Origin of the sequence: Kitasatospora sp. NPDC093550 (genome assembly GCF_044764985.1) — a bacterium.
Lineage (GTDB): Bacteria > Actinomycetota > Actinomycetes > Streptomycetales > Streptomycetaceae > Kitasatospora.
Genome location: NZ_JBIWJF010000005.1, coordinates 227,294 through 269,072 on the forward strand (window position 1 = coordinate 227,294; position 41,779 = coordinate 269,072).

At 73.0% G+C, this 41,779-nt stretch carries 40 protein-coding genes and 1 pseudogene (1 of these 41 only partly in view); 14 read left to right on the forward strand and 27 right to left on the reverse strand.

The features are described from left to right. Positions 1 to 560, reverse strand: partial view of a fumarylacetoacetate hydrolase family protein gene (locus tag ACIRD3_RS10080; protein ID WP_402213811.1) — the 5' portion only. It extends 379 nt beyond the left edge of the window; 560 of the gene's 939 nt are visible here — the first part of the coding sequence; its start codon is at positions 558 to 560; the stop codon falls past the left edge of the window. Between the two features lie 32 nt (positions 561 to 592). Then, positions 593 to 1,738 carry a VOC family protein gene (locus tag ACIRD3_RS10085; RefSeq protein WP_402213813.1) on the reverse strand — a complete coding sequence of 382 codons (1,146 nt, stop codon included), beginning with the start codon at positions 1,736 to 1,738 and terminating at the stop codon, positions 593 to 595. Between the two features lie 225 nt (positions 1,739 to 1,963). Between ACIRD3_RS10085 and ACIRD3_RS10090 the strand changes: the two genes are divergently transcribed. The 3 genes from ACIRD3_RS10090 (at position 1,964) to ACIRD3_RS10100 (ending at position 4,646) form a co-directional block, all read left to right on the forward strand. Continuing rightward, positions 1,964 to 2,599, forward strand: coding sequence for a TetR/AcrR family transcriptional regulator (locus ACIRD3_RS10090; RefSeq protein ID WP_402213815.1), 636 nt, complete (start codon positions 1,964 to 1,966; stop codon positions 2,597 to 2,599). A gap of 345 nt (positions 2,600 to 2,944) precedes the next feature. Beyond that, positions 2,945 to 4,120, forward strand: a complete 1,176-nt coding sequence (locus tag ACIRD3_RS10095) for an RNA polymerase subunit sigma-70 (RefSeq protein ID WP_402213817.1) — start codon at positions 2,945 to 2,947, stop codon at positions 4,118 to 4,120. 43 nt (positions 4,121 to 4,163) lie between these two features. After that, positions 4,164 to 4,646: an SRPBCC domain-containing protein gene (locus tag ACIRD3_RS10100; RefSeq protein ID WP_402213819.1), complete on the forward strand. Its 483-nt coding sequence runs from the start codon at positions 4,164 to 4,166 to the stop codon at positions 4,644 to 4,646. A gap of 219 nt (positions 4,647 to 4,865) precedes the next feature. Here the strand turns inward: ACIRD3_RS10100 and ACIRD3_RS10105 are convergent, their stop codons facing one another. The 6 genes from ACIRD3_RS10105 to ACIRD3_RS10130 form a co-directional block, all read right to left on the reverse strand. Further along, positions 4,866 to 5,744, reverse strand: coding sequence for a GNAT family N-acetyltransferase (locus tag ACIRD3_RS10105; protein ID WP_402213821.1), 879 nt, complete (start codon positions 5,742 to 5,744; stop codon positions 4,866 to 4,868). Positions 5,745 to 5,910: 166 nt separating this feature from the next. Then, complete coding sequence (locus ACIRD3_RS10110; protein WP_402213823.1) at positions 5,911 to 6,795, reverse strand: MurR/RpiR family transcriptional regulator; 885 nt, start codon at positions 6,793 to 6,795, stop codon at positions 5,911 to 5,913. Positions 6,796 to 6,954: 159 nt separating this feature from the next. Next, positions 6,955 to 8,166: a M20/M25/M40 family metallo-hydrolase gene (locus ACIRD3_RS10115; RefSeq protein ID WP_402213825.1), complete on the reverse strand. Its 1,212-nt coding sequence runs from the start codon at positions 8,164 to 8,166 to the stop codon at positions 6,955 to 6,957. After that, positions 8,163 to 8,927, reverse strand: a complete 765-nt coding sequence (locus ACIRD3_RS10120; RefSeq protein WP_402213827.1) for an amino acid ABC transporter ATP-binding protein — start codon at positions 8,925 to 8,927, stop codon at positions 8,163 to 8,165. The genes ACIRD3_RS10115 and ACIRD3_RS10120 overlap by 4 nt, the downstream gene beginning before the upstream one ends. Positions 8,928 to 8,931: 4 nt before the next feature. Further along, positions 8,932 to 9,888, reverse strand: coding sequence for an amino acid ABC transporter permease (locus ACIRD3_RS10125; RefSeq protein WP_402213828.1), 957 nt, complete (start codon positions 9,886 to 9,888; stop codon positions 8,932 to 8,934). A gap of 1 nt (position 9,889) precedes the next feature. Beyond that, the gene (locus tag ACIRD3_RS10130; RefSeq protein ID WP_402213830.1) at positions 9,890 to 10,843 is read right to left on the reverse strand and encodes an ABC transporter substrate-binding protein; all 954 of its coding nucleotides are present in this window, start codon (positions 10,841 to 10,843) and stop codon (positions 9,890 to 9,892) included. Between the two features lie 349 nt (positions 10,844 to 11,192). On the opposite strand from ACIRD3_RS10130, the gene ACIRD3_RS10135 reads away from it, so the two are divergent. Further along, complete coding sequence (locus ACIRD3_RS10135; RefSeq protein WP_402213832.1) at positions 11,193 to 12,479, forward strand: cyanophycinase; 1,287 nt, start codon at positions 11,193 to 11,195, stop codon at positions 12,477 to 12,479. A 118-nt stretch (positions 12,480 to 12,597) separates the two neighbouring features. Here ACIRD3_RS10135 and ACIRD3_RS10140 read toward each other — a convergent pair whose 3' ends face one another. From ACIRD3_RS10140 to ACIRD3_RS10155, 4 genes are all read right to left on the reverse strand, one after another. Next, entirely contained in the window at positions 12,598 to 13,293 is a 696-nt protein-coding gene (locus ACIRD3_RS10140; RefSeq protein WP_402213834.1) for an SDR family NAD(P)-dependent oxidoreductase, read from the reverse strand. Between the two features lie 175 nt (positions 13,294 to 13,468). After that, entirely contained in the window at positions 13,469 to 13,762 is a 294-nt protein-coding gene (locus ACIRD3_RS10145) for a DUF3040 domain-containing protein (RefSeq protein ID WP_402213836.1), read from the reverse strand. A 102-nt stretch (positions 13,763 to 13,864) separates the two neighbouring features. Next, positions 13,865 to 14,398, reverse strand: coding sequence for a DUF4383 domain-containing protein (locus ACIRD3_RS10150; protein WP_402213837.1), 534 nt, complete (start codon positions 14,396 to 14,398; stop codon positions 13,865 to 13,867). A 190-nt stretch (positions 14,399 to 14,588) separates the two neighbouring features. Further along, entirely contained in the window at positions 14,589 to 16,712 is a 2,124-nt protein-coding gene (locus ACIRD3_RS10155) for an MMPL family transporter (RefSeq protein ID WP_402213839.1), read from the reverse strand. Between the two features lie 63 nt (positions 16,713 to 16,775). Between ACIRD3_RS10155 and ACIRD3_RS10160 the strand changes: the two genes are divergently transcribed. Further along, positions 16,776 to 17,309, forward strand: a complete 534-nt coding sequence (locus tag ACIRD3_RS10160; RefSeq protein ID WP_402213840.1) for a MarR family transcriptional regulator — start codon at positions 16,776 to 16,778, stop codon at positions 17,307 to 17,309. Between the two features lie 90 nt (positions 17,310 to 17,399). Here the strand turns inward: ACIRD3_RS10160 and ACIRD3_RS10165 are convergent, their stop codons facing one another. From ACIRD3_RS10165 to ACIRD3_RS10185, 5 genes are all read right to left on the reverse strand, one after another. Further along, positions 17,400 to 17,690, reverse strand: a complete 291-nt coding sequence (locus tag ACIRD3_RS10165; RefSeq protein ID WP_402214047.1) for a hypothetical protein — start codon at positions 17,688 to 17,690, stop codon at positions 17,400 to 17,402. Between the two features lie 209 nt (positions 17,691 to 17,899). After that, entirely contained in the window at positions 17,900 to 18,097 is a 198-nt protein-coding gene (locus tag ACIRD3_RS10170) for a hypothetical protein (protein WP_402213842.1), read from the reverse strand. Further along, positions 18,094 to 18,534, reverse strand: a complete 441-nt coding sequence (locus ACIRD3_RS10175) for an SRPBCC family protein (RefSeq protein ID WP_402213844.1) — start codon at positions 18,532 to 18,534, stop codon at positions 18,094 to 18,096. The genes ACIRD3_RS10170 and ACIRD3_RS10175 overlap by 4 nt, the downstream gene beginning before the upstream one ends. A gap of 114 nt (positions 18,535 to 18,648) precedes the next feature. Beyond that, on the reverse strand, positions 18,649 to 19,008 hold the full coding sequence (locus ACIRD3_RS10180; protein WP_402213845.1) for a nuclear transport factor 2 family protein: 360 nt from the start codon (positions 19,006 to 19,008) through the stop codon (positions 18,649 to 18,651). Positions 19,009 to 19,033: 25 nt separating this feature from the next. Next, on the reverse strand, positions 19,034 to 19,819 hold the full coding sequence (locus tag ACIRD3_RS10185) for an SDR family oxidoreductase (protein ID WP_402213847.1): 786 nt from the start codon (positions 19,817 to 19,819) through the stop codon (positions 19,034 to 19,036). A 99-nt stretch (positions 19,820 to 19,918) separates the two neighbouring features. On the opposite strand from ACIRD3_RS10185, the gene ACIRD3_RS10190 reads away from it, so the two are divergent. Beyond that, positions 19,919 to 20,437: a winged helix-turn-helix transcriptional regulator gene (locus tag ACIRD3_RS10190; RefSeq protein ID WP_402213849.1), complete on the forward strand. Its 519-nt coding sequence runs from the start codon at positions 19,919 to 19,921 to the stop codon at positions 20,435 to 20,437. A gap of 278 nt (positions 20,438 to 20,715) precedes the next feature. Here the strand turns inward: ACIRD3_RS10190 and ACIRD3_RS10195 are convergent, their stop codons facing one another. The 7 genes from ACIRD3_RS10195 to ACIRD3_RS10225 all read right to left on the reverse strand — a co-directional run bounded on the left by ACIRD3_RS10195 (position 20,716) and on the right by ACIRD3_RS10225 (position 28,956). Further along, positions 20,716 to 21,159, reverse strand: a complete 444-nt coding sequence (locus ACIRD3_RS10195) for an SRPBCC domain-containing protein (protein WP_402213850.1) — start codon at positions 21,157 to 21,159, stop codon at positions 20,716 to 20,718. 69 nt (positions 21,160 to 21,228) lie between these two features. Next, positions 21,229 to 21,603, reverse strand: a complete 375-nt coding sequence (locus tag ACIRD3_RS10200) for an ArsR/SmtB family transcription factor (RefSeq protein ID WP_402213852.1) — start codon at positions 21,601 to 21,603, stop codon at positions 21,229 to 21,231. After that, on the reverse strand, positions 21,600 to 22,061 hold the full coding sequence (locus tag ACIRD3_RS10205; RefSeq protein WP_402213854.1) for an SRPBCC domain-containing protein: 462 nt from the start codon (positions 22,059 to 22,061) through the stop codon (positions 21,600 to 21,602). The genes ACIRD3_RS10200 and ACIRD3_RS10205 overlap by 4 nt, the downstream gene beginning before the upstream one ends. Before the next feature lie 225 nt (positions 22,062 to 22,286). Further along, on the reverse strand, positions 22,287 to 22,460 hold the full coding sequence (locus ACIRD3_RS10210; RefSeq protein ID WP_402213856.1) for a hypothetical protein: 174 nt from the start codon (positions 22,458 to 22,460) through the stop codon (positions 22,287 to 22,289). Continuing rightward, a complete protein-coding gene (gene lanM, locus ACIRD3_RS10215) occupies positions 22,414 to 25,275 on the reverse strand; it encodes a type 2 lanthipeptide synthetase LanM (RefSeq protein ID WP_402213857.1) in 2,862 nt (953 codons plus the stop codon). Before lanM ends, ACIRD3_RS10210 begins: the two co-directional genes overlap by 47 nt. Positions 25,276 to 25,367: 92 nt before the next feature. Continuing rightward, positions 25,368 to 28,349 carry an ATP-binding protein gene (locus tag ACIRD3_RS10220; RefSeq protein ID WP_402213859.1) on the reverse strand — a complete coding sequence of 994 codons (2,982 nt, stop codon included), beginning with the start codon at positions 28,347 to 28,349 and terminating at the stop codon, positions 25,368 to 25,370. A gap of 40 nt (positions 28,350 to 28,389) precedes the next feature. Next, positions 28,390 to 28,956, reverse strand: coding sequence for a flavoprotein (locus tag ACIRD3_RS10225; RefSeq protein ID WP_402213861.1), 567 nt, complete (start codon positions 28,954 to 28,956; stop codon positions 28,390 to 28,392). Positions 28,957 to 29,348: 392 nt separating this feature from the next. On the opposite strand from ACIRD3_RS10225, the gene ACIRD3_RS10230 reads away from it, so the two are divergent. From ACIRD3_RS10230 to ACIRD3_RS10255, 6 genes and pseudogenes are all read left to right on the forward strand, one after another. Continuing rightward, a complete protein-coding gene (locus ACIRD3_RS10230; RefSeq protein WP_402213863.1) occupies positions 29,349 to 30,494 on the forward strand; it encodes a hypothetical protein in 1,146 nt (381 codons plus the stop codon). A gap of 29 nt (positions 30,495 to 30,523) precedes the next feature. After that, positions 30,524 to 32,683 (forward strand): tetratricopeptide repeat protein, encoded by a 2,160-nt coding sequence (locus ACIRD3_RS10235; protein WP_402213864.1) that lies wholly within the window; start codon positions 30,524 to 30,526, stop codon positions 32,681 to 32,683. Between the two features lie 23 nt (positions 32,684 to 32,706). Further along, the gene (locus tag ACIRD3_RS10240) at positions 32,707 to 33,276 is read left to right on the forward strand and encodes a flavin reductase family protein (RefSeq protein ID WP_402213866.1); all 570 of its coding nucleotides are present in this window, start codon (positions 32,707 to 32,709) and stop codon (positions 33,274 to 33,276) included. Between the two features lie 248 nt (positions 33,277 to 33,524). After that, positions 33,525 to 34,217 (forward strand): annotated as a pseudogene (locus ACIRD3_RS10245) (LURP-one-related/scramblase family protein); the annotation flags it as partial. Positions 34,218 to 34,440: 223 nt separating this feature from the next. Then, positions 34,441 to 35,976 (forward strand): glycoside hydrolase family 28 protein, encoded by a 1,536-nt coding sequence (locus ACIRD3_RS10250; RefSeq protein WP_402213868.1) that lies wholly within the window; start codon positions 34,441 to 34,443, stop codon positions 35,974 to 35,976. Positions 35,977 to 36,617: 641 nt separating this feature from the next. After that, positions 36,618 to 37,007 (forward strand): transglycosylase SLT domain-containing protein, encoded by a 390-nt coding sequence (locus ACIRD3_RS10255; protein WP_402213870.1) that lies wholly within the window; start codon positions 36,618 to 36,620, stop codon positions 37,005 to 37,007. A gap of 190 nt (positions 37,008 to 37,197) precedes the next feature. Here ACIRD3_RS10255 and ACIRD3_RS10260 read toward each other — a convergent pair whose 3' ends face one another. The 3 genes from ACIRD3_RS10260 to ACIRD3_RS10270 form a co-directional block, all read right to left on the reverse strand. Continuing rightward, positions 37,198 to 37,512 carry a hypothetical protein gene (locus ACIRD3_RS10260; protein ID WP_402213871.1) on the reverse strand — a complete coding sequence of 105 codons (315 nt, stop codon included), beginning with the start codon at positions 37,510 to 37,512 and terminating at the stop codon, positions 37,198 to 37,200. Positions 37,513 to 37,637: 125 nt separating this feature from the next. Continuing rightward, positions 37,638 to 39,608: a molecular chaperone HtpG gene (gene htpG, locus ACIRD3_RS10265; RefSeq protein ID WP_402213873.1), complete on the reverse strand. Its 1,971-nt coding sequence runs from the start codon at positions 39,606 to 39,608 to the stop codon at positions 37,638 to 37,640. 148 nt (positions 39,609 to 39,756) lie between these two features. Then, complete coding sequence (locus ACIRD3_RS10270; RefSeq protein ID WP_402213875.1) at positions 39,757 to 40,443, reverse strand: type III effector protein; 687 nt, start codon at positions 40,441 to 40,443, stop codon at positions 39,757 to 39,759. A gap of 542 nt (positions 40,444 to 40,985) precedes the next feature. Between ACIRD3_RS10270 and ACIRD3_RS10275 the strand changes: the two genes are divergently transcribed. Both ACIRD3_RS10275 and ACIRD3_RS10280 read left to right on the forward strand, forming a co-directional pair. Continuing rightward, the gene (locus ACIRD3_RS10275) at positions 40,986 to 41,156 is read left to right on the forward strand and encodes a hydrophobic protein (RefSeq protein WP_402213877.1); all 171 of its coding nucleotides are present in this window, start codon (positions 40,986 to 40,988) and stop codon (positions 41,154 to 41,156) included. Positions 41,157 to 41,212: 56 nt separating this feature from the next. Beyond that, entirely contained in the window at positions 41,213 to 41,551 is a 339-nt protein-coding gene (locus ACIRD3_RS10280; protein ID WP_402213878.1) for a hypothetical protein, read from the forward strand. Positions 41,552 to 41,779: the final 228 nt, after the last annotated feature.

Genomic DNA, 41,779 nt, shown 5'->3' on the forward strand with positions numbered 1-41,779 from the left:
GGTTCCAGCAGGGCGAGGTGGGGGCCGGTCGGGGTGAAGGTGGGGTACGACTTGCTCTCGTAGAACTGGGTCTTGGTCAGTTGGACGTCGCGGGCGCTGACGTCGTTGGTGATGACCAGCCCGGCGACGTAGGACGGCAGGTCGCGCTCCTCGACGACGGCGCCGATGGGCAGGGGGGCGCCCATGACCAGCCCGAGTTCGATCTCGTAGTCGAGGAACCTCACATGGGCCGGCCGCACGACGGCGTCGCCGGGTCCGCTGACCGACCCGGAGGCCTTGCGGAAGAAGGCGGGCGGGATGTCGCCGGTGAAGCCCGAATCGCGGGCGTGGCTGCGGTAGTTGACCATCTGGGCGACCACCCGGCAGGGAGTGGTGACCGGCGGGAGGACAGCGAGGTCCGCGACGGGCGTGCCCGGGTCGTCCGAGCGGGTCGCCTCCCGCACGGCGTCACGGTCGGCGATCAGCTCGGCCGTGGTGGCGGCCTTGGTCTCGACGGGGACGGCCCGCTCGCCGCGGACGACCCACCATCCGTCGGCGGTGCGCAGGACATTGGTGCTCATGTCGGTGCCTTCGTGAAAGGGGACGGGGTGCTTCAGGACGTGGCGGCCTTGAGCAGGCCGAAAAGACGTGCCGGGTCCATCTCGTTGTCGCCCCGCAGCGCCTGGATCACGTCGCGGACGCGTTGCGGGGAGGGACTGGCGCCGAGGAAGTCGCGGGTGGCCGGCGGCCCCCACTGGGCGAGGCCGCTGGTGGACATCGGCGCCCAGCCGGGCTCGACGTCGCAGGAGAACAGGTCGCCGTCGGCGAAGTGCTCCAGCATGAGGCGGTCCGGGTCGCGCCAGTAGTCGAAGAGCTGGCTGCCCTGGATGTGCCGACCGATCCCCCAGCTGCGCTGGTAGCCGCGCTCGGTGAGGTACTCGCCGCCGGCCGCGATCGAGTCCAGGTCGGTGACCTGGTAGGCGGAGTGGACGTAACCGGTGCCCGGCCCCAGGTGCATCGCCAGGGTGTGGTGGTCGGCCGGCACGCTGCCGAGGTCGCAGCGGACGAACGCCATCGTCGGGCCGCGGCCGCGCTGGCCGTCCAGGAACAGGAAGTCGGAGACGATCATCCCGAGGGTGTCCAGGTACCAGTCCAGAGCCCGGCCGAACACCCGCGTCTCCAGGACCACATGGCCCAGCCGCTGGATGCGGGAGGGTTCACGCGGCGGGCGCTGGGGGGCGTTCGTGCGACGGTGGTCGGTGCCGAAGTTGAGCAGGAGCGGCTGCTGCTCGGGCAGCGCCGGCAGTTCCTCCCCGCAGTGCACGACCCGGACCGGGAAGCCGGAGGGGTCGAGCAGGTCGACCACCTTGCCGCCGCCGGGCACGTCCGCGTCCCGTACGGACGCGCCCGTGGCGCGGGCCAGCCGGTCCAGGTCGGCCCGCTCGGCGGCGCGGAAGGCCGGGCCGATGAAACGGGAGGTCCGGCCGCGCCGGATCACCATGCACGGTGAGCCGGCGAAGGTGCCCCGGAGCCACAGCTCCCGCTCGCTCCGGGCGGCGACACCGAAGCCGAAGTCCCGGGCGAAGACCTCGGCCCGCTCCAGGTCCGGCTTCTCGAACTCCAGCCAGGCCAGACCGGCGACCTTGATCGCGGGATTGCGGGAGCGGCCCGGGTGTTCGCCGCGCAGGGCTCCGTGCTCGCTGTGAAGGTCCTGGTGCGCTGTCGTGACACCGGGCTCGCGGACGCGGGTTTCAGACATGGTGCCCTCCGAGCAACATCGCTTGATGAGGAAATCATCAACCTTGACAGTATCTTCGTCAAGGCGATCCACGAAGGAAATGATGAATTCATCAGATGAACGCGCCGGTCGTGGCACCCGGCGCTCCCGGCACGGCACTTCGGCGGGGATCCGGGCCCGATCGGCGTGAGTTTGATGAATTCATCAGAGATGTGATTGTCATCGCCAGAGGGGTAGACTCTGCGCATGCCTTCCTCAGCTCCACCCAGCAACCGGTTCGAGCGGCGCCGCGCCGAGACGCGCGGCGCACTCATTCGCGCCGCCCGGCAGATACTCGCCGAGAGCGGGGACGCCGGCGCGAGCATCCAGGCGATCGCGGAACGGGCGGATGTCGGCTTCGGCTCCTTCTACAACCACTTCGAGTCGAAGGCCGAGCTGTTCGACGCCGCGGTGGTCGATGCCCTGGAGGAGTTCGGGCAGCAGTCCGACGAGCGGCTGACCGGGATCGAGGACCCGGCGGAACGTGTCGCCGCAGGCTTCCGCCTCAGCGCCCGGATGGCCGACTCCCACCCGGAACTGATGCAGGTCCTACGCCGCCGGGGCCTCGGGTACATCCACTCCGACAACGGCCTGGCCCGGCGGGCACGACGCGACCTCGAAGCCGGCATGGCCTCCGGACGCTTCACGGCCGCCGACCCCGCCGTCGCCCTGTCCGGGCTGGGCGGCACCCTGCTGTCCCTGGTGGAACTGCGGTTCGCCCGCCCCGACCTCGACGGCGACAAGGCCGCGGTGGACCTGGCGGAGATGGTTCTGCGGATGCTGGGCGTGCCGCTGCAGGACGCCCACGAGGTCGCCCGGCACCCCCTGCCCGACGGCGCCTGAACGCACCCGCCGGCTCCAGGAGCGGCGCAGGCGGTCACGGTCCCCGGAGCGACCAGGTCCCGGCCCTTCGCCGCTTCGCCGGCGCCCCGGCGCCGGATCCGGCTATGTTTTCGTCACGCCTCGGGGGTGACGAAACAGGGACGGGTAGGCGCCATGGGGACCTGCTCGACGTGTGGCACGGCTCTGCCGGTTCCTCGGCGCGGTCGTCCGGCGGTGCACTGCTCGGCCCGCTGCCGACAGCGGGCCTACCGGGAACGGCACGGGCCGGGGGCGGGCGGTGACCCGGCGGCACTGGTCGCGGAGCTCGAGCGCAGGGCGCGGACTATCGCGTGGGAGCCGCCGGCGGTGTTCCGGGCGCAGGTGGAGGAGCTTGCGGCGCTGGCGCTGAAACTGCGACAGACTGCTCGCAGGGATGCCGAGGCCACGCCGGACGGCACACCCTGGCGGGAGTCCGTCGAGACGGAGCGGTCGGCCGGGGTCGGAGCGTCGGACGCGGACTTCGCGGCGCTGTTGGACGCCCACCGCCGCCCTCTTCACCTGCTCTGTTACCGGATGGTCGGGTCCTACGACGATGCCGAGGACCTTCTGCAGGAGACGTTGTTGCGGGCCTGGCGCGACCGTTGTTCCTTTGAGCACCGGGCCGCGGTCCGCACCTGGCTCCACCGCATCGCGACCAATGTCTGCCTCGACCATCTGAGGCGCACCGGCCGTCGGCCGCAACGCTACGTGCCCGTCCCTGGGCTCGACTCCGGGCCCGGCGAGCCGCCGGCTCGGCTTCCCTGGCTTCAGCCGTACCCGGACCGCCGGATCGACGAGATGCTCGAACAGGTCCCCGCGTCCGACGAGTCGGCATCGCCCGAGTCGGCCGTGGTGTCGCGGGAGACGCTGGAGCTCGTGTTCCTGGCCGCCGTCCAGCACCTCCCGCCCCGGCAGCGGGCCGTGCTGATCCACCGCGACGTCATGGGGCGGCCGGCCGAGGAGACCGCTCGGATCCTGGAGATGTCCGTCGCCGCAGCCAACAGCGCACTGCAACGGGCCCGGCAGACACTCCGCGAGCGGCTCCCGGCGAAGCGCGCCGACTGGACCCCGGCCGAGCGCACCCGCGAGGAGCAGGAGGTCGTACGCCGCTACGTCCTGGCGGCCGAGCGCGCCGCCCCGGCCATGATGGCCGAGCTGCTGCGCGCCGACGCGGTGCTGACCATGCCGCCGAACGCGATCTGGTTCACCGGGCGCGAGGCGATCCTCGCGCAGGTCGCCGCGGTGTTCGACCCGGCCTCGCCGCGCTTCTTCGGGCGCTGGCGATTCGTCCCCACCGCGGCCAACCGGATGCCCGCGGTGGCCGGTTACGTGCAGCGCCCGGGCACGTCGGTGTACCGCGCGCACATGCTCGACGTGCTGCGCGTCGAAGGCGGACGGATCGCGGAGATCACGACCTTCGAGACGCATCTGGTCGCCGCGTGCGGACTGCCGCTCACCCTTCCCTCGCGGCGACCGATGAGAAATCGGCCCGACGACGTCTAATCCTGCAGACCGCACGAACCAGCGAACAGAGGGAGCACCCACCATGAGCGCCACCGCCGCCCCCCGCACGATCCGCATCGAGCAGGACCTCCCCGCCTCGGCCGCCCGGATCTGGGACCTGTGGACCACCGCCTCCGGCATCGCCTCCTGGTGGGCTCCCGACGGCTTCGTGGTCACCGTCGATGCCCTGGACCTGCGCCCCGGCGGCACCCTGAGCTACACCATGACCGCCACCGGAGCAGAGCAGGTCGCCTTCATGGAGAGCGCCGGGCTGCCCCTGAGCACGCCGTCCACGAAGACCTTCACCGTCGTGGAGCCGCAGCGCAGGCTCGGATACACCACATCGGCCGACTTCATCCCCGGCGTGACGCCCTACGACTTCCTCACCGAGGTCGAGCTGACGCCGACGGACGGCGGCGTCCACGTGACGATGACGGTCGACGCGATGCACGACGACGAGTGGACCGAGCGGCTGGTCGCGGGTCGGCGCAACGAGCTCGCGAACCTGGCGCACCTGGTCGCCTGACACATCGTCTGCCCGCGGGTCGTGGGGACGTCTCGTGGGGACAGCGGACCATCGCCACTCCCTCCCTCGGGTGGACCGCCGCGTTCGCCGACCTGGCCGCGTTCGGGTGCGGAGCGCGGCTCGCGGAGTGCCCGGGGACGGGCCGGACCGGGTGATGCCCCCGGTCCGGCCCGTCCGCTCCGGCCAGAGGTCAGGCTCCTGCCAGAGGTCGAGCGCCTGCTAGAGGTCGAGCTGGTGCTTGTGCGTCGTGTGGGTGGGCGTGTAGCCGAGACCGTCGTTGATCCGCCTCATGTGCGTGTTGCTGTCGGCGGTGTCGGTCAGGAGGCCGCCGAGGCCCGGATGGTCCCTGCGGGCCTGCCGGATCGACTCGGCCTTCATCCATCGGCCGAGGCCGTGTCCGCGGTGCTCGGGCAGCACACCGGTGCCGTAGTGCTGGCCGTCACCTGCGCCGTTGCCGGGGATGACGAGTTCGGTGAACCCGGCGATCGAGCCGTCGGAGGTGTCGACGGCGACGACGGTGTGCAGGTGGTCGCCGCGCTGTTCGACGGCCTTCGCCGCGGCCCGTACGCGGTCCACGTCCCAGGTCACGGTGCCGTGGTCGGTGTCGTCCATGGGCATGTCGTCCATGGCCCGGCGTGAGGCGGCGAACGACTGGGCGAGGGCGTCGGGGACGGTTCCCCGCCATGACGTCAGCCGGTAGCCGGGATGCGGACGCGCGAGGATCTCGGCGAGGGCGGCCGTGTCCACGGCGGCCAGTGGCAAGCGGGTGAACCTCAAGGTGAGGACCTTCCGGAACCCGTGCGCGGCGAGGAAGTGGTCGCCGGGTGATCCGGCCTCCGCCTGCGCGACGACGCAGCGTCGGGCGTCGTCCCGGGCGGCGGACACAGCGGTGTCGAGGAGCCGGGAGCCGACGCCCCTGCGGCGCTCCGCGGGGTGTACCCGGACGTCGAGCTCGGCCAGATGCTCTTGTCCGCCGTCGAACAGCCGCAGAAAGGCCGTCCCGGCGGGGATGGAATCCGCGTCCGACGCCAACCAGGCGAGACGTCGGCCGTGCGGCCCGCGGGCGGGGTCGGTCAGTGGGGTGATGCGAAGGGACAAGGTGTCTCCGTCGTGAGGAGGTGGCAAGGGTCAGGACGCGGGCTCGACTCCCGGGCACTCCTGCGCATGTGCTCCACACCTCCTCGTCGACAGCGCCGGCCTGCACCGATGCGGGCGGCTGGCTGAACCTAGCGGGCCGACCGGCTCCCGGGCAACGGGTTAAGGGTCAGGTGAGGCCGGCGCGGTCGGCGATCTCCTCGCTGTGCCGCATGTGCTCGTGCGCCCGGTCGCCGAGCTCCGATATCAGCCCGGCGACCACGCTCTCGACCACCGCGAGCGTGGGCACCAGGCTGTCGTACGGGGACGGGGCGCCGATCTGGCTGGAGAAGACGACTTCCGCGTGGGTGCTCACCGGGGAGAGCCAGGTGTCGGTGAACAGGATGACGCGGCCACCGGCCTCCCGGACCAGCTCGGCGGCGGTGACCTTGTCCTCCTCGTACCGGCGGTAGTCGAAGACGACGAGGACGTCGCGGCGGCCGAGCGAGGCGAGCAGCGCGGTGCGCTCGACGGCCCGGTCGGGAAGGAGGCGGACGTTGTCGCGGACCTGCATCAGGTGCAGACCCAGGTAGTGGGCGAAGAGGTCGGTGAAGCGCCCGCCGGCCAGCGTGATGCGCCGCTTGGGGTCGGCGAGGAGCTGGACCGCGCGGTCGAGGTCGTGCGGGGTGACCTCGGCGAGCGTCCGGTCGACCGCCGCGGTGAAGACCTCGCGGCTGTGGGCCAGCAGCCCGGCCGCGCCGGTCCGCGGGTCGGCCGTGTCCGTCCCGGCGTTGCCGTAGTTGCCGCTGCTGTAGAGGGTCACGGGCGAGGCGTGGCGCTCGTCGAGCTCGGCGCGCAGCGCCGCCTGGAAGTCGGGGAAGCCCCGGTAGCCGAGCCGGTTGACGAACCGGATGACGGTCGGGGCGCTGACGTCGGCACGCTCGGCGAGGGTGGCGATGGTCTCGAATCCGGCGGCCGGCCACCCGGCGAGCAGGATCCTGCCGACCTTGCGCTCGGCGGGGCTGCAGTCGCCGAGCCGTTGGCGGATGTCCTCGGCGAGCGTGACGGTGGGCATGGGCGGGGCTTCCCTTCCCGGGCTGCGGGTGGATCGTGGGTGGTGCGCTGTGGAACCCGTCTCCGCAGCCTAGCGAAGTGCCGGGCTGCGGAGATCACCGCGCGGACGTGCTCCCGCGGCACGGGCCCGCGCGGGCCCACGGGTGTCGGGCGGTCGGGGTCAGCGACGGCCGAGGCGCTCGAGCAGCGCGGCCAGGAGGGCGATCCGGGCCGGGACGCTGGAGGTGTCGAGCCACTCCTCGGGCGTGTGGTCGGCGCCGCCGACCGGGCCGAGGCCGTCGAGGGTCGGCACCCCGAGGCCGGAGGTGAAGTTGGCGTCACCGACGCCGCCCGTGGAGGCGCCGTGGACCCGCATGCCGAGGTCGGCGGCCGTCCGCAGGGCGACGGCGAGCAGGCCGGCCGCTTCCCGGGTGTGCTCCATCGGCGGGCACAGGTCCAGCTGGTCGACCCGGGCCGCGGTGCCCTCCACGGCTGTGCGCGCGGCGGCGCGGCGGATCCCGGCGATGGCGGTGGCCAGTCCCGCGGTGGTGGCCGCGCGGACCTCGACCCGAAGCTCGGCCTCGGGGCACACGATGTTGGTCCGGGTGCCCGCCCGCACCACGCCGACGTTGATCGTGACGCCCGGCCAACGGCCGTTGAGCGCCTGCAGCGCCACCACCAGGTGCGCCGCGGCGAGGGCGGCGTTGGCGCCGCGCTCGGGCTCGATCCCGGCGTGGGCGGCCCGCCCGGTGACGGTCACCAGCAGGTCCGCGACGCCCTTGCGCTCGATGACCAGGTCGCCGTTCTCCCGGGCACACTCCAGGCCGAGCGCGTAGTCCGCCCCGGCCGCGGTGCGCTCGGTCAACGCCCGGCTGGCCGGCGAGCCGATCTCCTCGTCCGGGGTGGCGAGGACGACCAGCTCGGCGAAGGCCGTCCGGCCGTGGCGGACGAGAAGCTCGGCAGCCGTGACACCGGCCAGCAGGCCGCCCTTGTCGTCGCTGACACCGGGCCCGTGCGCGCGGCCCCGGGAGGCCTCGAACGGGCGGGCGGCAGCGGTGCCGTCCTCGAACACGGTGTCCATGTGCCCGAGGAGGACGATCCGCGCTCCCCCGTCCTCGACCGGCACCGAGCCGGCGAGTCGGCCGACGAGGACGTCCCCGAAGCGGCGTCCGTCGATCTCGGCGGGGGTGGTGCGCTCGGTGGTGAACCCGACCGACCGCAGGCGGCGCTCGAACCAGTCGGCGACCCGGTTCACGCCGTCGGCGTTGTGGGAACCGGAGTCGACGGCGACCAGCTCGGCGAGGTCGCCGAGGTAACGGGGAAGGACCTTCCCGGCGGCGGCCGACAGCTCGGCCAGGCCCGTGCGGCTCGCCGGTTCGGCGGGGGCGCTCACAGGACCTTGGACAGGAACGCCTTGGTGCGCTCCTGTTCCGGGTCGACCAGGACCTTGCGCGGGTCGCCGGCCTCCACGACGACCCCCTCGTCCATGAACACCGCCGTGTCGCCGACCTCGCGGGCGAAGCCGATCTCGTGGGTGACCACGACCATCGTCATGCCGTCCGCGGCGAGGTCGCGCATGACGTCGAGGACGTCACCCACCAGCTCCGGGTCGAGCGCCGAGGTGGGCTCGTCGAACAGCATCAGCTTCGGCTTCATCGCCAGTGCCCGGGCGATGGCGACGCGCTGCTGCTGGCCGCCCGACAGCTGCGCCGGGTAGTGGCCGGCACGATCGCCGAGGCCGACCCGGTCGAGGAGCCGCTGCGCCTCGGCCCTCGCGTCCGAGGGGTTCATCCGGGCGACCCGGACCGGCGCCTCCATGACGTTCTGCAGCGCGGTGAGGTGCGGGAAGAGGTTGAAGCGCTGGAAGACCATGCCGATCTCCCGGCGGCGCTCGGCCACCTCCGACTCGCGCAGCTCGTGCAGCCGGTCGCCGACCTGCCGGTAGCCGACCAGGGCGCCGTCGACCGACAGCCGGCCGCCGTCCACCTTCTCCAGGTGGTTGATGCAGCGCAGGAAGGTGGACTTGCCGGAGCCGGAGGGGCCGAGCAGGCAGCACACCTGACCGCGTTCGACCGTGAGGTCGATGCCCTGGAGGACCTCGAGCTTGCCGTAGTGCTTGCGCACGCCCTGGGCGTGCACCATGGGCTGGGCCATCGGATCAGCCCTTCCGGTTGCGGTTCGACGGGAGGAAGCCGGCGGCGCCGACGAACATGCGGCGCAGCGGGGAGACGGATGGGCCGCGGCCGGTGCCGCGGCCGTAGCGGCGCTCGAGCCAGGCCTGGGGGACGCTGAGGACGGTGGTCAGGGCGAGGTACCACAGGGCGGCGACCACGAGCAGCGGGATGACCTGGTAGTTCTGCGCGTACACGTCCTGGATGTTGGACATCAGGTCGTGGGCGGCGATCACCGAGACGTAGGCGGTGGTCTTGAGCATGTTGATGGTCTCGTTGCCCATCGGCGGGATGATGACCTTCATCGCCTGCGGCAGGACGATGCGGCGCATCGTCATGCCGGGCTTCATGCCGAGGGAGTGGGCGGCCTCGGTCTGTCCGGGGTCGACGGACTGGATGCCGGCGCGGACGATCTCGGAGGCGTAGGCGGCCTCGTTGAGGCCGAGCGCGAGGAGGGCGGCGACCGACGGGGTGAGGAGCTGGTTGGTGTCGAACTCGACGAAGGTGATCGTCGTGAACGGGATGCCGATCATCAGGTGCTTGTAGAGGGCGGCGGCGTAGGCCCAGAAGATGATCTGGACCAGCAGCGGGGTGCCGCGGAAGAGCCACACGAAGAGGGTGGACAGGCCGTAAAGGACCGGGTTGCCGGACAGGCGCATGACGGCGACCAGGGTGCCGAGCGCGAGGCCGACGGCCATGGCGGCGACGGTCAGCCACAGGGTGGTGACCAGGCCGTCGAAGATGAGGTCGGCGAAGAGGTAGTGGCCGACGACGTCCCAGTGGACGTTGGGGTTCTTGGCGAGGGAGCCGACCAGCCCGACCAGCGAGAGCAGGGCGAGGGCGGCGGCGATCCAGCGTCCCCAGTGGCGCACGGGCACGGCGATCGGGTCCTCGGTGCCGGTGGCGGCGAGGCTGCCCGGGGAGCGGTGTGCGGTGGCGGCCATGTCAGTCCACCGCACCGTTCTTGGTGGCGGACTTGACGGCGATGGAGGCGACGCCGTACGTGTCGTAGATCTTGGCGAGGGAGCCGTCGTCGATGAGCGACTGCAGCGCCTTCTGAACGGCGTCGGTGAGCTGCGGCAGGCTCTTGCTGATCGCGATGCCGTTCGGGGAGGCGTTGTAGCCGCCCTGCGCGGCGGGATCGTCGACGACCTCGAAGGTGGCGCCGTTGTCGGCGGTCTTCGCGGTCCAGCCGGCCGCCGGCTTGGTGAGGACGTCGGCGGACACCTTTCCGGAGCGCAGCGCGAGCTGGGCGTCGGAGTCCTTGGGGAACGCCTGGACCTCGATCGGCGCCCTGCCCGCGTTCTTGCAGGCGTCCTGGTGCTTGTCGAGGAGCTTCTGCTGGTTGGTGGCGGTCTGGACCGCGGCCTTCTTGCCGCAGAGGTCGTCGAGGGTGACGATCTTGTCGGGGTTGCCCTTGGCGACCATGATGCCGGTGCCGGAGACGGAGTAGTCGACGAAGTCGACGACCTTGCCGCGTTCCTCGTTGTCGGTGATGGCGCTGATCGCGGCGTCGTACTTGCCGGCCTGGATGGCCGGGACGATGCCGTCGAACTTCTGGGCCAGGAACTCGAACCTGACGCCGAGCTTCGCGCCCAGGGCCTGGCCGAGGTCGTAGTCGAGGCCGGTCATCTCGCTCTTGCCCTCGGCCACGTACATCTCGAACGGGGGGTACGGGATGTCGGTGGCGACCCGGACCTTGCCGGACTTCTTGACCGCGTCGGGGAGCGCTGCGTGCAGGGCGGCGTCGGGGCTGATGGAGACGCCGGCGACGGTGACCGCGGTGCCGGCGCCGGCGGGGGTCTCGGACCCCGTGCTCCCGCAGGCGGTCAAACCGAGGGTGGCGCACAGGGCGAGGGCGGCCGGCAGGGCCGGTCTGCGAGCAGCAGAGGAGTTCACGGAGCAACCTTTCGAGAACTGAGCGGCGCCGGTGGGGCTGCGCCGCGAGCCAGGACGTTACAGGTAAACCATCTTGATGGCTATATGTAATGAAGGCTACGAATCGGTAACGCCCCGCGAAGCCCCGGTAAATCCCTGATGGTTGCTCAGATGGTCAAGGTTTCACCCCGCCAACGCGTTACATCTATCGCCATCACGCACCGATCTGTATGTTCCGTTGCTGCGCCCAGTGCTGCCCTCATCGCACCGGATGCGCACCCCCGTCCTGCCCGGCCCCTCTCCGGGCGGACGCATCCCTCCTCGCCGGGCCCGCCATCGACGACGGCCCGCCTCCCCCACAGGAGCACCCATGACCATGTCCGCACGCCCCGCCCGCCGCCGGGCAGCCGGAGCCGCGATCGCCGCCGTCGCCCTGGCCACGGCACTCGCCTCGCCCGCCACCGTCGCCCGGGCGGCCACGCCCGCCACCGGCAGCCTGATCCTGGCGGGCGGCGCGGTCGCCGCCGGCAACTCCGCGGTGTACGGCACCTTCGTCACCAAGGCGGGCGGTACCTCCACCGCGCGCATCGGCGTCATCACCGCGGCCTCCGACGTCCCGGCCAATGACCCCAACGCCAACGACCCCGCCACGTGCAGCAACTCGGTCTGCAACGGCACCTACTACGTCGACCTGCTGAAGAACACCTACGGCGCGGCCGACGCCCAGTGGATCCCGATCGACCTCGATCACATCTCCAACAACTCCAGCCGGAGCGTCATCGACCAGATCAACTCCATGACCGGCTTCTTCTTCGGCGGCGGAGACCAGAGCCGCCTCGTCACCACCCTCCTCAAGAGCGACAACAGCGACTCCCCCGCCCTCGCGGCGATCCGCGCCAAGTTCACCGCGGGCGCCGCCATCATGGGCACCAGCGCCGGCACCACCATCGCCAACGGCCGCGACATGGTCACCGGCGGCGAGAGCTGGGACGGCCTGCGCTACGGCTCCTACACCTCCATCAGCACCGGCTACCCCAACGACCTCAGCTACCGGCCCGAGGGCGGCTTCGACTTCTTCACCTCCGGCCTCCTCGACACCCACTTCGCCGCCCGCGGCCGCGAGGGCCGCATCACCCGCCTCGCGGCCGACACCGGCCACACCCGCGCCTTCGGCATCGACGAGGACACCGCCCTCGTCGTCACCAACCCCGGCTCCACCAACGAGACCGACACCGTCGTCGGCACCAACGGCGTCTCCGTGCTCGACCTGCGCTCGGCCACCGTCGGCACCCACAGCGGCTACTGGTCCATCGACAACGTCAAGTGGTCCTACCTGACCAGCGGAGACAGCTACCACCCGACCACCTGGACCGCCGACTCCGCCAAGCCCGCCTACTCGCCCGGCACCGGCGCCGTGGGCAGCCGCTGGAGCGACGTCTTCTCCTCCCCCACGCCGACCACCGGCCACCCGTACCAGATGGTCAAGATGGCCACCGAGCTCGTGAACGCCGGCCGCAGCACCTACCAGTACGGCATCAGCTACGAGAGCGGCCCCACCTTCGAGGCCGACCTCACCAAGGGCACCGGCTACCGGGCCTGGAAGAGCGGTACGGCCATCGCCTTCGCCGACCTGACCACCCACCTGTACGTCTACTGACCACCGGTACCCGTGGCCGCACCGTGCCCGGTGCGGCCACCTCCTCGGGTGCACCCTTCGAGCCAGGCCCGCCGCCGGATCCCGCCCGGCGGCACCGCCAGGCGGCACCGTCAGCAGGTCACGTCGGAATGGCAGGCCTCGCGAGCGCGGTCGGCAACGGGCTCCCGTCGGGGCCGGGGCGCAGCAGCTCGGCCCCGGAGAAGAGCGCTTCGAGGATCGCGGCGGCCCACGGCTGCGGGTCCGCCCCTTCGGGCAGGCGCGGCGGAGTGCCGGCGACGGCGCGTTCGGCGAAGCCCGTCGCCAGGTGGGGCGGTCGCGCCTCCAGGACGGTGAGTCGGTGCCTGCGCTGTTCCAGGCGCGCGGTCTCCAGCCACCCGGTCAGTGCGGTCTTGGACGCGCGGTAGGCGCCGGCGGTGGCGATCGGGCGTTCGACCACGATCCCCGTGACGGCGCCGACGGCACCACCGGGGCCGAGGGCCCGGACCGCGCCGCGCAGCACCGCCAGCGGGGCCAGGGCGTTGACCGTCATCAGGTGCTCCTCGACACCGGCGGGCAGCTCCTCGCACGGGCCGAAGGCCACCGCGCCGATGCTGACGGCGACCGCGTCCAGACCGTCCAGCTGCCGGGCCGCCCGCTCGGCGAGAGCGGCGCACAGGTCGAGGTCGTAGGCGTCGAACGCCAGGGTGTCCGGCGCACCGGTACGGCGGGCGACGGCCTCGAGCCGCCCGGTGTCCCGGCCGGCGGGAACGACTCGCGCTCCGCCGTCGGCGGCCAGGACGGCCAGCCGGCCGCCGAGCTCCCCCGTGGCTCCCACGACGAGGACTCTCGCTCCCCTGATGTCCATCTCGCTCTCCTCAGGTGTAGCGCTCCCGGGCTCCGGTCGGGCCGGGACGGCACGGGGGTGGTCCCGGCCCGCCGTGGACGGGGGCAGGGCCGGACCGGACCGGAGCGGGCCCGCGGTCCCTCGGGCTGCGGCTCGCGGGCCGGGGTCAGCGTCGTTCGAGGCGGCGGAGCCGCAGGAAGCCGAGTGCCGTCGCGGCGGCGCCGACGAGGGCCGGCCCGCAGGCGGCGGCGGTGAAGGCCGCCGCGCAGATGAGGGAGCCGGCCGTCAGGGCGGCGGAGGCCGCGACCCACAGGACGAGGGCCAGGGGCCGCCAGGACAGGCGGATCAGCCGGTTCCTGCGACGCCGCAGGAACCGGTCGAGCGCCGGGTCGGTGGTCCTGATCGAGATCTCGAGCTCGGCGAGGGCGCGCAGCTCGCCGGCGCTGAGGTGGACGGCCATGGCGTCCCTCCGTGGACGGTGGCGGTTCGAGCGTGGGGCGCGGGGGCGCGGGAAGCGGCCGGTGAGGCGTCGTCAGGGCCGACGCCTCACCGGCCCCGGGGGTCAGTGCGCGGGGCCGGCGATGCCGTTGCGCCCGGGCGGGGAGGCGAGCTGTCGCGCCGCGTCGGGGGGCACCGCCCCGGGGTGGCGGTGTCGCCAGTAGGGGTTGTCGAGCGGCAACTTGGCGCTGACGCGACCGTACATGCCGAACGTGGCGATGATCAGGCCCATGACGAAGCTGAAGATGACGTTGGGGATCCTGAAGGCCAGGACGTTGGCGCCGGAGTCGAGCAGGGCGAGGTTGACGAACCCGCTCAGCACGAACAGGCCGCCCACCACGATGTTGATCGTCGAGGCGACGTTGCCGCCGATCACGGCTCCGGTGATCAGGACCGCGGCGGTGACGATCGAGATCAGGCTGAGCAGGCCGTTGCTCGACAGGCCCGCCACGCGCTCTCCGGTGGTACTGAAGAACGGCAGGGCGTCGGACAGACCGAGGCAGCCGAACACCAGCAGGGCAACGCCGCACAGGCCTGCGCCCACCCGGTAGACCCGTGCGAGTCGGTGGTCGACGGGAAGCTCGTCGCGGAAGTCCATGACAGCTCTCCTTCGCGTATCCGGAGGCCGGTGCCTCCGGATTCCCACGTTCACGGGTCACCGAACCGTTCGACACTTGCAGCGATCACGCACCGTTCGGCGTGCCGCGTCGGTGCGACGGGGCGGGGCCGGGGAGGGGGCTAGGGCGGGACGGCGCGCCGGAGGGGTGTCGGCGCGCCGTCCCGCCGGCTCACGTCGCCGAGGGGTCGTCGGCGGGAAGGGCGCTCTCGGGCCTGCCCGGCCACCAGAAGCGCCGCCCGGTGAGCAGGACCAGCGCGGGGACGAGGACCGTGCGCACCAGGAGGGTGTCGAGCAGCACGCCGATGCCGACGATGATGCCGATCTGGGTGAGGGTGATGAGCGGCAGCACGCCGAGGACGGCGAACACGGCGGCCAGGAGGATTCCGGCGCTGGTGATGACGCCTCCGGTGGAGGCGAGGGCGCGCAGGACCGCGCGGCGGGTGTCGTGGCCGGCGACGGTGTCCTCGCGGGTGCGGGCGATGAGGAAGATGTTGTAGTCGACCCCGAGTGCGACGAGGAAGAGGAACGACAGCAGGGGGACGTTGGTGTCCATCGCGGGGAAGTCGTAGAACGCGCGGAAGACCGTCCAGCTGGCGCCGAGGGCGGCGAAATAGGAGATGACGACGGTCGCGACCAGCAGGACCGGTGCGACGAGCGCGCGCAGCAGGGCGATCAGCACGACGAGGACGATCGCGAGGACGAGTGGGACGACGACGCGGGTGTCGTGGGCGTTGGCGCGGGAGGTGTCGTAGGCCTCGGCGGTGGTTCCGCCGACCAGGGCGTCGGAGCCGGGGACTCGGGCGACGCGCCCGCGCAACCGGTCGATGGTGCGGTCGGAGGCGTCGGTTCCGGGGGCGGAGTCGAGGACGACGTCGGCGCGGGCCCAGCGGTCGGTGGGCCGGGCGGGGGTGACGGAGGAGACGCCGGGGACCTGGCGGGCGGCGTCGACGACCTGGTCGCCCGTGGCGGTGCTGGAGACGAGGGTCAGGGGGTCGACGGCGCCGGCGGGCTGGAGGGCGGCGAGGGTGCGCTGCCCGAGGACGGCTTCGGGGGTCTTCCGGAAGGAGTCGGCCTGGGGCAGGCCGGTGGTGAGGCCGAGCGCTCCGGAGGCGAGGACCAGAAGGACGGCGGTTCCCGCGACGGCGACCTGGGCCGGCCGCTTGGCGACGCCGCGGCCGATGCGCGACCACAGGCCCCGACGGTCGGCGGTCACGGGGTCCCCGACCTTGGGGATCAGCGGCCAGAACAGCCACCTACCGGGCAGGACGAGGGCGGCGGGAAGGACCACCAGGCCGAAGAGCATCGCGGTGAGGATGCCGACGGCGCCTGCGAATCCGAGTCCGCGGTTGCCCGTGAGTTCGGCGGCCAGCAGCGTGAGGAGGCTGAGGACGACGGTGGTGCCGCTGGCGAGGACGGCGGGGGCGGTGCCGCGCCAGGCCCGTGCCATGGCGGTGAACCGGTCGTCGCCGAGGTGGAGTTCGTCGCGGTATCGGGAGACCAGGAGCAGGGCGTAGTCGGTCCCGGCGCCGAAGACGAGGACGGAGAGGATTCCGGCGGCGGAGGCGTCGACCTCGACGCCGGCGTGCGGGGCGAGGACGCCGACCAGGATGCCGGCCATGCGGTCGCCCGCACCGACGACGAGCAGCGGCACCAGCCACAGGACGGGGCTGCGGTAGGTGATCAGCAGCAGGACGGCGACGACCGAGGCGGTGGCGATCAGCAGCGTGCCGTCGGCGCCTGCGAAGACCTTGGTGACGTCGGCCCGGAAGGCGGGTCCGCCGGTGACCTGGGCCTGCAGGGGCGCGACGAGGCTCTCGGAGGCGCTCTGCCGGATGTGGTCGATGGCCGCGGTGTTCTCGTCGTCGCCCGCGTCGGTCGGCAGCAGGACGGCGACGGTGGCGGCCTTGTCCTCGAGGACCTGCGGGCGGGCGGCTTCGGGCGCCAGTCCGAGCGCGCCGAGGGATGCGGCCCGCTCGGCGACGACTGCCTGCTGAGCGGCGGTGAGGGGACTGCCGTCGGTGTTGCTGTAGACGACGATGGCGGGGGCGACGGCGCCGGTGGGGAAGGTCCTGACGATCTCGGCGACCTTGGCGGACTGCGACGAGGAGGGGAGGGAGGTGCCGGTGGCCTCGGTGGTGGTGGCGCCGGAGGGGCCCAGGGCGAAGGCCGCGCCCAGTCCGATGACGGTCAGCAGGAGGACCAGCCACGCGACGCTGCGGGGGTGCTCGGGCCCCACGGTGTGGTCGGTGCTGGGGGTGGACCGGCGCGGGCTGCCGGTCAGGGTTCGGGACACGGGAACGCACCCTCTAAAGTCGTTAAGTAACTTAGCGATCCCCACCGTGTCAGAATTGCCGACATGGCGCAACACCACTCGTCCGGACCCGGCACCGACTCGGACCGGACCACCGGCCGAGAGGCACCGCGATCCGGCGGACCCGCGGGTGACGAGCTCTCCGCCGCGCTGCGCGAAGTGCTGACCCTCACCCAGTTGGCGCGCGCCGCACTCGCCGAGCGGCTGCACATGCCGTTGACGCACGTCGAGGCGGTCGAGCACGTGGTCATCGCCAAGAACTCCGGCGAGCCGATCGGACCGGTCGAGCTCTCACGACGGCTCGGAGTCACCAGCGCCGCCGGGACGCAGTCGGTGAACCGGCTGGTGTCGGAGGGCCACATGACCCGTCGACCCCACCCCGACGACCGGCGCCGGCAGATCCTGGACGTCACGGAGAGCGGCTTCGCCCACGTGATGGGCGAGCTCACCCCCCTGCTGGATCTGGTGCTCGGGGCGTCCGGAGGCCTCAGCGACGCCGAACGGGTCGGCGCCCAGCGGTACTTGGAAAACGTGGCGGTCGCCTACCGCCGATACCTCGAGCAGGGCAGCCAGGGCTGAGAGAGACACCCCGGCCCGGTGCTCCACGCACCGGGCCGGGGTCGGATCCGGGCCTGCCCGACCGGGGGCGGGCGCGGCCGGTGCCGGCACTCAGCCGGCTCCGGCGGTACCCACGCGGCGGTCGAACCGGGTACTGCGGTGGTCCCCCGCCTCGTCGACCGTCGCCCTGGCCTCGTAGTGCGCGAGGGCCAGACCCAGGCCGAAGAAGGTCGGTGCCCATTCACCGACGAAGATCCCCCACCGGTCGGCCCGTTCGACGCCGGCCTGCTCCGCCTTCATCGACACGACCCAGCTCGCGAGGGAAAGTCCCACCGAGCCGAGCGCGGCCGCGTAGGCGTGCTCGCTGGTGATACCGGCTTCGTGAAGCTTGCGGACGATCACCATGGTGATCAACTCCCTGTCTTCGTCGAGATGCCCCTGGACCTCAGGGTGCACACGGCAGCCGCCGGATCGGCAGTCGCATCGATTGCGCACCCGTAGGCCTCCCGGAGCCGGGCCTTCGACGGTGCGGGCCCCGGGAGGCGCCCCGCAGGACGCGGACCAGTGTGGGCCGCCGCCCCGTGCGAAGCGGCGGCCCCCAGCACGGGGGGTCAGGAGCGCCGCTGGCGCGGGACCGTCACCCGGCCCATCGCGGCGTCCAGGCGGGCGAGCATCGGCGGATCGGCCACCGCCTCCAGCGCGGTCAACAGGATCTCCAGCGTGACCGGGTCGTTCTCGGCGACGGCCCGGGCTATCCGGTCCACCAGGTCGCGGGGCCGGCCGGGGCCGCGTCCGGGCATGACGGTCACCTCCGTTCCTCGGCTTCCAGAACCGCGGGCAGACGCTCCGCGACCCGGTCGGCCAGCCGGTCGAAGGCGGGCCGCAGGAACGGCGCGGCGAGCCGGGCGAGGCCGTGGAACCGCAGCCGGGCGCGGTAGACCAGCAGCGTCCCGCCGTCCACCGGGCGCAGCGTCATGTCGTCGGTCGCGGTGACCGTGCGGTTGCGGCCGACGAAGAGGAGCCGGTCCGGCTGGTAGCTCTCCAGGGTGTAGGTGAGCCGGGTCCGGCGGCCGCGGAAGCGCGAGACGTTGAGCCAGGTCGCGCCGGGCGCGACCGGACCGCTGCCGACCCGGGTGCAGCTCTCGGTGCCCGGGTCCCACTCCGCCGCGTTGGCGAAGTCCGCCAGGTACGCGAGCACGTCGGCGGTGGGTCGGTCGACGGTGATGCTCCGCTCGACGGTGACCATCGTGGTGTTCCTCTCGGGTGCGGCCCGGCCTCCTCTTTCCTCCTTCATTCGTCGTCCCGGGCGGATCGGATGGCGGTCGGCCCGGATCGGGGCTCATCGGGGACGGGAACGGGTTCAGGGTTCGATGGCGAGGTGTTCGATGAGGTCGTCGCGCAGCGTGAACCGGTAGCGCAGATCGATGGTGCCGCCGGGGAAGTCGCCTTCGAGGTGCTGTGTGGCGACGTAGTGGGCCGTGTCGGTCCGGTGGGCGTTCGTGAGGTGGATGGTGTAGGTGAATTCGGTGGCGGATCGATCCAGCCACCGCTCGATCGCGGCGCTTCCCTGGTAGGTGTTGCCGTCGTCGATCACTGTGGCGTCGTCGGTGAACGTCGTGACCGCGGTGGCGGTGTCGTGGACGCGGTGCGCCGTGAGGTAGCGGGTGATCACCTCGGGCAGGTCGTCCGGGGTGATGGTCCGGGGCTGGTCGTCGTGCATGACGCTCCTGGTGGTGGCGGCCGGTTCAGACGGTGGGGGTGGTGCCGCCGTCGATGACGTGTTCGGCGCCGACGATGGCCGAGGCGCGGTCCGAGACGAGGAAGGCGACGAGTTCGGCGACCTCCTCGGGCCGGTCGGGACGGCCGAGCGGGATGCCTCCCAGGGAGTCCATGAGCCGGCCCAGCGCGGCTTCCCGAGTGATGCCGGCCTCGTGGGCGATCCGTGTGACGAGGTTGTCGGCGGCCGAGGTCTGGACGAAGCCGGGCGAGACGGTGTTGACGCGGACGCCGTGCGGGGCGACCTGGTTGGCCAGGCCCTTGCTGTAGGTGGTCAGGGCGGCCTTGGCGGCGGCGTAGGCCAGAGTGCCGTTCCACAGCGGCATGCGGCGCTGGATCGAGGTGACGTGCACGACCGCGCCCTTGCCCTTGGCGATCATGTGCGGGAGGAGCGCGCGGTCCAGGCGGACGGCGGCCAGCAGGTTCGTGTTCAGCTCCTTTGCCCAGTCGTCCTCGCCGAGGGTGGCGAATCCTCCTGCTGGTGCCTCGGAGCCGCCGAGGGTGTTGACCAGGATGTCGACGCCTCCCGTGCGGGCGTCCACCTCGGCGGCGACGTGGGCGGCGCCCTGGGTGGTGGACAGGTCGGCGGTGATGAACGTCTTCTCCTCGACGTTGTCGGGGCGGCTGCGGGCGGTGACCAGCACGGTCGCGCCGGCCTCGGCGAGCCGCCGGGCGATCGCGGCTCCGGTGCCCTTGGTGCCGCCGGTGACCAGAGCGCGTCGGCCTTCGAGGGATTCACTGATGGACGTGGTCACGTTGTGCTCCGTTCCCGGGCGCGGGGATGCGAGGCTCCGCTCCCGCCTCAACTGCTAAAATAGAAGCTACTAACTTCGACATTAGCAGTAACTGAGGGGATGGTCGCCGTGGCAAGCCGGATCAGGCTGGAGGACCGGGAGTGCCCGCTGTCCACGACGGTGGAACACGTCGGGGAGTGGTGGACACTGCTGATCCTCCACGACGCCTTCGACGGCTACACCCGCTTCGACCAGTTCCAGGAGAGCCTGGGCATCTCCTCCAGCATGCTCACCACCCGGTTGAAGGCCCTGGTCGCGGACGGTCTGCTGGAGCGCCGGCCCTACCAGACCAACCCCGTCCGGCACGAGTACGTCCTGACCGAACTCGGGCGCTCCCTGCGCCCGGTGATCGTCGCCCTGGCCGCGTGGGGCAACTCCCGTCTCACGCCGACGGAGCGCAGCATGATCCTCGTCGACGCGCACAGCGGCGAGGAAGTCGAGCCCGTGGTCGTCGACGCCAGAACCGGCCGCCGACTCGACGACAGCACCGCCTACGTCTTCACCGCGGGCCCCGCAGCCAGCGACGCGATGCGAACCCGCTACGCCTCACGGTCGGCCGTTCCCGCGGAAGAGGCGTAAGTCCGCCCGGAAGGACCTCGCGCAGCCTTGAGCGGGGCCACGAGCGCGGGGCTGCGCCTGACCAGCCCCGCGGCACCGGCTCGGGGCACGGACCTGGCGGGCTGTTTCAGCGAGTGGCGCCGCAGCACCGACCGACCGTAGGGCGGTGGCCGGCGGAGGCACGGGGATCGCGAGGGTGGACCGTGGCCCGGGTTCGGGCGAGGAAGATGATTTCTTGGGACCGAGGGCCGAGGGGATGCCCCTCGGCCCTCGGCGTGCGCCGCGCCCGGCCGTGCCGGTCAGTGCCAGTTGCCGATCCTGACGTCGCGCGGTGCGGGCTGACCCGCGCCGGTCTCCAGCACGGCCTTGAGGCTCATCAGGAACGTGGCCCACTTGGTGCTGCAGTGGTACATGAACTCCACCGGCTCCCGCCAACCCTCGTGCCGGAACAGCACGATGGTGAAGTCGTCCTCCCGCTTGAGGTCGAACCGGACCCGGGTGCCGATCCACTCCTCGGGACCGTCGATCACCTCCCAGAGCACCCGTCGGCCGGGCTCGGCCTCCAGGACCTTCATGTCGAAGCCGCCGGGCGGGCCGAAGCGGAACCGGACCACGCCGCCGATGCCGGCATCGCCCTCCGTCTCCTCGGTCCACCAGCTCGCCAGTCCGTCGACCGTGGTCAGGGCCGTGTGGACGGCGTCCGGGGACGCCGTGACTCCGATCCGGTGCAGGATGTCCGCCATCGCGGTGCCTCTCTCTCGTACGGCCACCCGTTCCCGGGCGCCTTCGCTCCTCCGTGCGTGCCTGCGGGCTCAGCTCTTCCGGCTGTTCGTCCCGCCGTCCTCCTGGTTGGCCTCCTTGCCCCGCTGGACGGCCTCGGCGATCCGCTTGATGCGGTGCAGTCGGGCGTCCCAGGCGGCGCCGACCGACGACAGCTGTGCGACGGCGCGGGCGAGTTGGGCCTCGTCGACCTCGTAGCGCCGCTCGCGTCCGGACGGCGTGTCGTGGACGAGCCCGACGCGACCGAGCACGCCGAGGTGCTTGGCGACGGCCTGCCGGGTGACCGGCAGGTGCTCACTCAGGGTGGTGGCCGTCCCGCCGCCGCCGCTCAAGAGCAGGTCGAGCATCCGCCGCCGGATGGGGTCCCCCACCGCGGACCAGAGCTCGTCGTCGACGACCACGCTCACGGCCGCGTCCCGACCCGGGCGGCGTACGCGACGAGCCGGGGCAGGAAGTGGTCCCAGCCGCGGACGTGGTCCTGGTACGCCTCCTCCAGGACGGCCGCCTCCCAGCCCTTCTCCCGGAAGCCCGTCTCGGTGAACCGCAGCAGCGTGCCGCCGTCCGACGGGACCAGGTCGAAGGTCACCAGGAACGAGCTGACCGGCGTCGCCGCCTCGCCCTCGCCGTGGGCCCAGCGGAAGCTGAACCGCCGGGGCGGGTCGGCCTCCACCACCGTCAGTGGCACGACCTTCTCGTCCGGTGTCCCCGCACCGAACGAGATGGACCCGGTGGCTCCCGGGACCGGCTTGAGGTCCGCCTCGTCCGGCCACCACTCCTGCAGGTGCTCGGGCGTGCTGATGACCTCGTAGACCACCTCGGGCGTGGCCTCGACGCGGATCTCCCGCTCGATGCTGCCGTACTCCATCCCGCTCTCCTCCTCTCGCAACCTTTGGTTGCATGTAACCCTAGGCCGCTCCCCCGCAATGCGCAACCTTTGGTTGCTCTGGAGCGGATGCGCCTCGCGAGCAGCGCCAAGGGCGACGGAGTGGTGGTGGGTGGGCGCGGTGGAGGAGAGCCGGTCGGGTGGCCCGCCGGGGGGTGGGGCCGGCCGAGGGCGGCCCCACCCCCCGTCACGGACAAGGACGCCGTCTCAGATGACGATGCTCGCGACGGTGCTGGTGTTCGGCTCCGCCTGGCCCAGGACGACCACGCCGGCCGAGCCGACGGTCCGGCCGGCGAGGATCGCCACCCGCAGCCGGGCCCGGCGGCCCGCGTGGTCAGCCTCCGTGCGACGCTCGCCGGTCTCCTGCAGCTCGTTGCCCACTCTGTCGAGCAGATCGCCGTCCATCATGGTGATGCCCTCCCTCTCGTTCGACGGGCCTCGGTGCCGCTGCTGGTCGCAACAGCAGCACCGAGGGGATCCTGGGGCCGAAGCCGAGCCGCAGCAGGCCGTAGCCGATGCCGGCCAGTCCGGTCAGCAGGCCGGGGGTGGGCACCTCGCCGGGGGTGCCGCAACGGGCGCCGTGCCGGTGGACGGACCGCACCAGTCGAGCGGCCGTACGGTGCCGGCCGGCATCCGTCGGCACCAGCTCCACCAGTGGTTCCAGCAAGCCGAGTTCGCCGTGGCGGAGCGAGTGGTCCGGCGTCGGCCGGCCGGGGCCGTCGGGGTCCGCCGGGTCCACCGCCGCCCGCTCCCGCAGGGCCCAGGCGACGCCCTCGCGGCCGTGGAGGAACCCGGACCGCTCGGGACGGGGCCGGTGGCCCGCCAAGGTCCGGACGGTGTGGGCGAGTTCGGCGGCTGCCGGCAGCCGCGTCTGGGCGTGCACGGCCTCGGCCGCGAGCAGGGCACCGGCCAGGCCGTCGGCGACGTCCGTGGGGGCTGCCGGGTCGACGGCGGCCGTGTGGAGTGCGGCGAGGCCCGCGGGCAGGGCGGCGCTCAGCTCCCGGGAGTCCAGCAGGGCGGCGAGCCGGGCGGTGGCGTAGCTGATGCCGCCGAGCCCGGAGAAGCCGCCCGGCCCCACGGCACGCGCGAGTTCGGGGTGCTCGGCCAGGAGCCCCAGGAGCCGGGGGAGGACGCGGACGGCCTGGTCGGCGGCCTCCTGATAGCGGACCGCCCCGGTGAGCCGGCCCAGTTCGGCGAGGAACAGCGCCGGGCCGGTGTAGCCGTCGCCGAGCGCCATGCCCATCGGCAACACCGCCCACTGTCCTGGCCCGGCCTCCTGCAGTCCGAGCCAGTTCACCCGGCCCCCGCCCCGACAAGCCCGGGCGAGCAGGTCCTCCCCGATCCCTTCTGCGAGCTCCAGCGCCTGGGCCCCGAGGTCTCGGTCGTCGGCGTCCTCGGATGCGGCAGCGGGCCGCCCCGGAGCATGCCGGCCCGGAGCTTGCGGCCCCGGAGCATGGCGCCCCGGAGAGCGGCGAACGGCGGCCAGGGAGGCGCGGATCAGCCATGCCTGCCGGTCGAGGTCGCTCTCCGACATCCCCCGGATCGTCCTGGTGGCGGCCGTCAGCCCGGATTCGTCGAGCATGAGGGGGAGTTCACGGCCGTCCCAGGTCCGCAGGGTGCGGGTGGCGGGGGTCGTGGTGAAGAGCGGGATGTCGCCGGCGAGCAGGTCGGTGAGTTCGTGGGGCGCCAGCGCGCGCAGGTGCGGGTAGCCGGTCTCGTCGTACAGTGCGGCGAAGGCCCGTTCCCGACCGGAGCGGTCGCACAGCAGCTCCGGTTCGGTCGCCTCGGCGAGCAGCGTCGCATAGCTCTGACTGGGCCGCGCGACCAGGCGCACCGTCTCGCCGGCGAATCGGGACAACAGCCCCTGCTCACCGAGCAGTTCATCGGCATGTGCGGCGATCGCCCGGTAGCCGGCGCGGAATCCGTCCAGCAGCCGGTCGAGCTGTTCGGCCGGATCGGCGGGTCTCCCGGCCAGCATCGGGCGGTTGTCGGCACCCGGCCAGCGGGCCGGGCGGCGGACCAGCCGCATCAGGTCGGTGCCCGCGTCCGCCCACCCGGGCACCGGGTCCGGCGTCCACTGGTCGGCCTGGCCGCCGAGTGCCGAGAGGTCGAGGGAACCGACGTCGCCGAAGCGCGGGTTCGGCAGCACCATGGTCCGCTGCACGGACTCGGCGAGCGCTCGGGCGGCCGGATCGGCGCCGCCGTCGGTGACGGGCACCCAGCACGGGTGGAACAGCGTCTCCACGTCCACCACGACCGGCTGGTCGCGCGCGGCGATGAGGTTCTCGGCATGGATGTCGACCGCGTTCACCGCGTGCAGCAGCGCGAGCTGGGCGCCGAGCCGCTCGTAGAACCGCCCGACGTCGGCGTGGGAGCGGCACGGCAGCGGCGCGACGTACTCGGCCCAGCCGTACCCCGCCCGCGGCAGCAACCGGACGGCCCGCGCCGCCAGTCGGGGTCGGCGTCCGCCGAACCACGCGAGCAGTTCGTTCCACCGGGCGTGCAGACCGAGCGGGCGCGGCTTGTACACCAGGCGCCGCCCGCCGGCGAACTCCAGCACGGCGACGGACCGGCCCGCCGCATGCGGGTCCCCCAGCCCGAAGCGGACCCGGGTCAACCGACCGGACTCGCCGTCGAGCAGGGCGGCGGCGAGCTGCTCCCGGTCCGCGTGGAGCCGCTCCAGCAGTTCGGTGGCTGCGGCCACGGTGCGCATGCACCGTTCGGCCAGCAGCCGGGCCAGCACGGGGTGGCGGTGCAGCACCGCGCCCAGGGCGGGCCCGGCGGCGACCGCGCGCAGAAACGCGTCGAACCGCTCCCGGCCGTCCTGCCCGGTCAGGGTTCCGGCCCGGCGCGCGTGCCCCAGCTCCTGCACCAGGGTGCGTCCGGCCAGCCGCACCAGGCCGTCGGCCAGGTGACGCTGTGCACCGGCCCACACCACTCGCCGCTCCGCCGAGGCAGGGTTCACCGCCGTGAAGTGGCGGGAGGTGGTCCGTAGGAACGGCCGCAGCGGATGCAGCAGGAGGCCCTCGGGGTCAGTCCCGGGGAGTGAGCGGATCCGCCCGCCGCGCGCCGACTCGGCGAGGCGCAGCGCCTGTTCCACCCACGCGGCCCAGCGTGGCGTTCGTCCGGGCGGCAGGGCCTCGCGCTCGGCCGGCGACAGGGCGGGCAGCCACCAGGCGCCGGATGCCGCGGGCACCGGAACCGACGGAGTCGCCTGCACTGTCACTCCACGACTCTGACACACCATCACCCCCTCGTGAAAGGGTGGTTCACAAATTCCCGGCAGGCCTACCGTGCGGCGAGGAAGTCCGCCACGAAGTCGCACAGCTGGGCGCGGGTGGCCGAGCCGGTCTTGCCGATCAGACTGGCGATGTGCTTCTCGACCGTCCGGGGGGAGATCTGCAGGCGGGCGGCCACGGCCTTGTTGCCGACGCGCTCGACCAGCAGGCAGAAGACGTCGTACTCGCGCAGGGTGACGCCGAGCGCGACGAGTTCGGCCGGAATCCGATCCGTGCCGGTGCGGCGCTGCCCGACCGGAGCGCCCAGGGAACGCAGCCGGGAGCGGCACGCGGCGGCGACGGCGTCGGCGCCCGCGTGGTGGAAGTACGTCTCGGCCTCGGTCAACCAGTCCCGGACCGCCCCCCATCCGTCGGTGACCGCGGCGTCGGCGACCAGACGCAGGCCGAGGTGACGAGCCGTCGGGAAGACCACCGCGTCGGCCTGCGCGGCGCGGCAGGCCGCCACCGCCTCGGCCGGGCGACCGTCCCGGCCGTACAGGACCGCCCGGGCCAAGCCGACGAACTGCCGGTTCCAGCGCATCCGGCCCGCCTGGCTCGCGCTGATCCGTTCGACCTCCGCCCAGTCGGCCCGGCCGGCCAGCACGGACAGCAGCAGGACCAGTCCGTGGCTGCCGGCGAGGTGGAAGTAGTTCTCCTCGTCGGGCGGCACGGCGGCGGCCAGCCGCGCAGCCAGCTCCGCCGCCTGCTCGTGGTCCTCCTCCAGCAGCGCGCAGAACAGCTCAGCCAGGCCGAGCACGAGCGGTGCCTCCCGCGACTCGTTCCCCCCGCCGGCCCGGAACCGGGCGAGCGCCGCCCGCAGTTGGGGTCGGCGGGCCCGGTGGGCTGCGGCCACCGCACCCACCATCAGGGCGTACCGGGTCACCGAGTGCAACTGCAGCCGCTCGGTCTCGGCCCTGGAGCCCTCCAGCAGGGCCGCGGCCCGGTCGAAGTCGGCTCGCAGCACCGCGTCGAGCGCCAGCGTCGCCCCGACGTTGTGCGCCAGGCTCACGCAACCGGTTCGCATCGCCTCCTGGTGGGCGTGGTGCAGCCCGTCCAGGTCGGCCTCGGCGAGCCAGGCGTTGCTGCCCAGGCCGATCAGCCCGTGGTTGTGCCAGCTCACCTGGCGGCTCTCGGCGGCCATCCGCAGCGTGCGGCGGAAGCACCGGTCGGATTCGGCCAGGGAGCGCCCGCGGGTCGCGAAACCCATCGCGTACCAGGCCTGGCAGGCCAGTGCGGGGTCCCCGCGCTGTTCCGCGCCCTCGATCGCCCGCCGGGCCAGGTACTCGCTGCGGCCGATCCGCCCCTGCTCCGCCGTCGACACCACCAGGTAGGCCTCGACCACGTCGATGCCCGCGGTGTCCCGCGCGCCCGCCCCCTCGGGCAGCAGCTCCCGGGCCGCGCGGACCTGTTCCAGTCCCACGTCCCACTGCCCGGCCACCTGCGCCGCCCAGGCCAGCCGCACGTGCAGCTCGACCCGGCGTCCCGGATCGGCCTCGACGTCGGCCCGGCGCAGTTGCCGCGCCACCTCGGTGGCCCGGTCGAGCCGGCCGTCGTCCGCCAGGGCGAGCAGCAGGGTCTCCAGCAACTCCCGTCGCACGCCCGCCGGTACGGCGTCGTCGGACAGGTGGATGTCCGATCCGTCGCCGGGCCCCAGGGCCGACCGGGCTTCGTGCAGCACCGCGATCGCCGTTCCGGGCCCGTGGCCGGCCAGGGCACGGCGGGCCACCTCCAGGTAGCGGACGGCGGCGGTCCGGCGGTCCCCCGCCTGCCCGTGCAGCCGCGCGGCCAGCAGGCACCAGGTGCCGGGCAGGCTCGGGTCGAGCTCGATCACGGCTGCCACGGCCCGGGCGGCGAGCTCGGCCCGGTCGGCCGGTGTGAGCCGGTCGAGCAACGCCTCCTGGGTCAGCGGATGCTCGAAGGCGTACCAGTCGGGCCCACGCTCGTCGTCCGGTACCAGCAGGCCGTCGACGACGGCGGCGCGCAGGGAGGCGGCGGGCTCGTGGTCGTCCGGCGCGGCGCAGCGCCGCGCCACCGACAGCGGGAAGCTGCGGCCCAGCACGGCGGCGGCCGACAGCAGCCGCAGCGTCTGCGGTCCGAGCCGCTCCGCCCGCTGCTCGACCGCCCGGACCAGGGTGAACGGGATGGCCGCGCGGCTCGTGCCGACCAGCCGCCAGCGGCCCTCGGCGCGGACGAGTCGGCCCTCGGCGCGCATGCCGCGGATCAACTCGGCGGCGGTGAACGGGATTCCGCTGCTGTCGGCGCGCACCCGGTCGGACACCGGCACCGGCAGTTCGTCCGGCGGGCAGCCGAGACAGCTCGCGGTCAGCGCGTGCACCTGGGCGGCACCGAGCCTGCCGAGTCTCACCAGGCCGGCTTCACCGCGCTGGGCCAGCGTGTCCGCGAGCGAGTGGGCGGCACTCGGCGTGTCCCGCAGGGTGGCGACGACGGCGACCGGCAGCAGGGCCAGGTTGGCCGCCAGGTACTCCAGGACCGCCAGCGTCTCGAGGTCCGCGTCGTGCAGGTCGTCGACGACGAGCAGGCAGCCGCGCTCCCGGCCGCAGGCGGCGGCCAGCCGGAGCACGGCCTCGGCCAGTACGATCGGCGACCGGTCGCAGGCGGCGTCCCCCCGCGCCCACTCGGGCACCAGACGGCCCAGCACGGGCAGGTACGGTCCGAGCGCGTCGACGGGCGGCGCGCCACCGGCCCGGGCGAGCGACAGCAGTGCCTCGGTGAGCGACCGGTACGGCACGGCCGGGCCGGTGCCGACGCAGCGGCCCTTGAGCACGGTCATCCCGGCCTCCCGGGCCAGCGTGATCGCCTCGCCGGCCAGTCTGGTCTTCCCGATCCCCGGCTCTCCGGTCACGAACACCGTGCCGCCCCGCGACGTCCGCGCGTCCTGCAGTGCGCGGTCCAGCAGGGCGAGTTCGTCCTCGCGTCCGACGAGTCCACTGAGCCGGGATCCACTGAGCCGGTCCACGCGCGGTTCCGTCACCGTGATCCCCTCCGGTCGGCTGATCCGATCAAGGCGCACCCTATGCCGACTCGTCGTCGCCGTTGAGGGCCTCCTCCAGCCACTTCACGACCGTCTCGGCGGCCTCGTCGGGCATCGGCATGGCAGGCCCGACGCCGTTCTCCTTCTGCCACAGCAGGAACATCTCGCGCTCGGTCGGCTCGACCACGGTGTGGCCGTCGGCGCGCAGCGCACTGACGTGACGTCGGGTCGCGGGCTTGCGCCACATCGAGCCGTTCATGTTCGGGAAGAACAGGGCGGGCCGCTCGTGGGCCAGCAGGACCGTCTGGGCCGCCGTGGCGGCCAGCCCGAGTGCCGCCGCAGCCAGGGTGTTGGCGGTGGCGGGCAGCACCACCAGGCCGAGCGAGCGGTGCGCGAACTCGGTGGGGTTGAGGGTCGGGTCGTCGGCGACGTACACCTCGTCCGCGTGCCAGGCCAGGACCTGGGGCCGGACGAAGCGCTCGGCGCTCGCGGTCAGCAGGACCCGTAACGGCAGGTCGATCTCCTGGCGGAGGAAGACGAGGTAGTTCGGCAGGTCCTTGGCCGCGATCGAGCCGCAGGCGATCACGGAGAGGGCGTCATTTCGCATGGCATGGATGGTGTCCGAACCCGGCCGCCCCGGTATGGGGATCGGACCCCCGTTTTCCGTCCCGGCTGACGGCGGGAAGACGGGGACCGACTACCCATGTCCGCCCGCCGGGCGCCGTGCCATCGTCGGACCCGCCGATCCGCCACCAGGGCGGCCGGCGCCAACCCACCTCTCCATCAAGGGAGTCGAACCATGAAGAAGATCACTGTGCGCAAGACCGGTTCCATCAAGCTCACCTCGCCGGCGTCGTACGTCCTCGTGGTCTGCTGACCCGGTGACACCCCCGGGCCTGCGTGCGCACAGCACGCAGGCCCGGTTCGTCCCGCCGCACCCGCCCGCCCGATCGGGCCGCACCCGTCCGAGAGGCCCGCACCCCTCCGAGGGAGAGACCCATGGCGACCGCCGACCTCGCGTTCCATCCGCTCACCTTCGTCACCGAACGCGACGGCACGCGGGTGGGCCGGCCCGACACCGGGTCCTTCGCGCTGCTCCCGGAGGACGGCGCGGCGCTGCTGCGACGCCTGGCCGACGGCATGCCGCTCGCCGAGGCCGCCGCCTGGTACGACGCGACCTACGGGGAGCCGGTCGACCTGGCCGACTTCGTCGAGACCATGCGCGAGCTCGGCTTCGTCCACGAGCCCGGCGCCGCCGCCGAGCCCGTGCCCGTACGCCTCCGGGCCGTGGGACGTGCCATGTTCTCGCCGCTCGGCTGGAGCTGCTACGCGCTGATCACCGCACTGGCGATCGCGGCGATGGTCCACGAGCCCCGACTGCAGCCGCACACCCGGAACGTGTTCTTCGTCCCGTCCCTGGTCGCGGTGGAGGTGGCCCTCGCCGCGCTGCAGCTGCCGCTCATGCTCTGGCACGAGGGCTGGCACGTCCTGGCCGGCCGCCGGCTCGGCCTGCCCACCGGCCTGGGCATCGGACGACGGCTCTACTTCGTGGTCTTCGAGACCCGGCTCGACGCGCTCTTCGGTGTGCGGCCCGCGCAGCGCTACCTGCCCTTCCTGGCCGGGATGCTCGGCGAGGTCGTGCTCTTCGGCGCGCTCACCCTCGCGGCGGCGGCCGACCTCGCGACCGGACCGTCCTGGGCCGGGCGGTTCGCCCTCGCCGTGGCGTACCTGATCCTGCCCCGACTGGCCTGGCAGTTCCTGATCTTCCTGCGCACCGACCTCTACTACGTCCTCGCCACGGCGCTGGGCTGCGCCGACCTGCACGAGGTGGGTTCGGCCTATCTGCGCCACCGTCTGGGCCGGGGCGGCTGGGCGGAGGACCGCTGGTCGGCGCGGGAGCGGGCGCTGGCCCCCTGGTACGCCCTGCTGACCGCGATCGGCACCGCCGTCCTGCTGGTCGCCGCCGTGTTCACCGTCGTCCTGCCGGCCGTGACGTTCGCCCAGCGACTCGCCGACGGCATCGCGCACCGCTCGCTGGGCGACAGCCGGCTCTGGGATGCCGCCGTCGCCCTGCTCGTCATCGTCGTCCAGGTCGTCGTGCTGCCCCTGCTGGTCGGCCGCAGGCAACGCCGCGCCGCCGGGTGACCGGCCCGCACCCTCACGAAAGGAAACCCGTGACCTCCCACACCTGGCGCCTCCAGCCCGCAGACACCGCGCACGACGACCGGCACGACGACCGGTACGACGACCGGTACGACGCACGAGCCGACTGCCACCGGCGGCTGCGCGGACCGTACACCGGTCTGGGCACCCTGCTGCGCGCGCTGGTACCGGACGCGCACCGGGCCCACCCGGAGCTCGTGGCGCACCACGCCGTCGAAATCCTGTCCGCCGCTCCGGAACTCAAGGACCTGATCGGCGCCGGACCGCAGACCCTCACCTCGCTGGCCGTGCCCAACGAGCGCACCCGCCTCTACCCGGCGAAGCGCACCCGCCGTCTCGCCCACGGCATCATCGAGTTCCTGCACGGCCACGCCCGCGAGCGCGGCCACGCGCTGGCCCTGCGCTTCGACCGGGTCGACGAGGCCGATCACACCGACCAGGAGTTCCTCGCCATCCTGCTGCGCCGGGCCCGGCCGGACCTGGTGACGGTCACCGTGCACACCGGCGGCGCCGACCTGATCCCCGAACTCACCACGACTCTCGCCGCCCGTGCCACCCGCACCATCGCCCACCATCACGACGGACAAGAGAAGCTGACGGAGCCTCACGAGTCGGCCCTGGCCTACGTCGAGTCCGACGGCACCTCCCACGACCCCGCCGAACAAGCCGCCTACCTCCGCCTCGACGCCGCCGAGCGGGCCCGACTGCACGACCGGCGGGCGGCCGAGCTGCGCCGCAGCGGAGACTGGACCCTGCACCTCGGGGCGATCCCCTACCACCTGGAGCACGGCAGCGACCGGGAAGCGGCCGCCGACGCGTTCCTCGACGCCGCCGAGTACCTGGTCTCGATGGGCTTCTACCACGCGCTGCTCGACGTGGCCGGACGTGGCACGGCCCTGATGGACCCGGCCGAGGAGCCCCGGAAGTACTGGTTGCTGGGCACCAAGGTCACCACCGCCCTGGCGATCCTCGGCCGGCCGGAGGAGGCCGAACGGCGCTACATCGAGCTGCGCGCCATGTTCGACCAGCCGATGCTGCACATCTTCTCCGGCTACGCCCTCGCCATGCTCTACACGCGCTACTACCCGGCCGCGCACAGGGACCACCAGCTGGCCAAGGCCCACCTGCACAACGTGCTCGCGATGGCCTCCCTGCTGCCGGACCACGACCAGCGCGTCTTCCAGTCGGTCTTCAACCGCAACGGCCTGGCCCTGGTGGAGCTGAACCTGGGCAACCCGACCGAGGCGCTGCGCCTGGTCAGCACCGGTCTGGCCGACATCGATCGCGAACTCCCCGCCGAGAAGCACCGGTTGCACCGCTCCGTGCTGGTGCACAACCGGGGCCGGGTGTACACGGCGCTCGGCCGGCTGGAGGAGGCGCTGGCCGACATCGACACCGTCATCGAGCTGGATCCCAACTACCCGGACTACTACTTCGACCGGGCCGACCTGCGGCGCCGGATGGGCGACCTGCCCGGCGCGTTGGCCGACTACAGCGAGTCGATCACCTTCGCCGCGCCGTTCTGGGAGATGCACTACAACCGGGCCGACCTGCTCCTGGAACTGGGCGACCCGGCCGGCGCGATCGCGGACCTGGGGTACGTACTCGAGCTGGAACCCGAGGAGTTGGACGCCCGGATCAACCTCGCCAGCCTGCTGCGGGAGCAGGGCGACGCGGCGGGCTCGCTGGCCCAGGTCGAGGAGGGGCTGCGCCACCACCCGGGCGACGCCCGCCTGCTGTGCGCCCGGGGGCTGCTGGCGCTGGACGCAGGCGCCGACCAGGCGGCGCTGCGCGACTTCGACCTGGCACTGACCGCCGAGCCGGACCTGGTGAGCGCGCTGGCCAACCGCGCGGCCCTGCTCCTGGAGAGGGGCGACCACCGCACCGCCGTCGCGGATCTCACCCGGGCGCTGGCGATCGAGGCCGACGATCCGGACCTGCTCTACAACCGTGGCTACGTCCACCAGAGCACCGGTGACTGGGAGTCGGCCCGCCGCGACTACACCGCCGCACTGCTGCTGCCCGGTGCCGACCGGGCCGACCTGTTGCGACGGCGCGCCGAGTGCCACCTCGCCCTGGGCGATCCGACGGCCCACCAGGCCGACCTGGCGGCGGCCGAGTCGGCTGCGAGCTCGCCCAACGGGGTCGCGGATCCGGTGAGGGCGGCGTGACGGCCCGGCCGGATCCTGGCACCGTGACGGCTCCGGTGACACCCCGGCCGGAGAGCCCGGCCGTCACCGGACCGGCCCTGCGGAGCGTCATGCGCCGCTGGGCCACGGGGGTCGCCCTGGTCACCGCCACGGCCCAGGGCCGGCCGACCGGTTGCACGGCCAGCTCCTTCACCTCGGTCTCGCTCAGCCCGCCGCTCGTGCTGGTGTCGCTGAACCGGAGCAGCCGCACCCTGGCCGCTGTCACCGGCCAGGGCGCCTTCGGCATCAACCTGCTCGGCCGCCATCACCGGGACCTGGCCGACCGGTTCGCCACCGCGCCGGCCGAACAGCGGTTCGCCGGGATCGGCCACCGGCTGGTCCGGGGCGTCCCGGTGATCGACGGGGCGATGGCGGCCCTGGTGTGCCGGGTCGAGCGCACCGTCTCCGCCGCCGACCACCTGCTCGTACTGGGGCAGCCCGTCTGGTGCGACCGGAACGGCACCGCCGATCCGCTGGTGCACTTCGGAAGCCACTACCGGTGTCTGGCGGGAGGACCCGCAGGTGCACGGTCCGGCTGCTCGTCCGTGGGGGACGAACAGGGGGACCACGGATGACCGTCGGCGCCGCCCCGGCGGCCACGACCGCGGGGCCTCCGCTCGCCGAGCGCGGCGGATGTGACATCGAGCACATCCGCCCACTTGACCGCCCATCAGCCTTCCTTTGCAAAACCCATACCTGCAGGCCACATTCGCGACGCGGCGTCCCGAACGGGCGGGGGCGCCGTGGAAAACGGTCTGGCTGCCGACCGGGTCTTGGGCCTAGCCTGCCCGCCATGTCCCAGAACACGAACACTCCCGGCTTCCCCGGGCAGCCGGCCGCTCCGGCCGGAAACCCCGCCAAGGTGCAGCACCAGGTGCAGCACCAGGCGGGCGTCGGACCGGTCTACGGCGGCGGCGGCACCCTCTTCTCCGAGCCGGTCCTGGTGGTGAACCAGAAGGCCAAGCTGATCGAGCTGACCAACGAGTACTCGGTCTTCGACCAGCAGGGCGCCACCCTGGGATCGGTGGTCCAGGTCGGCCAGAGCACGCTGCGCAAGCTGCTGCGCCTGCTCTCCTCCATCGACCAGTACCTGACCCACAAGCTGGAGATCCGCGACGCGCACGGCACCCCGGTGCTGCTGCTGACCCGCCCGGCGAAGATCATCAAGTCGCGGGTGATCGTGCAGCGTCCGGACGGCCAGGAGGTCGGCCAGATCATCCAGCAGAACGCCATCGGGAAGATCAATTTTGCGCTGGAAGTCGGCGGTCAGAAGATCGGCGCCGTCAAGGCCGAGAACTGGCGGGCCTGGAACTTCTCCATCGTCGACGCGACGGACACCGAGATCGCCCGGATCACCAAGACCTGGGAGGGCCTGGCGAAGACGATGTTCACCACGGCCGACAACTACGTGCTCCAGATCCACCGCCCGCTCCCCGACCCGCTGCTCAGCCTCGTCGTGGCGACCGCGCTGACCGTGGACACCGCGCTGAAGCAGGACGCCCGCGGCCTCGGCTGACGACGACCCGGCAGGCCGTCCGGAGCCCCGCCCCCGACCAGGCGATGTCCAGGGGCGGGCTCGTGACGATGCCCTGGAGGGCCGACCAGGCGCGTTGACCGCTCCCGGTCTTCGGCCTTCCGGCACCGGGCGGTTCCCGGCGGCAACCTTCCGGTCCCACGGCGGCAACTGGTGGGCGACCCGGCCTGCCGTCCGCAGGCCGCCGCGCCAGGAGGACACAGCCGTGCCAGAACCCGACCGTCGCACGCACCGCCGGCGCCAGGCGACCCGCCGCGCGCTCGCCGTCGCCGGAGCCCTCGCCGTCCTCGGCGTCTCGGTTCCGCTGGTCGCCCACGCCGCGCCGACCCCGGCGCCCCGCACACCGACCGTCGCCGCCCCAGCCGCCTCCGCCACGCCCGCCGGGACGGCGACCGGCGACACCCGCCACGTCACCGAGCCCGCCCCGCCCGCCGCCGTCTGCGCCACCGTGCCGGCCACCCGGTCCATGCCCGCCCGCACCACCGACCAGGGCGGCGAGACCACGCCACCGGACACGGTCCGCATCCAACACGCGCTCGACACCTGCACCCAGACCGGACAGCAGACCGTGGCCGTCCGCCTGCACGCTGCCGACCCCGCCCACAACGCCTTCCTCAGCGGTCCACTGACGATCCATCAGGGCGAAGTCCTGCTCCTGGACAGCGACGTGACGCTCTACGGCTCACGCAACCCCGCCGACTACCAGGTCAGCGGCAAGCCGCGTTGCGGCACGCTCGCCTCCTCGGGCGGCGGCTGCAAACCACTGATCGGCGTCGCCGGCGCCAACGCCGGCGTCGAGGCCGTCCGCGCCGCCGACGGCCGTCAGGGCCGCGTCGACGGCCGCGGCGACCAGACCGTGCTCGGCACCACCACCACCTGGTGGCAGCTGGCCACAGACGCCCAGAGGTCCGGCTCCCACCAGAACAACCCCCGCCTGATCCAGGCCGACGACTCCGACAACTTCACCCTCTACCACGTCGACCTGCTCGACTCCCCCAACTTCCACGTCGTCTACAACGGCGGCAACGGCTTCACCGCGTGGGGCGTCCGCATCAAGACCCCCGCCACCGCCCGCAACACCGACGGCATCGACCCCGCCGGCGCGACCAACGTCACCATCACCGACTCCTTCATCATGGACGGCGACGACGGCATCGCCATCAAGGGCGGCAACAAGCCCAGCCGCAACATCACCGTGTCGAACAACCACTTCTACGGGACGCACGGCATCTCCGTCGGCAGCGAGACCACCAGCGGCGTGACCGACGTCCTGTTCCGCGACAACACCCTCACCGGCACCGACGCCCTAGGCGACACCAGCGGCTCCAGCACCGGCATTCGCATCAAGAGCTCGCCCGCGAACGGCGGCCGGGTCGCCGACGTCACCTACCTCCGCACCTGCCTGGACGCCGTCCGCGCCCCACTCGTCCTCGACACCCACTACTCCGCCGACAGCGGCTCCGGCACCCCGTGGTTCACCGGCATCACGGTCGACGGCCTCACCGCCACCCACTCCCCCAAGGGCGCCAGGTCAACCCTGGTCGGACTCGACACGGCCCACCCGCTCGAACTGGTGCTGCGCCGCGTCGCCCTCGATGCCACCGCCGTGACCGCCGCCCACGCCCGCATCACCGCCGGCGGCGTCAACCTCCACCCGGCCGGCCCGGACGTCACCCTGACCACCACCGACGGTCCGGGCAGGGCGCCCACCTGCGCCTTCCCCGCGTTCCCGGCGCTCTGACCGCGCCGGGCCCGGGTCGGGGGCCTCCGGCAGACGCGCAGGGCGGCCGGGTCTCGATGGCGACGAACCGGGCGGCCACCGTGGCCGTGCCGACTCCGGCCGCGCCATCGGACGACTACCGAGCGTCACACCGGTGTGAGCTGGATCGCCTCCCGGAGGCCGCCGGACAGGGGTTGCCCGTGACGGTCGTCACGGGCAACGCGCGCCTCCTACCCTTCCTAGTGGAACGCTCCTCGGGCAGGCCCGTCGCGGCAGCCCGGTCGGCCGTCGTCGCGGGCGCGCCCCCGGACCGTCCGTCGAACCTCCGGCGTTGTCGCAGCTCACACGCCTGCCGAGCGTAGAAAAAGTCCGGATTCATCCAGGTTTGGGCGTCCGGGCGTGGGGTAGCGAGCCGTCCTCGACGAGCGCGTTCGCCCGCCGTGCTACGACGCCGCGTCGTACCAGGCACCCCTTGGAGCCGGCCCCCGGCCCCGCTAACAATGGCTCAGTCGCCAGCTGCGGCGGTGGTGCGATCCACTTCCGCAACTCCCGTCCGGTGGTCACCGCTCGTGACCGCCCCGGTGCCGACCCCGCCCACGGGCCCGTCCGGGCCCGCCGAGCCGCGGGACGAGGCACCCCCACGATTGAGGTCGAACTCCCCCATGCCCGTGATCTCCACCCGCATGCGCAAGTCCGCCGCCCTGCTCACCGGTGCCCTCGGCATCGTCGCCGTCGGTGCCGCGGTCGTCCCGACCGCCGCCTCGGCCACCACCCCCCAGGCCCTGGCCGCGAGCATCGTCCCCGCCGACCAGCTCGCCTCCTTCAACCAGATCATCTCCCACGAGAGCGGCTGGAACGTCACCGCGACCAACCCGTCCTCGGGCGCCTACGGCCTGGGCCAGGCCCTGCCGGGCAACAAGATGGCCTCCGCCGGCGCCGACTGGAAGACGAACGCCGCCACCCAGATCAAGTGGGCCTACGACTACATGAACGGCCGCTACGGCAGCCCGAACGCCGCCTGGGCCTACTGGCAGGTCCACCACAACTACTGACCGGGCACGGCAGCGGATCGGCCGCACCCCGGCGATCCACCGCTCGACCCGGCCGCCCCACGACCGATGACCAGGCCATGAGCCGAGTCGGCCGCACGGCGGCGGACCCCGAGGGGCCCGGTGCGCACACCACGCGCACCGGGCCCCTCCGCCGTCTCCCGGACGGCCTGGACCACCCGGGGCCGGCGGATCAGCCGACGTCGATGCCGGTGACCGCCGGAGCCCCGATGCCGACCGCACCCTCCTCGTACCCGGCCGCCGCGAAGGCCCGCCGGGCGAGGTCCAGCGCCGCCTCGCCGGCGGCGGTTCGATCGGCGGCCTCGACCTCCAGACGCAGCACGAACGTCCCCTCCGGTTCGTCGAGCGTCAGGACGTCCAGGTCCGGCACCTCCACGCCGGCCTGCTCGGGGTCCGCGCCGCGCACGACCGCGAGCAGGGTGCGGCGTGCCGACTCCTCCAGCGGTCGCTCCACTGTCCCCGGAACGGTGATCACATAGCTGCCCATGGTCTCCCTTCTGACCCGTGCGCGGCGTCGGAAACCTCGATCCCCGGTGTCACCCGGACGTGACGCACGATCGCCGCGCCGCCTCCCCGGGAGGCGGCGCGGCGGAGGTCGGAGCCCGCGAGCGGTTACAGGGTGCGGGTGAGGCGGTCGGTCAGGAGGCGGGTGAAGCGGGCCGGGTCGGGCAGGTCGCCGCCTTCGGCGAGCAGGGCACTGCCGTGGACGAGTTCCGCGATCTCGGCGAGTGCCGGGTCGTCGGCGTTCGTCCCGTGCGCCTGGCGCAGCGCGGTGACCAGGGGGTGGGTGGGGTTGAGTTCGAGGATCCGCTTGACGGCGGGGAGTTCCTGGCCCATGGCCCGGTACATCTTCTCCAGCGTCGGCGTCAGGTCGTGGGCGTCACCCACCAGGCAGGCGGCGGAGGTGGTCAGGCGGGTGGAGAGGCGGACGTCCTTGACGTGCTCGGCCAGGACCGTGCGGAGCCACGGGAGGAGGGCGGCGAAGTCCTCCTCGCGCCGGGCCTTCTCGCTCTTGGCCTCGTCGCCGTCGTCTCCGTCGGTCTCGTCGTCGAGGTCGACCCGGCCCTTGGCGATGGACTGGAAGCGGTGGCCGTCGAAGGCGGGGACCTGGTCGGTCCAGATCTCGTCGACGGGGTCGGTGAGGATCAGCACCTCGTAGCCCTTGGCGGTGAAGGCCTCCATGTGCGGGGAGTTCTCCACCATCGCCCGGTTCTCGCCGGTCAGGTAGTAGATGGTGTCCTGGCCGTCCTTCATCCGCGCGACGTACTCGCGCAGCGTGGTCGGCTTCTGCGGGTCGTTCGTCGAGGCGGCGCTGACCAGTTCCAGCAGCGCGTCGGTGTTGTCGCGGTCCTCGAACAGGCCTTCCTTGAGGACACGGCCGAACTGCTCCCAGAACGAGAGGTAGGCCTCGGTGTCGGTGGCCTGCATGTTCTTGAGCGCGCCGAGGACCTTCTTGACGAGGCGCCGGCGAACGGCGGTGATCTGCCGGTCGTGCTGCAGGATCTCGCGGGAGACGTTCAGCGACAGGTCGTGGGCGTCGACGACGCCCTTGACGAACCGCAGGTAGTTCGGCATCAGCGCGTCGCAGTCGTCCATGATGAACACGCGCTTGACGTACAGCTGCACCCCGCGCTTGGTGTCGCGGGAGAACAGGTCGAAGGGGGCGTGCGCGGGGACGAACAGCAGCGCCTCGTACTCGAAGGTGCCCTCGGCGCGCATGTGGATGGTCTCGGCCGGGGGCTGCCAGTCGTGGCTGATCTGCTGGTAGAACTCGCTGTACTCGGCCTCCGTCACCTCGCTGCGCGGGCGGGCCCAGAGCGCCTTCATCGAGTTCAGCGTCTCCGGCTCGCCCCGGCGCCCGCCCGCGTCCCCGTCCTCGGTGCCGGACTCGGTGGCGGCTTCGGTGCCGGTGGCGGTGGCGGCGGGTTCGGGGGCCATGCGGATGGGCCAGCGGATGAAGTCCGAGTACTGCTTGACGATCTGGCGGATCTTCCACCCGGCCAGGTAGTCGCCCAGCCCGTCCTCACCGTCCGCCGGCTTGAGGTGCAGCGTGACCGAGGTGCCCACCGGCAGGTCGTCGGCGTCCGCGATCGTGTAGCTGCCCTCGCCGTCGGACTCCCACACGGTGCCCTGCTCGGTGCCGGCCCGGCGGGTGTGCAGGGTGACCTTGTCGGCGACCATGAACGCCGAGTAGAAGCCGACGCCGAACTGGCCGATCAGGCTCTGCGCCGCCTCCGCGTCCTTGGCCTCCTTGACCTTGGCCAGCAGGCTCGCGGTGCCGGACTTGGCGATGGTGCCGATCAGGTCGACGACGTCCTCGCGGGTCATGCCGATGCCGTTGTCCCGCACGGTCAGGGTGCGGGCGTCCCGGTCGGTCTCCAGGGTGATGTGCAGGTCGGACGTGTCGACGCCGAGGCCGGTGTCGGTGAGGGACTCCAGGCGGAGCTTGTCCAGGGCGTCGGAGGCGTTGGAGATCAGCTCGCGCAGGAAGATGTCCTTGTTCGAGTAGATCGAGTGGATCACCAGCTGCAGCAGCTGGCGGGTCTCCGCCTGGAACTCCAGCGTCTGGGTCGGGCTGGCCACGGGAGGCGTCTCCTTCGGGGGTGGGGAACGGGTTGGGATCGGATCGGGCCACCGGGGCTTTCCGGTACGCCGAGCGCCGTCACGGCGTCGGCTCACGCTGCGCCGCAGCTGCGCCCCGGTGGGACCGCGGTGGTCCACGGCCTGCGGGTCACGGCCCGGCCGGCGGTCTGCGGCGCCGCCGGTCGCTGTCGGCGCGCAGCCGGTCGGTCCGGACGGCGAGCCGGTCGAGGCGGTCGGCGATCTGCGGGTGGTCCGCTGCCAGGTGGGGGCGGGTTTCGGCGAGCGGGCCGAGCAGCCGGACGGGGTCGTGGTGGCCCAGTGCCGCCAGGAGGCGCGCCACGGCGGGAGCCGCTTGGGTGGTGAGGCCGTCCAGGGCGCCGATCTGTCCGGCGAGGCGGCGCAGCTCGGCGGCGTTGTCGCGGGCCCAGGTGGTCACCGCGCGGTCGGCGGCGCGCCGGTCGCGGGCCGCCCGGACCCGCTGCTCACCGGTGCTGCCGGCCTCGGTACCGACGTCGGCGTCGGGACGCAGCCGCAGGTAGCGGCGCTCGGCGGCCTGCCGGCTCTGCACGCCCATCGGTTCGGCGAGGTCGGCCCAGGTGGCACCGGCGCCGCGGGCGGTCTCGATCAGGCCGGTCTCCCAGCCGGCGAGCTCCTCGCGCAGGCGGCGCAGCGTCATGAGGGCGGCGAGGGCCTGCTGCGGGTCGTTCCGGCCCGTGTCGTCCCGGGGTGCACGGTGGGCGGTGCGGGCGGCGGCGTCCATCGCGCTCAGGGCGGAGGCGGCGGCCAGGAACGACGCGGGGCCCGTCCCGGCCGCGGCGCTGTCCTGCGGTTCCATCCTGTCGTCCTTCCGCTGACTGACTTCGTGTCGTCGTTCGGATGACAGATTACACGGGAGGGGAGGTGGCCGGACGTTCTTCACCGGCGACAGCGGCTCCTACGGCACCGGCGACGTCCGACCCGCCCGCGTCGTCACCATCGGGTTCGGCGCCGAGCCATCGCGCCTGCGGGGCACGGTCCCGGGGACGGTCAGCCGCGCGGGCGCGTGTGACGCGGCCGCCGGACCCCTCGCCCGTTCCGCCCCGCGGCGGGCGGGGCGGAACGGCGGCGGTCCCCGGACGACGCGCCGGTCGCGGCCAGGACCATGGCCAGCGCGAGCGGGACCAGGAGCAACACCATCGACACGGCCATCCCCGCCTCCAAGGCTTACGACACGACTGCGGTAACCCCGCCTTCCCCGCGCGCCTCCGGCCATGCCCGACCTCAGGGCGAACGAGCGCGCCGAGTCCGCGTCGGCCGCCACCCCGCGCAAACTCGCCGGAATGCCCGGGCGGGGTCGGGGAAGCCGAAGTCCATCACCCGACGTGGAGGTCCTTCGCCATGGTTCCCCTTCTTCTCGTACTCCTGCTGGCCCTGGTCCTGTTCGGGGCGGGCTTCGCCGTCAAGGTCCTGTGGTGGGTCGCCGTCGCCGTCTTCGCCGTCTGGCTGCTGGGCTTCATCGCCCGCGGCACCGGCGCCTCCGGCAGCCGCGGCCGCTGGTACCGCTGGTAGTCCACCCCCCCAGCCCCACAGCCCCACACTCCGTCAACCGGAAGGAATCAGCCGCCATGAGCGCACTCGACAGCATCACGACGAACACCGCAGGTGCCGTACGGACCGGTCGTGCTCACGCCCGCGAGACGGCACGGGCCGGAATCGCCGGGCTCCGCGGCGCCGCGGGCGCCATCGGGGCACGCCTGGAGCACGCGCTCCACAGCCCTGCGGCGGACCACGCCACCCACGCGACCCTCGACACGGTGCGGCGAGCCGCCCGCCGGAGCCGGAACGCGGTCGGGACGGCGGGCGCACGGCCGGCGGCGGGCGGCCGACGGCTCGCGTCCGTCGGCGCCGTGGCGCTGACGGCCGGCGTGCTCGGGCTCATCGTGTCCCGTCGGCGCCGCGGCTGACAGTCCGCTCCTCGGCCTCCCGGGTCTCAAGCTGCTGACCGGGTGTCACCTCCGAGTTCGTCCGTTCTGGCCCGAGTCACCGGCTGCCGCAGTGGGGCGCCCCCCGGGGCCCCCCCGGGGGGGCCCGCGGGGGGGGGGGGGGCGGCCGGGGCCGGGGGGGGGGGCCAAAAAAACCCCCCCGGTTTTAACCGCGCCCAAACACGGATGGGACGGGGCGCCCCCCCGGGG

Excerpts from the sequence above, each read along its gene's own strand:
- ACIRD3_RS10085 (WP_402213813.1), bottom strand. The coding sequence starts at position 1,738 with ATGTCTGAAACCCGCGTCCGCGAGCCCGGTGTCACGACAGCGCACCAG.
- ACIRD3_RS10090 (WP_402213815.1), top strand. The coding sequence starts at position 1,964 with ATGCCTTCCTCAGCTCCACCCAGCAACCGGTTCGAGCGGCGCCGCGCC.
- ACIRD3_RS10100 (WP_402213819.1), top strand. The coding sequence starts at position 4,164 with ATGAGCGCCACCGCCGCCCCCCGCACGATCCGCATCGAGCAGGACCTC.
- ACIRD3_RS10110 (WP_402213823.1), bottom strand. The coding sequence starts at position 6,795 with ATGCCCACCGTCACGCTCGCCGAGGACATCCGCCAACGGCTCGGCGAC.
- ACIRD3_RS10120 (WP_402213827.1), bottom strand. The coding sequence starts at position 8,927 with ATGGCCCAGCCCATGGTGCACGCCCAGGGCGTGCGCAAGCACTACGGC.
- ACIRD3_RS10125 (WP_402213828.1), bottom strand. The coding sequence starts at position 9,888 with ATGGCCGCCACCGCACACCGCTCCCCGGGCAGCCTCGCCGCCACCGGC.
- ACIRD3_RS10135 (WP_402213832.1), top strand. The coding sequence starts at position 11,193 with ATGACCATGTCCGCACGCCCCGCCCGCCGCCGGGCAGCCGGAGCCGCG.
- ACIRD3_RS10145 (WP_402213836.1), bottom strand. The coding sequence starts at position 13,762 with ATGGCCGTCCACCTCAGCGCCGGCGAGCTGCGCGCCCTCGCCGAGCTC.
- ACIRD3_RS10150 (WP_402213837.1), bottom strand. The coding sequence starts at position 14,398 with ATGGACTTCCGCGACGAGCTTCCCGTCGACCACCGACTCGCACGGGTC.
- ACIRD3_RS10160 (WP_402213840.1), top strand. The coding sequence starts at position 16,776 with ATGGCGCAACACCACTCGTCCGGACCCGGCACCGACTCGGACCGGACC.
- ACIRD3_RS10175 (WP_402213844.1), bottom strand. The coding sequence starts at position 18,534 with ATGGTCACCGTCGAGCGGAGCATCACCGTCGACCGACCCACCGCCGAC.
- ACIRD3_RS10180 (WP_402213845.1), bottom strand. The coding sequence starts at position 19,008 with ATGCACGACGACCAGCCCCGGACCATCACCCCGGACGACCTGCCCGAG.
- ACIRD3_RS10190 (WP_402213849.1), top strand. The coding sequence starts at position 19,919 with ATGGTCGCCGTGGCAAGCCGGATCAGGCTGGAGGACCGGGAGTGCCCG.
- ACIRD3_RS10195 (WP_402213850.1), bottom strand. The coding sequence starts at position 21,159 with ATGGCGGACATCCTGCACCGGATCGGAGTCACGGCGTCCCCGGACGCC.
- ACIRD3_RS10205 (WP_402213854.1), bottom strand. The coding sequence starts at position 22,061 with ATGGAGTACGGCAGCATCGAGCGGGAGATCCGCGTCGAGGCCACGCCC.
- ACIRD3_RS10225 (WP_402213861.1), bottom strand. The coding sequence starts at position 28,956 with ATGCGAAATGACGCCCTCTCCGTGATCGCCTGCGGCTCGATCGCGGCC.
- ACIRD3_RS10230 (WP_402213863.1), top strand. The coding sequence starts at position 29,349 with ATGGCGACCGCCGACCTCGCGTTCCATCCGCTCACCTTCGTCACCGAA.
- ACIRD3_RS10255 (WP_402213870.1), top strand. The coding sequence starts at position 36,618 with ATGCCCGTGATCTCCACCCGCATGCGCAAGTCCGCCGCCCTGCTCACC.
- ACIRD3_RS10260 (WP_402213871.1), bottom strand. The coding sequence starts at position 37,512 with ATGGGCAGCTATGTGATCACCGTTCCGGGGACAGTGGAGCGACCGCTG.
- ACIRD3_RS10270 (WP_402213875.1), bottom strand. The coding sequence starts at position 40,443 with ATGGAACCGCAGGACAGCGCCGCGGCCGGGACGGGCCCCGCGTCGTTC.
- ACIRD3_RS10275 (WP_402213877.1), top strand. The coding sequence starts at position 40,986 with ATGGTTCCCCTTCTTCTCGTACTCCTGCTGGCCCTGGTCCTGTTCGGG.
- ACIRD3_RS10280 (WP_402213878.1), top strand. The coding sequence starts at position 41,213 with ATGAGCGCACTCGACAGCATCACGACGAACACCGCAGGTGCCGTACGG.